At 45.2% G+C, this 57,671-nt stretch carries 55 protein-coding genes, 1 pseudogene and 1 other annotated feature (1 of these 57 running past the window's edge); of the genes and pseudogenes, 9 read left to right on the forward strand and 47 right to left on the reverse strand.

Going from position 1 to position 57,671, the window contains the following annotated elements:
* The 26 genes and pseudogenes from GCA01S_RS04380 to GCA01S_RS04505 all read right to left on the reverse strand — a co-directional run.
* Positions 1–215 (reverse strand): annotated as a pseudogene (locus GCA01S_RS04380) (hypothetical protein); the annotation flags it as partial.
* Between the two features lie 376 nt (positions 216–591).
* The gene (locus GCA01S_RS04385; RefSeq protein WP_042407718.1) at positions 592–1,365 is read right to left on the reverse strand and encodes a class I SAM-dependent methyltransferase; all 774 of its coding nucleotides are present in this window, start codon (positions 1,363–1,365) and stop codon (positions 592–594) included.
* Positions 1,366–1,502: 137 nt separating this feature from the next.
* The gene (locus GCA01S_RS04390; RefSeq protein WP_042407556.1) at positions 1,503–2,588 is read right to left on the reverse strand and encodes a M42 family metallopeptidase; all 1,086 of its coding nucleotides are present in this window, start codon (positions 2,586–2,588) and stop codon (positions 1,503–1,505) included.
* A gap of 69 nt (positions 2,589–2,657) precedes the next feature.
* Positions 2,658–3,143, reverse strand: coding sequence for a dUTP diphosphatase (locus GCA01S_RS04395; protein ID WP_042407558.1), 486 nt, complete (start codon positions 3,141–3,143; stop codon positions 2,658–2,660).
* A gap of 4 nt (positions 3,144–3,147) precedes the next feature.
* Positions 3,148–3,411 carry a DUF1294 domain-containing protein gene (locus GCA01S_RS04400; protein WP_042407721.1) on the reverse strand — a complete coding sequence of 88 codons (264 nt, stop codon included), beginning with the start codon at positions 3,409–3,411 and terminating at the stop codon, positions 3,148–3,150.
* A 62-nt stretch (positions 3,412–3,473) separates the two neighbouring features.
* A complete protein-coding gene (rplT, locus tag GCA01S_RS04405) occupies positions 3,474–3,833 on the reverse strand; it encodes a 50S ribosomal protein L20 (protein WP_017437227.1) in 360 nt (119 codons plus the stop codon).
* Between the two features lie 25 nt (positions 3,834–3,858).
* Positions 3,859–4,059, reverse strand: coding sequence for a 50S ribosomal protein L35 (gene rpmI, locus GCA01S_RS04410; protein ID WP_017437228.1), 201 nt, complete (start codon positions 4,057–4,059; stop codon positions 3,859–3,861).
* A 21-nt stretch (positions 4,060–4,080) separates the two neighbouring features.
* The gene (gene infC / locus GCA01S_RS04415; RefSeq protein ID WP_081804165.1) at positions 4,081–4,656 is read right to left on the reverse strand and encodes a translation initiation factor IF-3; all 576 of its coding nucleotides are present in this window, start codon (positions 4,654–4,656) and stop codon (positions 4,081–4,083) included.
* Between the two features lie 41 nt (positions 4,657–4,697).
* Positions 4,698–4,831, reverse strand: a sequence feature (ribosomal protein L20 leader region).
* 168 nt (positions 4,832–4,999) lie between these two features.
* Positions 5,000–6,934 carry a threonine--tRNA ligase gene (gene thrS / locus GCA01S_RS04420; protein WP_042407559.1) on the reverse strand — a complete coding sequence of 645 codons (1,935 nt, stop codon included), beginning with the start codon at positions 6,932–6,934 and terminating at the stop codon, positions 5,000–5,002.
* 344 nt (positions 6,935–7,278) lie between these two features.
* Entirely contained in the window at positions 7,279–8,157 is an 879-nt protein-coding gene (gene ytxC / locus GCA01S_RS04425; protein WP_042407562.1) for a putative sporulation protein YtxC, read from the reverse strand.
* A gap of 100 nt (positions 8,158–8,257) precedes the next feature.
* A complete protein-coding gene (gene dnaI, locus GCA01S_RS04430) occupies positions 8,258–9,193 on the reverse strand; it encodes a primosomal protein DnaI (RefSeq protein WP_017437235.1) in 936 nt (311 codons plus the stop codon).
* Between the two features lie 15 nt (positions 9,194–9,208).
* A complete protein-coding gene (locus tag GCA01S_RS04435) occupies positions 9,209–10,597 on the reverse strand; it encodes a replication initiation and membrane attachment family protein (RefSeq protein WP_017437236.1) in 1,389 nt (462 codons plus the stop codon).
* Positions 10,598–10,668: 71 nt separating this feature from the next.
* Positions 10,669–11,130, reverse strand: a complete 462-nt coding sequence (nrdR, locus tag GCA01S_RS04440; protein ID WP_017437237.1) for a transcriptional regulator NrdR — start codon at positions 11,128–11,130, stop codon at positions 10,669–10,671.
* 70 nt (positions 11,131–11,200) lie between these two features.
* On the reverse strand, positions 11,201–11,599 hold the full coding sequence (locus GCA01S_RS04445) for a hypothetical protein (protein WP_017437238.1): 399 nt from the start codon (positions 11,597–11,599) through the stop codon (positions 11,201–11,203).
* A 131-nt stretch (positions 11,600–11,730) separates the two neighbouring features.
* Positions 11,731–12,105 carry an adenosylmethionine decarboxylase gene (gene speD / locus GCA01S_RS04450; protein WP_003248680.1) on the reverse strand — a complete coding sequence of 125 codons (375 nt, stop codon included), beginning with the start codon at positions 12,103–12,105 and terminating at the stop codon, positions 11,731–11,733.
* Positions 12,106–12,378: 273 nt separating this feature from the next.
* On the reverse strand, positions 12,379–13,410 hold the full coding sequence (locus GCA01S_RS04455; RefSeq protein WP_017437239.1) for a glyceraldehyde-3-phosphate dehydrogenase: 1,032 nt from the start codon (positions 13,408–13,410) through the stop codon (positions 12,379–12,381).
* Positions 13,411–13,528: 118 nt separating this feature from the next.
* Positions 13,529–14,128: a dephospho-CoA kinase gene (gene coaE, locus GCA01S_RS04460; RefSeq protein WP_042407566.1), complete on the reverse strand. Its 600-nt coding sequence runs from the start codon at positions 14,126–14,128 to the stop codon at positions 13,529–13,531.
* Between the two features lie 138 nt (positions 14,129–14,266).
* Entirely contained in the window at positions 14,267–15,091 is an 825-nt protein-coding gene (gene mutM / locus GCA01S_RS04465; protein WP_042407568.1) for a DNA-formamidopyrimidine glycosylase, read from the reverse strand.
* 16 nt (positions 15,092–15,107) lie between these two features.
* Entirely contained in the window at positions 15,108–17,738 is a 2,631-nt protein-coding gene (gene polA / locus GCA01S_RS04470; protein WP_042407571.1) for a DNA polymerase I, read from the reverse strand.
* 87 nt (positions 17,739–17,825) lie between these two features.
* Entirely contained in the window at positions 17,826–19,580 is a 1,755-nt protein-coding gene (gene pnpS, locus GCA01S_RS04475) for a two-component system histidine kinase PnpS (protein WP_017437244.1), read from the reverse strand.
* Positions 19,573–20,280 (reverse strand): response regulator transcription factor, encoded by a 708-nt coding sequence (locus GCA01S_RS04480; RefSeq protein ID WP_042407574.1) that lies wholly within the window; start codon positions 20,278–20,280, stop codon positions 19,573–19,575. The genes pnpS and GCA01S_RS04480 overlap by 8 nt, the downstream gene beginning before the upstream one ends.
* A 97-nt stretch (positions 20,281–20,377) precedes the next feature.
* Positions 20,378–20,845 carry a MaoC/PaaZ C-terminal domain-containing protein gene (locus GCA01S_RS04485; RefSeq protein WP_017437246.1) on the reverse strand — a complete coding sequence of 156 codons (468 nt, stop codon included), beginning with the start codon at positions 20,843–20,845 and terminating at the stop codon, positions 20,378–20,380.
* 89 nt (positions 20,846–20,934) lie between these two features.
* Positions 20,935–21,873 carry a malate dehydrogenase gene (gene mdh, locus GCA01S_RS04490; RefSeq protein ID WP_026078647.1) on the reverse strand — a complete coding sequence of 313 codons (939 nt, stop codon included), beginning with the start codon at positions 21,871–21,873 and terminating at the stop codon, positions 20,935–20,937.
* Between the two features lie 31 nt (positions 21,874–21,904).
* A complete protein-coding gene (gene icd / locus GCA01S_RS04495) occupies positions 21,905–23,176 on the reverse strand; it encodes an NADP-dependent isocitrate dehydrogenase (protein ID WP_017437248.1) in 1,272 nt (423 codons plus the stop codon).
* A 77-nt stretch (positions 23,177–23,253) separates the two neighbouring features.
* A complete protein-coding gene (gene citZ / locus GCA01S_RS04500; RefSeq protein WP_042407576.1) occupies positions 23,254–24,372 on the reverse strand; it encodes a citrate synthase in 1,119 nt (372 codons plus the stop codon).
* Positions 24,373–24,653: 281 nt separating this feature from the next.
* Positions 24,654–25,109: a DUF441 domain-containing protein gene (locus tag GCA01S_RS04505; RefSeq protein ID WP_017437250.1), complete on the reverse strand. Its 456-nt coding sequence runs from the start codon at positions 25,107–25,109 to the stop codon at positions 24,654–24,656.
* A 117-nt stretch (positions 25,110–25,226) separates the two neighbouring features.
* On the opposite strand from GCA01S_RS04505, the gene ytvI reads away from it, so the two are divergent.
* Complete coding sequence (gene ytvI, locus GCA01S_RS04510) at positions 25,227–26,345, forward strand: sporulation integral membrane protein YtvI (protein ID WP_042407578.1); 1,119 nt, start codon at positions 25,227–25,229, stop codon at positions 26,343–26,345.
* A gap of 60 nt (positions 26,346–26,405) precedes the next feature.
* On the opposite strand, the gene GCA01S_RS04515 is transcribed toward ytvI, so the two are convergent.
* The 7 genes from GCA01S_RS04515 to dnaE form a co-directional block, all read right to left on the reverse strand.
* A complete protein-coding gene (locus GCA01S_RS04515; RefSeq protein ID WP_042407581.1) occupies positions 26,406–26,795 on the reverse strand; it encodes an FxsA family protein in 390 nt (129 codons plus the stop codon).
* A 79-nt stretch (positions 26,796–26,874) separates the two neighbouring features.
* Entirely contained in the window at positions 26,875–28,638 is a 1,764-nt protein-coding gene (gene pyk / locus GCA01S_RS04520) for a pyruvate kinase (RefSeq protein WP_017437253.1), read from the reverse strand.
* Between the two features lie 27 nt (positions 28,639–28,665).
* Positions 28,666–29,625 carry a 6-phosphofructokinase gene (gene pfkA, locus GCA01S_RS04525; RefSeq protein WP_017437254.1) on the reverse strand — a complete coding sequence of 320 codons (960 nt, stop codon included), beginning with the start codon at positions 29,623–29,625 and terminating at the stop codon, positions 28,666–28,668.
* 191 nt (positions 29,626–29,816) lie between these two features.
* Positions 29,817–30,794: an acetyl-CoA carboxylase carboxyl transferase subunit alpha gene (accA, locus tag GCA01S_RS04530; RefSeq protein ID WP_042407584.1), complete on the reverse strand. Its 978-nt coding sequence runs from the start codon at positions 30,792–30,794 to the stop codon at positions 29,817–29,819.
* Positions 30,779–31,651, reverse strand: a complete 873-nt coding sequence (gene accD / locus GCA01S_RS04535; RefSeq protein WP_017437256.1) for an acetyl-CoA carboxylase, carboxyltransferase subunit beta — start codon at positions 31,649–31,651, stop codon at positions 30,779–30,781. Before accD ends, accA begins: the two co-directional genes overlap by 16 nt.
* Positions 31,652–31,727: 76 nt before the next feature.
* On the reverse strand, positions 31,728–32,375 hold the full coding sequence (locus tag GCA01S_RS04540; protein ID WP_042407588.1) for a FadR/GntR family transcriptional regulator: 648 nt from the start codon (positions 32,373–32,375) through the stop codon (positions 31,728–31,730).
* An 85-nt stretch (positions 32,376–32,460) separates the two neighbouring features.
* Complete coding sequence (gene dnaE, locus GCA01S_RS04545; protein WP_042407726.1) at positions 32,461–35,772, reverse strand: DNA polymerase III subunit alpha; 3,312 nt, start codon at positions 35,770–35,772, stop codon at positions 32,461–32,463.
* A 111-nt stretch (positions 35,773–35,883) separates the two neighbouring features.
* Here dnaE and GCA01S_RS04550 point away from each other — a divergent pair, with 111 nt between their 5' ends.
* Positions 35,884–36,225 carry a YtrH family sporulation protein gene (locus tag GCA01S_RS04550; protein ID WP_017437259.1) on the forward strand — a complete coding sequence of 114 codons (342 nt, stop codon included), beginning with the start codon at positions 35,884–35,886 and terminating at the stop codon, positions 36,223–36,225.
* The gene (gene ytrI / locus GCA01S_RS04555) at positions 36,222–36,731 is read left to right on the forward strand and encodes a sporulation membrane protein YtrI (RefSeq protein WP_017437260.1); all 510 of its coding nucleotides are present in this window, start codon (positions 36,222–36,224) and stop codon (positions 36,729–36,731) included. Before GCA01S_RS04550 ends, ytrI begins: the two co-directional genes overlap by 4 nt.
* Before the next feature lie 39 nt (positions 36,732–36,770).
* Here the strand turns inward: ytrI and GCA01S_RS04560 are convergent, their stop codons facing one another.
* Positions 36,771–37,718 (reverse strand): DHH family phosphoesterase, encoded by a 948-nt coding sequence (locus GCA01S_RS04560; protein ID WP_017437261.1) that lies wholly within the window; start codon positions 37,716–37,718, stop codon positions 36,771–36,773.
* 120 nt (positions 37,719–37,838) lie between these two features.
* Between GCA01S_RS04560 and GCA01S_RS04565 the strand changes: the two genes are divergently transcribed.
* On the forward strand, positions 37,839–38,150 hold the full coding sequence (locus GCA01S_RS04565) for a YtpI family protein (protein ID WP_017437262.1): 312 nt from the start codon (positions 37,839–37,841) through the stop codon (positions 38,148–38,150).
* Positions 38,151–38,169: 19 nt separating this feature from the next.
* On the opposite strand, the gene GCA01S_RS04570 is transcribed toward GCA01S_RS04565, so the two are convergent.
* Positions 38,170–39,483, reverse strand: coding sequence for a CBS domain-containing protein (locus tag GCA01S_RS04570; RefSeq protein WP_017437263.1), 1,314 nt, complete (start codon positions 39,481–39,483; stop codon positions 38,170–38,172).
* 122 nt (positions 39,484–39,605) lie between these two features.
* The gene (locus tag GCA01S_RS04575; protein WP_017437264.1) at positions 39,606–40,286 is read right to left on the reverse strand and encodes a metal-dependent hydrolase; all 681 of its coding nucleotides are present in this window, start codon (positions 40,284–40,286) and stop codon (positions 39,606–39,608) included.
* A gap of 133 nt (positions 40,287–40,419) precedes the next feature.
* Here GCA01S_RS04575 and GCA01S_RS04580 point away from each other — a divergent pair, with 133 nt between their 5' ends.
* Complete coding sequence (locus GCA01S_RS04580) at positions 40,420–41,514, forward strand: M24 family metallopeptidase (protein WP_042407592.1); 1,095 nt, start codon at positions 40,420–40,422, stop codon at positions 41,512–41,514.
* 56 nt (positions 41,515–41,570) lie between these two features.
* Here the strand turns inward: GCA01S_RS04580 and ald are convergent, their stop codons facing one another.
* The 3 genes from ald to GCA01S_RS20485 form a co-directional block, all read right to left on the reverse strand.
* Positions 41,571–42,692, reverse strand: a complete 1,122-nt coding sequence (gene ald / locus GCA01S_RS04585; RefSeq protein WP_042407596.1) for an alanine dehydrogenase — start codon at positions 42,690–42,692, stop codon at positions 41,571–41,573.
* A 381-nt stretch (positions 42,693–43,073) separates the two neighbouring features.
* Positions 43,074–43,835 (reverse strand): SDR family oxidoreductase, encoded by a 762-nt coding sequence (locus tag GCA01S_RS04590; RefSeq protein WP_017434986.1) that lies wholly within the window; start codon positions 43,833–43,835, stop codon positions 43,074–43,076.
* A gap of 129 nt (positions 43,836–43,964) precedes the next feature.
* Positions 43,965–44,108: a hypothetical protein gene (locus GCA01S_RS20485; RefSeq protein WP_169735602.1), complete on the reverse strand. Its 144-nt coding sequence runs from the start codon at positions 44,106–44,108 to the stop codon at positions 43,965–43,967.
* A 113-nt stretch (positions 44,109–44,221) separates the two neighbouring features.
* Here GCA01S_RS20485 and GCA01S_RS04595 point away from each other — a divergent pair, with 113 nt between their 5' ends.
* Positions 44,222–44,668: a universal stress protein gene (locus GCA01S_RS04595; protein ID WP_017434984.1), complete on the forward strand. Its 447-nt coding sequence runs from the start codon at positions 44,222–44,224 to the stop codon at positions 44,666–44,668.
* A 24-nt stretch (positions 44,669–44,692) separates the two neighbouring features.
* On the opposite strand, the gene argH is transcribed toward GCA01S_RS04595, so the two are convergent.
* Positions 44,693–46,072 (reverse strand): argininosuccinate lyase, encoded by a 1,380-nt coding sequence (gene argH / locus GCA01S_RS04600; protein ID WP_017434983.1) that lies wholly within the window; start codon positions 46,070–46,072, stop codon positions 44,693–44,695.
* Positions 46,069–47,277 (reverse strand): argininosuccinate synthase, encoded by a 1,209-nt coding sequence (locus tag GCA01S_RS04605; RefSeq protein WP_017434982.1) that lies wholly within the window; start codon positions 47,275–47,277, stop codon positions 46,069–46,071. Before GCA01S_RS04605 ends, argH begins: the two co-directional genes overlap by 4 nt.
* A 188-nt stretch (positions 47,278–47,465) precedes the next feature.
* Here GCA01S_RS04605 and GCA01S_RS04610 point away from each other — a divergent pair, with 188 nt between their 5' ends.
* Both GCA01S_RS04610 and GCA01S_RS04615 read left to right on the forward strand, forming a co-directional pair.
* The gene (locus GCA01S_RS04610) at positions 47,466–47,780 is read left to right on the forward strand and encodes a hypothetical protein (protein WP_042407601.1); all 315 of its coding nucleotides are present in this window, start codon (positions 47,466–47,468) and stop codon (positions 47,778–47,780) included.
* Positions 47,781–47,917: 137 nt separating this feature from the next.
* Positions 47,918–49,576, forward strand: a complete 1,659-nt coding sequence (locus tag GCA01S_RS04615) for an acyl-CoA synthetase (RefSeq protein WP_042407604.1) — start codon at positions 47,918–47,920, stop codon at positions 49,574–49,576.
* Positions 49,577–49,620: 44 nt separating this feature from the next.
* On the opposite strand, the gene GCA01S_RS04620 is transcribed toward GCA01S_RS04615, so the two are convergent.
* Positions 49,621–50,136, reverse strand: coding sequence for a MogA/MoaB family molybdenum cofactor biosynthesis protein (locus tag GCA01S_RS04620; RefSeq protein WP_042407606.1), 516 nt, complete (start codon positions 50,134–50,136; stop codon positions 49,621–49,623).
* Positions 50,137–51,030: 894 nt separating this feature from the next.
* Here GCA01S_RS04620 and GCA01S_RS04625 point away from each other — a divergent pair.
* Positions 51,031–52,551: a response regulator transcription factor gene (locus GCA01S_RS04625; RefSeq protein WP_042407608.1), complete on the forward strand. Its 1,521-nt coding sequence runs from the start codon at positions 51,031–51,033 to the stop codon at positions 52,549–52,551.
* 78 nt (positions 52,552–52,629) lie between these two features.
* Here the strand turns inward: GCA01S_RS04625 and GCA01S_RS04630 are convergent, their stop codons facing one another.
* The 5 genes from GCA01S_RS04630 to GCA01S_RS04650 form a co-directional block, all read right to left on the reverse strand.
* Positions 52,630–53,808, reverse strand: a complete 1,179-nt coding sequence (locus GCA01S_RS04630) for a coiled-coil domain-containing protein (RefSeq protein WP_042407610.1) — start codon at positions 53,806–53,808, stop codon at positions 52,630–52,632.
* Positions 53,809–53,842: 34 nt separating this feature from the next.
* Positions 53,843–55,000 carry a DUF6114 domain-containing protein gene (locus GCA01S_RS18985; protein ID WP_052510019.1) on the reverse strand — a complete coding sequence of 386 codons (1,158 nt, stop codon included), beginning with the start codon at positions 54,998–55,000 and terminating at the stop codon, positions 53,843–53,845.
* Positions 55,001–55,138: 138 nt separating this feature from the next.
* Positions 55,139–55,747 carry a DUF6230 family protein gene (locus tag GCA01S_RS04640; protein ID WP_017434973.1) on the reverse strand — a complete coding sequence of 203 codons (609 nt, stop codon included), beginning with the start codon at positions 55,745–55,747 and terminating at the stop codon, positions 55,139–55,141.
* Positions 55,748–56,103: 356 nt separating this feature from the next.
* Entirely contained in the window at positions 56,104–57,021 is a 918-nt protein-coding gene (locus GCA01S_RS04645) for a R2-like ligand-binding oxidase (protein WP_042407613.1), read from the reverse strand.
* Between the two features lie 101 nt (positions 57,022–57,122).
* Positions 57,123–57,671 carry the final stretch of an aldehyde dehydrogenase family protein gene (locus GCA01S_RS04650; RefSeq protein WP_042407615.1) on the reverse strand. Its footprint extends 942 nt past the window's final position, so the window shows 549 of its 1,491 coding nt (coding positions 943–1,491); the start codon falls outside the window, past its right edge — the gene reads right to left on this strand; its stop codon occupies positions 57,123–57,125.

Here is a 57,671-nt window from a genome sequence, read left to right on the forward strand (position 1 = left end):
CTGTTGGCAAAATAGTCATTCAGTCCGTACTTTTTCTTCACAGCGATATGCAGACTTGGATACAATTTTCGTCCCCATCGCTTTTCCCGGATCAGTGTTTGAAAAGCGAAACGCTTTGCGCGATGGAATAACTCTAATGTATAAGATGTTTCTGTCACATGAAGAATATCTATTTCGGATTTATACAATCTTCTTGAAAAATACGCTTTTTTCATCTTTTCTCCACCTCTAACAGAACATAAGTTCGGTATATTTATTTATATTTTATGACAGAAGAAGAACGTTTTTCAACTATTACGATGACTAAAAAACAAAAAATGCCGATTCATTAATAAGAGATATAGGTGTTTTATTAAGATATTTGAACTGAATTTAGGGGGGGCATACTGGATGGATAATGGTGTTGTTGTTGCTATTGTCTGTAGTTTTATGGGGGCTTTTATTTGTGTTATAGCTGCTGTAAAAATAAGAAAAAATAAAAAAAGCTAGGGCATATTAGAAATTTTGAAGTGACATTTCATAATAAAAAAAGCGTGCCAAAACTGTTGCCAGTTTGCACGCCATTTTTCATGTAAAATTGACTTTTGCGCTTCAAAACTGAACCGTTTTCTCCTTCGCCGCCATTATTCGAATCCGTTTATAATCGGCAATCCATACGCCATCTTTCCATAAGTATGCTTTTAATCGTTGTTTTATTTGCTGATAAACCATGTCTTTTTCAGACGATTTCAACCCAGCAAAAAAGGCACCAGCAAAGCCGTCGAGCCAGTGATCTAATCCTTGGTCGCCATCAGGCAAAGGAGTAGGGCGATCAAAATGATTAGCATACATGACACGAAAACCATACTTTTCGAGCAAACTGCTATATTCCCCAATGCTCGGAAAATACCACGGATTTTTTTCTTTTGCATCAATGCCATAGTTTGTTAACAAAACTTCTTCTATTGCTTTTACAATAGCATCTACGTTTCCTTTTCCGCCAAATTCAGCGACCAACCGGCCGCCCTCGCGCAAGGCAAGAGCCATCGATTGTACAACACTTTCATCCTGCTTCATCCAATGCAATGCCGCATTAGAGAAAATAGCGTCATAGCGTTCTTGGGTTCGAAACGTTTCACCCCTATCAACAAAAAAGGAAATATACGGATATTTTTTACGAGCTTTTTCAATCATATGTGAAGACCCATCTATCCCGACAACTTCGGCTCCCAGCTTTGCAATTTCATTGGTAAGATCCCCTGTCCCGCAGCCTAAATCGAGAATTTTTTCTCCTTGTTTCGGGCCCAACATTTGTATCAAACTTTTTCCTAATTCAGATACAAATGATAATTTTTCATCATATATATCAGCATTCCATACATTCACAGAAACCAATTTTTCTCCCCCCTAAGTTTGTTATGCTAATATATGATTTTTCATTCTCGCATCTCTGTCTTTCACTTCTATATATCCCTTCGCAAAAAGAAAGCCGGCATCCTTTGTTGCCGGCTTCTCTTTGCTGATTATTCAAATGTAATTTGTTTTACCTTTTCCGCGTCTAAGCGCTTGATGACCTCGACAAGCAGCTTCACCGTATTTTCATAGTCATCGCGGTGAAGGATGGCAGCATGCGAATGGATGTAGCGCGTTGGAATCGCAATCGTCAGCGACGGAACGCCGCTTGCCGTTAAATGAATCGCGCCGGCGTCGGTGCCGCCGCCTGGCATTGCGTCAAAATGATACGGAATGTTGAGTTCTTCGGCGACATCAATGACAAACTCACGCAAGCCGCGATGCGATACCATCGTTGCGTCGTATAGGACGATATGTGGCCCGGCGCCAAGCTTGCCCATCGCTTCTTTTTCGGAAACTCCTGGCGTATCTCCGGCAACGCCGACGTCCACGGCAAAAGCAATATCCGGCTGAATGAAATGCGCCGCTGTTCTTGCCCCGCGCAAACCGACTTCTTCCTGCACCGTACCGACGCCATACACGACGTTCGGATGATCGGCATCTTTTAATTGCTTTAACACGTCAATTGCAATCGCGCAGCCGATCCGGTTATCCCAGGCTTTCGCAAGCAGCATTTTTTCATTGTTCAACACGGTAAATTCAAAATACGGAACGATCGAGTCGCCCGGGCGCACACCCCATTCCATTGCTTCTTCGCGGCTTGTTGCGCCGATGTCGATGAACATATCTTTAATTTCGACCGGTTTTTTGCGCGCTTCCGGCGGCAAAATGTGCGGCGGTTTCGAACCGATAACACCTGTAATTTCGCCTTTTTTCGTTAAAATCGTCACGCGCTGCGCCAGCATGACTTGGCTCCACCAGCCGCCTAGCGTTTGAAAGCGGATAAATCCTTTGTCATCGATTTGCGTCACCATAAAGCCGACTTCGTCCAAATGGCCAGCAATCATAATTTTCGGACCGTCGGCAGTTCCTTTCTTTTTCGCGATTAAACTGCCAAGACCGTCGGTTGTTACTTCATCGGCATAAGGAGTTATGTACTTTTTCATTACTTCGCGCGCTTCCCGTTCATTTCCAGGGACGCCTCTCGCGTCGGTCAGATCCTTCAGCATCGTCAACGTTTCATCGAATTTCGCCATTATGAAACCCCTTTCTGTTTCTATCCATCCTTTATTATACCCAAAACCGCCAATAATGTATAAAATTTGTTAATAATTCTGATTTTGCCGTTCATGATTGACTTGATTTTTTTGCTTATAGGCTTGTTCGATTTGTTCCGTAGAAAAGCCTAGCTGTCTGCCAAGCAGCAAATACTCGGTAAACAACCGGTCATAGCTTTGCCGCGATTTCGTTTTTCCAAACTCATCCGCGGCTTGAAAAACAGCGAGAAACTGCTCGACAAGCGGCAAAGCGGCCGATTGCGGCGGAATCTCGGAATATAGAAAATCGCATTCCAAGCCGAGCGATAAAATAAAATGCAGGCCGTCGACATATTCTTCGAGCACTTTTTCTTGCGGAGAAGGCGGTTTCACGCTCCAAAATTTAAAACAGCGCGTTTCATTGGCCAGCTCGCCAATTTCGACGAGCAAAGCAAGCAGTTTTTTTGCAAACAACTCTTCCTCCATAAGGCCGTGCTGCGTCTCAATCCGCTCATCGAGCTGGCGCTGCAGCGAGTAAAGCGCCGCAAAGTCCATCCTTTCACCCCCTACAAAGAGTTAAAAACCAAACATATGCCACAATCTCCATCACCGCCAGAAGCGGCAAACCATAACGGAAAGCACGATGGCGCGTTTTATGATGAAACAAATACATGCCCGCCGCCGTGCCGACCGCCCCGCCAATAAAGGAAACGAGCCAAATCGTTTTTTCGGCGATGCGCCATTGATGGCGCTTCGCTTTATACTTATCGATCGCCATGATGAAAAGGCCGATGATGTTCATCACTAAACTATATTGTACCATTGCCATTTCCTTTCTTGTAAGAAAAAAGACCATTCCCGTCAGCGAGAATGGTCACTGCTTCCTTACTTGTTCAAATTTGCTTTCGCCAGGTCGGCAAGCTGTGCGAACGCAGCTTGGTCATTAACCGCTAAGTCCGCTAACATTTTGCGGTTTACTTCTACCCCTGCTAATTTCAAACCGTGCATAAAGCGGCTGTAGGAAAGGCCGTGCATACGTGCCGCTGCGTTGATGCGCGTAATCCAAAGTTTGCGGAAATCGCGTTTCCGCTGACGGCGGTCGCGATACGCATACATTAACGATTTCATTACTTGTTGGTTTGCGACTCTATATAAAGCATGTTTCGCTCCGAAATAACCTTTTGCTAATTTCAACACTTTTTTGCGACGTCTGCGCGTTACCGTTCCACCTTTAACACGTGGCATACATATTCCCTCCTATATTTCTCCATTATTTCAAGTTGTCAAGCAGTTGGCGAATGCGTTTGAAGTCGCCAGGAGATACAAGCGCTGCTTTGCGAAGTTTGCGTTTTTGTTTTTGCGTTTTATTGGCAAATAAGTGGCTTGTATAAGCATGACCGCGTTTTAATTTACCGGTACCAGTCTTTTTGAAACGCTTTGCAGCGCCACGATGAGTTTTCATTTTTGGCATAGGGTGTTCCTCCTCACTCGATTATTTATCGTTTTTCGGTGCTAGTACTAAAAACATATTGCGCCCGTCCATTTTCGGTGCCGTCTCGACGACGCCGATATCCGAACATGCCTCGGAAAACCGTTCAAGGACGCGTTGACCAATTTCCTTATGCGTAATCGCCCGTCCTTTAAAGCGGATTGTCGCTTTTACTTTATCGCCTTTTTCAAGGAACTTGCGCGCGCTGCGGAGCTTCGTATTAAAATCGTGCTCCTCGATCGTCGGGCTTAAGCGCACTTCTTTGACGTTGATCACCTTTTGCTTTTTGCGCGCCTCTTTTTCTTTCTTTTGCTGCTCGAAGCGGAATTTGCCGTAGTCCATGATGCGGCATACCGGCGGTTTCGCGTTTGGCGCTACCAGCACTAAGTCGAGGTTTAATCTCGCCGCAATTTCAAGCGCTTCTTGTTTCGATTTGATCCCCAGCTGCTCGCCGTTTGGATCAATTAAGCGGACTTCACGGGCACGAATGTTTTCGTTGATAATAAAATCTTTGCTAATAACCAGCCACCTCCAAGGTTTTTTGCGAATTACTTGTTTGTCGCATCGCACTCCCAGCATCGAGCGGTTCCGGAAGAGCAACCGATCGCCGGCCTTTCTCTTCCAACAAAAAAGTGTGGATGCATACGACACCCACACTGCTTACGTCCGAAAACCATATCACGAACCGTAACAACCTGTCAACAGCCATGCCGGCGTCAACCAGGTGAGAAGCGGGGTGCTTCTGCTTTGGTTACAAACAAGTATTCTATTCACTTTATACAATATATCACCTTGGAAGTGGCATGTCAAGGCGCTTTTCTTGATTGACACACAACATTTTTCATTATAACGAATCGTTCACGGTTTGACAAGTAAAAAAATGAAACACCCGTGAAGTAAAACTTCACGGGTGTGTTTTTGTCTATTTTCGCCGCACTTCCTCCTGCAAGAAAGCAATAAAGTCATCGAGCGCCATCGTTTCGCTTTTTTGTTCACCGTATTTGCGGACGTTCACGGCGTTTTCCGCGATTTCTTTGTCGCCGACGACAAGCATGTAAGGAATTTTTTGGATTTGCGCCTCGCGGATTTTATAGCCGATTTTTTCGTCGCGTTCATCGACTTCGACGCGGAATCCTTTCGCTTGCAGCACTTCTTTTACTTCGTATGCATAGTCAAGATGCGCCTCCGGCGATACCGGAATGACTCTCACTTGCACAGGCGCGAGCCAAGTTGGGAACGCTCCTTTATATTCTTCAATGAGGAACGCAACGAACCGTTCCATTGTCGAAACGACGCCGCGGTGGATGACTACCGGGCGGTGCGGCTTTCCGTCTTCGCCGATGTACGTTAGGTCAAAGCGTTCCGGAAGCAAGAAATCGAGCTGCACCGTCGATAATGTTTCGTCTTTGCCAAGCGCGGTGCGCACTTGCACGTCTAATTTCGGCCCGTAAAACGCCGCTTCCCCTTCTGCTTCATAATATTCCAATCCTAGTTCATCCATCGCCTCACGCAGCATCCGTTGCGCTTTTTCCCACATTTCATCATCATCGTAATATTTTTCTTTGTCATGCGGATCGCGATAAGAAAGGCGGAACGAATAGTCGTTTAAGCCGAAATCTTTGTATACTTCCAAAATTAAGTTCACCACGCGCTTAAATTCGTCTTTAATCTGGTCCGGACGAACAAAGATATGGGCATCATTCAGCGTCATGCCGCGGACGCGTTGCAAACCGGAAAGCGCCCCGGACATTTCGTAGCGGTGCATCGTACCCAGCTCGGCGATGCGGATTGGCAGCTCGCGGTAGCTGTGGATTTTGCTTTTATAAATCATCATATGGTGCGGACAGTTCATCGGACGCAGGACAAGCTGCTCGTTGTCCATCTCCATTGGCGGGAACATGTTTTCTTTATAATGGTCCCAGTGTCCGGAAGTTTTATATAATTCGACGCTGCCAAGCACTGGCGTATAGACGTGCTGATAGCCGAGCTCAATTTCCTTATCGACAATATAGCGCTCGATAATGCGGCGAATCGTCGCCCCTTTCGGCAGCCAAAGCGGCAGGCCTTGTCCGACTTTTTGCGACGTTGTAAACAATTCCAGCTCTTTTCCTAGTTTGCGATGGTCGCGCTCTTTCGCTTCCTGCAACAGGCGCAAGTATTCATCCAAATCTTCTTTTTTGAAAAACGCCGTTCCGTAAATGCGCTGCAGCATTTTGTTGTTGCTGTCGCCGCGCCAGTATGCTCCAGAAATATTTAGCAGCTTAAACTCTTTAATTTTTCCCGTCGATGGAACGTGCACCCCGCGGCAAAGATCGAAAAACTCTCCTTGCACGTAAATGGAAATCGTTTCTCCTTCCGGAATATCGTTGATCAGCTCAAGCTTTAAGTCATCGCCGATTTCCTCATAAAGGCGGATTGCCTCTTCCCGGCTTACCTCTTTGCGGACGATTTCCAAGTTTTCTTTGACAATTTTCCGCATTTCTTGTTCGATTTTCGGCAAGTCTTCCGGTGTTAACGAGTGTTCCATATCAATGTCATAATAAAATCCATTTTCAATCACTGGCCCGACACCAAGTTTCACGTTTTTGTACAGGCGCTTAATCGCCTGCGCCATCAAATGGGCCGTGCTGTGGCGCAAAATATCGAGCGCTTCCGGCATGTCTTGCGTAATGATCGAAATCGCGCCGTCTTCTTGGATCGGCGTGCGCAAATCAATAAAACGATCATTCAATTTTCCGGCAATCGCTTTTTTCTTTAATCCCGGGCTGATTGAAGCAGCGATATCTTCCGTTGTCGTTCCTTTTGGAAACTCCTTTACCGCTCCGTCCGGGAATGTAATGCGGATCATTTCCGACATACACTTTTCCTCCTTCTTCTTTTGAGTTAAAAATAAAAAAACTCCTCCCTCAACAAAGGGACGAGTTTGCGTCGTGGTTCCACCCTTCTTCCCATTGCCGCAAAAAGGCATACCGCTCCTAGGCAATGGCTCGAAAGTCATAACGGCTGAACATGCCGGCGGCAATTACTGGATGTGCGTCGTTCACTGCCGCAGCTCCGAGGTGGTAAGTGTATTTTTCGTGTTAGGAAGGTTTCAGCCGCTGCCTTCCCTCTCTGGAAACCGTAAAAATACACCCGTGTCCTCATCATCACTTTTCCATATTTCTTTCATGTACGCTATTATAGAACAGGTTCATGGAAAAATCAAGTTCCTTTCTCATGCCCTGCACCCGTCGCGCGCTGGTGCGCAAAATCGCTGCGGCTGTAAAGACGGATTCGCTCTTGAAACACGTTTTGAATCGTTTGCACCATTCCGTCATCGATAAGGTCGGTATATAAATAAATCGTATCCGGGGCGATGGAGACAAGCGGCGCCAGCACGGAAGAATCGATGTACATCGGCTGGCTGACGATTAAATTGCGGTCAATCCATTGTTTCAATTCTCCCGCGGTAATTTCCCGCAGCTTCTCATCGTAAAAAAGAAAAGACGGCGGTTGGTGGACTAAATGGATTTGTGACAGTTTCGGTGGCCGTGCTGCGATACAGTCGCGCAATGTTTGCACAAAATTTTGATATTCCTGTTCCAGCTTATATTCATCGATCGCCAGCTCGACGTAATGTTGCAGCCGCTCCATATACGATTTTAGGCGAAACGTGATAAAGGAAGAGAAGGAAAAAGAAAGCCCATCTGTTAAAAATTGCTCTAACGCTTCTCGAACCAATGTTTCTCGGGAAACGGAAAGCTGTTTTCCTTTGCGGTAGTCATATCGTTCGCCATCAAGAAACGAATGGGCGAGCTGCAAAATTTGCTGCTGTTCTTCCTTGTCTTGAAAATAAAACGTACCAGAAATGATCGATAATAACAACCGGTCTTCAATAAAACGCAAAATAAAATTCGTGATAGCCGGTATGATATCGGAGCAGATGACGCCGTCGTGATTCTCATATATGTAAATCGCAACAAGGGATTTTCCGTTATATGTTGTGCGAAAGAGCGGATGAACCGTTTTTTTCTCTCTCTCCTTCAATAAGGAAAACAACTTTTCCGCATCGCTTGCCTGTTCCAAATAAATTTCAATCAAGCGCTGTCCCCCCTTTACGAGTCAATGCTTGTTTCTATATATATGGGGACAAACGGTCGTTTAGAATAAAAAAAAGGATATTTCCGTTTTCGGAAATATCCTATTCAAGACGGCGGTTTTTGCCTTTTACTTCTACCGGTTGCGCCAAATAGAGAATCCGCTCCATAATGCGCGCCGCCTTCACCTGTTCCTCCTCGCCGCGCTGCGAATACGTCAAATGATGGGCAAGCTGCTGCAAATCAAAATTCGAGGTAAAAAACGTCGGCAAATTTTCGAACATCCGATATTGCAAAATCGGTCCCAGCAAGTCGTCGCGCACCCAGCTTGACATCGATTCAGCGCCGATATCATCGAGCATTAAAATAGGCACTTTTTTGACGTAATCAAGTTTTTCGTTCACCGTTTGATCTTGCAGCGAACTTTTCAGCTCACGGAAAAATTCGGGAACATACACGATCAGCGACTGGACGTTTTTTTTCGCCAGCGCGTTGGCAATCGCGCCAAGGATATACGTTTTTCCAACGCCAAACGAGCCGTATAAATAAAGGCCTTTCATCTTTTTTCCCGGTTCATACTCGGAAACAAAACGGTCGGCCAGCTCAATCGCCTTCATTCGCCCTTCGTCATCCAGATCAAGATGGGACAGCGACGCTTGCAAAATCTCGCGCGGCACAAATAAGCTTTGAATGAGCGATTCCTGCTGTTTACGTTCATCATGCTTGATTTTCGCCGGGCAGCGGTCATACTTTACATCAATGACCGTCCCTTTTATAACGAGATGAGGATGATATCCTTTCAAAAAGTTTTTACATTGCTCTAAACTCGGACACTGATTGCAGTTTTTGCTTTGCTCGATAAATTCGTACAGTTTCATTAAACTGCGGTCTACCATCTCTTTTGTAATTTCCTGCTCATGCGCGCGCAAAAACGCTTGTACTTCCGGATGCGTCAAAATCTGCCGCTTCATTTGTTCATAACGCTGCTGAAAATCTTTTCTGCCTAGCAGCCGATGTAATAATTGATTCACTCGTTCCATTGCTTTCACATCCTATTATTCGTCGCGGTATTTTTTTAGCCGTTCTTCCAGCTCGCGCCGTTTTTCCTCAATGTCGACCTCATTATCTTGCTCATCGCTTTGACTATAATCCATATTAAGCCATTCTGGCAACAGTTCTTTCCGCACGGTTCTTCTATTTGTTCTTTTGCTTTTTTCATCCGCCCAGCTTTGGTACGTTTTCGCTTCTTGCTTTGCCAGCTCCATTGCCTCCTTGACGGTGCGCACTTTTTTGCGCGCCCAGTGGCTTGCGATTTTCTCCACATATTTTTTCGATAGTTTCATATTCGTCCGCAGCATGACATAATAAATTAATACGTTCACCACGCCAGGAAGCAGTTTCTGCTGAAACATAATATCTTCAATCAGCTGCAAGTCGCTCATCGACGGTTCAGCTCCGCCGGAAATTTCGATTAACAGCTGGCGGGGAGAAATCGTTTCCAGCTGTTTCATCAGCTGTTCTTCCTTCGTTTTGGGCTCGACATTCGTCATGGTTCGATATGGAAGCGGCTGTACTCGTAAACTCAAGTTTGGCAATGAATCGCCGCGTTCAAATTCATACCATTCATGGACGGCTTTGCGCAGCGCATCGATATCAATATGATAAGACGGGTCGATGACGCTCATGACAATTTTTTGCATATCAAGTGGTCCAACACCATACAAAAACGCCAATTTTTTGATCGCTTCTTTTACTTTTGCCGTAATCGCCCGTCTTGGCACCATATGTTTCGACAAACCGGCAAAAAATAATTCGAAATCAAATACGTCATCGTCGAGGTGATAGGTGTTTTCTTTTCGGCCAACATATTCATACCCATCGGCCAGCTGCAAATCTTCTTGCATTTCCCCATGAATGTTCGCCACCATCTGCTCGATATGAACAGAAGCAAAAACATCATGAAACGAACGGGTAACAGAGGAAAATTTCGTTTGGTCGATCGCGGAGGTGGAAAAAAATTGTTTTAATTGTTGAAACTTATGTTTGCCAATGCGATTATAGAGGAAAACGTTCAGCATTCCGTCGGTGAAAAACTGCTCCGGCGCTAACGGCGGCTGCAATTCGTAAATGAACAACTTCGGTTCATCGCCATGCTCAATATTCACATACGTCTTTAACAATCCAATCCCTTCTAATTTTAAACGTTCCTCATAAATTTCTTTTAAATTGCACTGCATCAGCGCCATCAGGCTATGATGGGTCGTTTCCTTCTCCGAAAGCAGCTCTAATTCGCTCCATAGCGTCATATATAAACATAAGGCGCGATAACCGATTAGCGGTTGATAAAGAAGCGTCAGCACTTTTCGATCAAAGTCATGCAGCACTCCATTGCTTCGCACCGTATAACGGTCAACCGGAATTAACTCTTTCCAATGGTGTTCCATGTTCTCGACCTTCCGTTGCTTAGTTTGGACGATGAAAAAAAGGGCTTGTTACCGATATGCAAATAAGCCCTTTAACGCTGTCCTTTTTTAATTAGTTCTTTTAACTCTTCGATAAATACGTTGATATCTTTAAATTGGCGATATACGGAGGCGAAACGGACGTACGCCACCTCATCGACTTTCGACAGCCGCTCCATCACCATTTCGCCGATCGTTTCACTTTTTACTTCAGCGACGCCTTGGTTGCGCAGCTCCCGTTCGATATCCTGTGTAATTTTTTCCAGCTCTTCTAACGCAACCGGCCGTTTTTCACACGCTTTAATTAAGCCGCGCAAAATCTTATCACGGCTGAATTCTTCACGCGTTCCTTCCTTTTTCACGACAATGAGCGGCATTTCTTCCACTCTTTCAAATGTTGTAAAGCGGTAGTGGCACTGTTCGCATTCCCGCCTGCGCCGGATCGAACGCCCTTCATCCACTGGCCGCGAATCGAGAACTCTTGTGCCGTGATGCTGGCATGATGGGCATCTCATAAAACCAACTCCGTTTTTTATTCTTATCTTTTATAATAACGGAACAACAAAGAGCGGACAAGCCGTTTCATTAGGCATTCAGCCCCGATCCGATATACGGCAGGCGCTGATCCAGCTTTCGGTACAAATCAATAATGACGTTGCGGCTCCGGCCGAAATCAAACGGCAGCAATGTCGTTTCTGTAGTGACGGAAAAGTCCACCGCGGTTTCCAGCGGCCGGACGGAGATCACAGTAGCGATAATAAACACCTTTTTGCCACGGCGGGTTTGCGCGCTAAATTCGCCCCTTTCCTCTGAAACAGATAGCAATTCATAATCTGGGGAAGAGGCAAATAGCTCCTTTACCGCTTTCATCACCGCATTGTTTGTCGCCTTATAGTAATGGCTCCGCAGTTCTTCATCTTCATGATTGTCCCTTGTTTCACAATGATTGGTTAGCGCATATTTCCATTTTTTCCAAGCACTCATCGCGACTTCTCCTCATTCTTCTCCTTAACTTCATCATTATCATACCATTATTTTGGGCGAGAAGGGTACTACTATTGAAAATAAAAAAGAGGCGCCACCGTTTCGCACCTCTTTTCTTTCGCTCGTTACGATTATAATGCTTGCGCTTTTTTCACTTCAATCGGGCGCATGCCGCGCGGAAGTTCAATCGTTTCCCGCGTTTGGGCCCCGAGTTTATCGGCGATATAATCTGCCGCAATGGTCGGATCTAAATGTCCACATGTGTAAACATCAATGCTCGCATAGCCATGCTCTGGAAATGTGTGAATCGTCAAATGGGATTCAGAAATAATGACTACTCCACTGACACCTTGTGGTGCAAACTTATGAAATGCTACTTCGCGGATTTCCGCACCCGATTTCAGTGCGGCATCGACAAACGTTTTTTCAATAAATTCGATATCGTTCAGCTTATCAAAATCGCATCCCCATAATTCTGAGATAACGTGACGACCCATTGTGTCCATTCCATAATCCCCCTTTAAACAAATTTTCTTAAATAGAAACATGAAATTCCTTTGCAATAATGGCATGTATAACTACCACGGGGGAAAGTTAGTCCTAAGAGGTCCTAACCCTTTAAGTAGTCACATTACCGTTGCCTTTAAGAAGTTCACGAGACATAGTATACTTTGTTTATGTTGTTTTTGCAACATGCTTTTTAAATTTTTTTACAAAAGATGCGAACCCCCCTTGCCGATCACATAAAAAAGTGCTGGTCCGGTAAGACCAGCGCCTTTTTATCCTGCATTTACGCTTAATTTTTCCATCATTTTAGCAGCGACCATATTCGCTAAATCGACGACGCGGCAAGAATAGCCCCATTCGTTATCATACCATGCTAATACTTTTACTTTCCGTCCTTCCATCACCATCGTCGAAAGGCCGTCAATAATCGCCGAATGCGGATTCGTATTAAAATCGATCGAAACAAGCGGCTCCATCGTAAAATCGAGGATGCCTTTTAGCGGGCCGTTTGCGGCACGAATAAACACTTCATTGACTTCTTCCACCGTCACTTCTTTTTTCACATCCACGACCAAGTCAACGAGCGATACGTTTGGCGTCGGAACACGGAGCGCCATTCCATGCAGTTTTCCTTTTAAATGAGGCAATACTAGTCCTAGCGCTTTTGCCGCTCCCGTTGTTGTCGGGATGATCGACTGTGCGCAAGAGCGGGCGCGGCGCAAATCTTTATGCGGATTGTCAATATTTTTTTGGTCGTTTGTATAAGCATGGACCGTTGTCATTAAACCGTTTTCAATGCCAAATGCTTCATCGAGCACTTTTACCACAGGGGCAAGGCAGTTTGTCGTGCAGGAAGCGTTGGAAATGATGTAATGCTTTTCGATATCAAGCACATGCTCATTGACGCCAACGACAATCGTGACATCCTCATTTTTCCCCGGTGCGGTTAAAATGACACGCTTCGCTCCTGCTTCGAGGTGAAGGCTTGCTTTTTCGCGGGAATTAAATTTTCCTGTCGCTTCGATGACAATATCAATATCGAGCTCTTTCCACGGTAGCTCTTTTGGATCGCGCGAACTGAGCAGTTTTACCTTTTTTCCATCAACGAGAAGGCCATCTTCGAGCGGAATGACTTCTCCGTCAAATTTGCCGTGATTGGAATCATATTTTATTAAATGCGCTAACGTTTCGGATGGATAGCTTGCATTAATCGCCACGATATCGAGGTGTGGAGAATGGATGGCGTTGCGAAATACCATTCTTCCAATTCTTCCGAATCCATTAATCGCTACTTTCGCTTTCATTTATGTTCTCCTCTCATATATGTTATACTAATTAACGAATTTACGCATAAATAGTATATCATATTTTTGTGAAATGTGGAGAAAAAATTCAGCAAAATGATAAAAAAAGACGCCCATTTTAAAGGGCGTCCCATTCTCTTAAAATTTGCAAAAGCTGTTGTTTTGTTTCTTCCACCGTTCCGTTATTATTGATGACGGCATCTGCTTTTTTGACTTTTTCACGAAGCGGCATTTGCGAACGAATTCGCGCCAGCGCCTCCTCTTTCGAAAACCCGTTTCGTTTCATTAGCCGTTCGAGCTGCACCTCATCATCGACGTATACGACAATGACTTTATCGATCAAATGAGTCAGCTCGCTTTCAAATAGAAGCGGAATATCGAGGACAATCGTTTTCGCCCCGCTTTGCACGTACTCTTCTTTTTCCGCCATCATGCGGCGGCGGACCGCCGGATGAACGATGGCATTCAGCTTTTTTCGTTCCTGCTCATTATGGAAGACAATCGCTCCTAGTTTGGCCCGGTCGATTTCCCCGTTTGTCTGCAAAATATCCTGGCCAAACGTTGCGACAATTTGTGTGTATGCTTCCTCTCCCACTTTGACGACATCGCGCGCGACTTGGTCCGCATCAATCACCGGAATCCCCAGCTCGCGAATCATCTTGGTCACCGTGCTTTTCCCGCTTGCGATGCCGCCGGTCAATCCAATCGTCAGCGTCATGATTTCCTCTCCCTTATGCACGTCGATTCGTCTGATCCATGCTTTCCGCTATGACGACACATGCGCGAAAAACGCCAGAGAAGCGCCTCGATTTGACTCCTTGCACATTTATGTTTTTGATCGAGTCATTCCCATTTATCAGCGTTGGCAACAAGGGCAATAATGGGTGCCGCGTCCGGCGACAACCGTTTTTTGAATCGGTTGCCCGCAGCGTTTGCACGGTTCTCCTTTTCGTCCGTACACGAATAACTGCAGTTGAAACATTCCGCTTTCTCCTTGTGTGTTGACGTATGACCTTACCGTACTTCCTCCTTTTTCGATCGCTTCTTGTAATATTGCCACCATTTCGCGATGTAAACGCGCAACTTCCTCATCGGTTAACGACGACGCGATACGTTCAGGGCGAATCTCCGCACGGAATAATGACTCATCTACATAAATGTTACCGAACCCAACGACAACCGTTTGGTCAAGAAGCACCGTTTTGATGGTACGGTTCGTTTTTCGCAGCCGTTCTGCAAGAAAATTTGCAGTAAATGTTTCAGAAAACGGTTCAGGGCCCAACTGGGACAAAGGCGGCCGGCCATCTTCTTCTCCTTTAGGATAAAGATGCATCGTCCCAAACTTTCTTACATCGCGATAGCGAAGTTCTGTACCATCGGTAAAGCGGAAAATAACATGGGTATGCGGTTCGGCAGGGTCACCCTTGCGCCAAACCGCATAGCGCCCTTCCATTCGCAAATGGGAAATGAGCACATGTTTATCGAGCATAAATTTTAAAAATTTCCCCCGCCGTTCAATATCATGGATCGTTTGTCCTTTGACCGTTTCAGCAAATTCCGTCACATCGGCTGGATATTGAACGATCTTTGGCCAAAACACCTGCACTTCTTCGATCGTTTTGCCAACGGTTAACGGAATAAGAGTGCGGCGAATCGTTTCTACTTCCGGCAGTTCCGGCATCCGTCATCCCTTCCTTTTACTTTGCGTCATACCATGTTGGTCCATAATGATAATCGACTTTAAGCGGCACTTTTAACTGTATCGCATTTTCCATCACTTCAGGAACAATTTGCTGCAGCCGCTTTACTTCTTCTTTCGGCGCTTCCAAAATCAATTCATCATGCACTTGCAGCAGCATCCGCGCTTGCAGCTTTTCTTGCTTTAGCCGATCCGCCAAATCAATCATCGCCTTTTTAATAATATCGGCGGCGCTTCCTTGAATCGGCGTATTCATCGCCGTCCGTTCGGCAAAGCTGCGCAGGTTGAAGTTGCGGCTCGTAATGTCCGGCAAATAGCGGCGGCGGTGCAACAGCGTCGTGACATATCCTTTTTGCTTCGCTTCTTGGACGATGTTTTCCATATACTGCTTAACGCCCGGAAAAATTTCAAAATACCGGCGGATAAATTCCGCTGCCTCTTTTCGTGGGATGTTTAAATTTTGTGACAGCCCGTAGTCGCTGATGCCGTAAACAATGCCAAAGTTCACCGTTTTCGCCTGCCTGCGCATGTTTGGCGTCACTTCATCGGCTGTGACGTGGAAAATATCCATCGCCGTTTTCGTATGAATATCTAAATCGTGGCGAAACGCATCGATTAAATTTTCATCATTGGCAATATGGGCAAGCACGCGCAGCTCAATTTGCGAATAATCGGCGGAAAAAATGACCCAATCCGGCTTGGACGGAACGAACGCCTGGCGAATTTTCCGCCCTTCCTCTAAACGGATCGGAATGTTTTGCAAGTTCGGCTCCGTGGAGCTTAGCCGCCCCGTTTGCGTCAGCGCCTGATTAAAAATGGTGTGCACTTTGTGGGTGTCGCAATGCACTACTTTTAGCAATCCTTCAATATAGGTCGACTGCAGTTTTCCTAACTGGCGGTAATGTAAAATTTTCTCGACAATTTCGTGCTGAGGCGCCAGCTTCTCCAATACATCCGCCGATGTGGAGTATCCGGTTTTTGTTTTTTTCAATACAGGCAGCTGCAGCTTTTCAAATAAAATAACCCCCAATTGTTTTGGCGAATTAATGTTAAACTCTTGTCCCGCCAGTTCGTAAATTTCCTGCTCCACGGCACGGAGCTGCTCGGTCAATTCTTCTCCCATCTCTTTTAAGCGCTCGACATCAACCTTTACGCCGGTAAATTCCATTTCAGCGAGAATCGAAGACAGCGGCAATTCCAAATCGGTAAATAAAGCGTATTGTTCATTTTCTTGCAAATCGTGTATAAACTCTTTTTCTAAAGCGCGGATGGCCGCCGCTTTGCGCACAAGATGCTCGGCCAGCGCCTTTTCTTCCGGCACGGTTTGTTTGGCGCCTTTGCCGTATACGGCTTCATCGGATTGCACAGCCATATATTGCTTCGTTTTTGCCACCGAAGCGACATCTTCCGTCGATTGCGATGGATTTAATAAATACGAGGCGATTAATAAATCAAACTCGATTCCACGCAGCTCAATGCCCTTCCATTTTAGCGCAACGATCGCCCGCTTTCCGTCAAAAACGCTTTTTTTCTTTGTTTCATCTTCGAGCCAGGCGGTAAACAACGGCGATGACAGGGCGGTATCGGTGCGGATAAAGAAGTGGCCGTGTTCATTCGCTAGCGCAAACCCTAAAATCGGCGCCTTATGATAATTGGATTCCAGCACTTCGACAACGAGCGCCGACCGATCGGCGAGCACCGACTCGCTTACTTCCTCGACGATCGTATAATCGATGTTTGGCAGTACCGCCTCTTCTTTTTTCGTTTGCGGAGCTACTTTGTCAAGAAGCGAATTAAACCCAAGCTCTTTAAATAAAGCGATGACTTTGTCAACATCTTGCCCGTGGTATTCGATATCCTCCAATGAGAGCTCGATCGGCGCATCGCGGGAAATGGTCGCCAGCTGCTTGCTCATCAGCGCCAAATCACGGTACTTCTCTAAATTCTCCTTTAGTTTGTTCCCATTGATTTGCTCGATGGATGCCAATATGTTTTCCACCGAACCGAATTGTTTTAACAGCTTTACCGCCGTTTTCTCGCCAATGCCAGGCACTCCTGGAATATTATCCGACTTGTCGCCCATTAATCCTTTTAAATCAATAATTTGTTCCGGCGTCAGTCCATATTTCTCCCGCACCGTTTCCGGCGTATACGATTCGACGTCAGTAATGCCTTTTTTTGTAATATCTACCGTCACATGATCAGAGGCAAGCTGCGTCAAATCGCGGTCGCCAGAGATGATTTTAACCTCAAATCCCTCTTTTTCGGCCTTTGCTGACAGCGTGCCGATAATATCGTCCGCTTCATAATTTTCCAACTCATAGGAGCAGATTTGGTATGCCTGAAGCAACTCTCTAAGCAACGGAAATTGCTCCGATAATTCCGGAGGCGTTTGCTGCCGCCCTCCTTTATATTCGGTAAACGTTTTGTGGCGGAACGTCGTTTTCCCGGCATCAAAGGCAACAAGCATATGTGTCGGTTTTTCTTCTTCTAAAATTTTCATCAGCATCATCGTAAAGCCATATACAGCATTCGTATGAATCCCTTTATCGTTATGTAAAAGCGGCAGCGCAAAAAAAGCGCGATAGGCAACGCTGTTTCCATCAATCAATACTAGCTTCTTTTTCAACGCATTCCCCTCCTCTAGCACTCTTGTTCCTATTGTACCATGATCCCATCTATAAATAAAAAAACGAGAACGTTTTTTCGTTCTCGTTTACTTTTGGAATAGCTTTGGAAAGTGCACCGTAAATGCCGTACCGTGCCCGACTTTGCTTGTGACCGTAATATAGCCGTGGTGTGCTTCCACTAAATGTTTGACAATCGCCAGTCCTAAACCCGTTCCGCCCGAGTTGCGGCTACGCGCTTTATCGACTCGGTAAAAGCGTTCGAAAATGCGCGGAATCTCTTCTTGTTCAATGCCAATGCCTGTATCTTTAACGTGAAGAAGAATCTCCTTCGCTTGTTCCTCAATGACGATCTCTACTTTTCCACCCTTTGGCGTATACGTTAACGCGTTTGTAATCAAATTAATGAAAATTTGTTTAAGACGGTTGACATCCCCTTTTATATATGCCGCAGCAGGCGCATGCCAATAAAAATGAATGCCTTTTTCTTCCGCTTTGCGTTGAAAGATAGCGGCAGCTTCCTTTAACACCGCTACTAAATCGACCGTTTCCATCTGAAGCTCAAACCCGTGCTGCTCGATTTTCGATAAATCAAGCAACTCTTGCACTAATGTCTGCAGACGTTCGCTTTCTTTTAAAATAATTGACAAAAAGTGCTGCAACGCCTGCTCATCTTTCATCGCCCCATCCAGCAGCGTTTCGGCAAATCCTTTAATCGAGGTAATCGGCGTTTTTAACTCATGAGAAACGTTAGCGACAAAATCTTTGCGGATTTGTTCCAGTCTTTTTAGCTCGGTAATATCATGGAAAACGAGCACAATGCCTTGCCATTCGTCATTCGTGCCGATAATCGGGGCGCCGTACACTTCAAAATGCTTTCGTTCGATGCCAATCGTCAATAACAACTGTTTGCGAATGTTTGTTTCTTTAATAAAAATGTCGTCTACAAGTTGTACAATTTCTTTATGAATAAATGCTTCCGTATACGGCCGGTACAAATAATCGGATGGTTGAATATGAAAGCATTCCTTAAAGGCGCGGTTAATTAAATTAATGTAGCCGCGGCTGTCAATTAAAATAAGCCCGCTTCCGACGTTTTCGATCAGTGTATGAAGGCGGTCGGTTTGCATTTCCCGAGATTTGCTGATTTCCTGCAAATTGCGGGCAAGCCGGTTAATGGATTGAACGAGCATCCCCGCTTCATTGTATTCCCCGTTTGGCACCCTTGCTTCATAATTTCCTTTCGCCAGCTCAACAGCTACTTCTGTTGCCGCTTCGATCGGCTTCATATATTGATTGGCAATTTTTAACCCAAGCAAAATAATGACAATCAAAGCGGTGCCCAGGCTGCTGACCAATACTCCCCAAATTTGCTGGTTCACCTTTTTCAACGAATTGGTCGGAGAGCTTAAAATGACATATCCTGCGTTTTTCCCTTCCTTTGTGTAAGGAACAATATAATAATATACATCATTCGTTTTTTCGATAATCGAAAATTGGTGAAATTGTTTTTTGTGTAAAATGTCGCGAATAATCTGCTCATGAGCTTGATCGTTAATATTGGCAACGTGCCCGGTGTCAAACACCACTTTTTCCTCGCGGTTTAATATCGTGATGCGCGAGGACAGCTCCTCGCTCATTTCTTGTAAGTCGGGGCGAATTTGCGCCAGTGATTCGTTTTTCAACAAAATGGCAACTGCTTTTGCTTCTTTTTCCAACCGTTTATTCATCGTTTCCACATAAAAGTCTTTAAATAATTGCCCAAGCAATAGTCCAAGACATATCAATACCGTGACAATCAATGTCACCAGCCAGAACAACAGACGTGTGCGGAAGCTAGTCATTCCGTTTTGGCTCCTCTAATTTATATCCAAGCCCCCGTATCGTTTTAATATATAAAGGTTTTTTCGTATCATGTTCAATTTTTTCCCGCAAATGGCTGATATGAACATCGACAATACGAGTATCGCCGGCAAAATCATAATTCCATACCGCGCTAAGCAGTTGATCTCTCGTTAACACCCTGCCTTTATGTTTGGCTAGATAAAGAAGCAGTTCAAATTCTTTCGGAGTAAGCTCGAGCTGTTTTCCGGCAAAATATGCTTCATAATTGTCTGGAAAAATTTCCAAGTCACCAATGACGATTCGCTCCTCGCTTTCCTCGGCAGGATTGGAAAGCTGCGTGCGCCGCAAAATCGCTTTCACCCGCGCGATGACTTCACGGGGGCTAAACGGCTTGGTCATGTAGTCATCCGCGCCAAGTTCGAGCCCGAGCACTTTGTCGAATTCGTCGTCTTTCGCCGTCAACATTAAAATCGGTGTCATCACTTTTTGCTGGCGCAATTGTTTGCACACTTCGACCCCATCGAGCTTTGGAAGCATCAAGTCCAAAATGATTAACGCCGGCTGTTCATCGGCTACTTTCTCGATCGCTTCCTCGCCATCGTTTGCCGTCACGACCGTAAATCCTGCTTGTTCCAAATTGTATGTTAATAGCGTGACAATCGATTGTTCGTCGTCGACAACTAACACTTTTTTGCCCATCCTTCTCCTCCGCTCTGCTATTTTAGAATTAAGTTTGTCCATGTTTATCATACCATAAAACTAAAAAAAACCGCCTTACGAAACAGGCGGTTTTTGCTCAAAAATTTTCTAACACCCGGCCATCAAGCGGAGATAAAACATACGGCGGACAGACGGACAGCGTTCCTTCGAGTACTTTGTCTTCGTCCCGCGTCGCTTGCACAGAAATTGTAATCCTATGATGATCCTCATTTACTTCTGTCACTTCAAACAGAAACTGCAATTGCTCGTAATGATAAACCGGCTTCAGAAAATGAATTTCCTGTTTGGTAATATGGCTTCCCGGGCCCGGCAAATATTTCGAAATGGCGGAAGTAATCATTCCCGTTAACATTACTGCCGGAACAATCGGCTTTTTCAGCGGCGTCTGGGAAGCGTAATCGTGCTGGATGTATAGCGGATTGGCATCATCCGTCAGTCCAAGATAAAGCAGCAAATCTTTATCTTCAATTTTCGCGTTGATTACTAGTTTTTCCCCGACCGAAATTTCCGATATATTTCTCCCAAGTTTGCGCTTTTTTAGCATGTCAAACACCCCTTTGTTTTAGAAAACACTTTCAATAAATAGGTAACAAAAATTCGGGATGATTCCCGAATTTTTGTCTTTGCCACTATTTATTCTAATACGCGCATGACGTTTTTCACGGATTCGACCGATTTGGCAAGCGCTGCTTTCTCTTCCTCCGTCAGTTCTAGTTCGATCACTTTTTCGATACCATTGCCGCCTAAAATCGTCGGCACCCCTAAATAAATGCCTTCGTAGCCGTATTCGCCTTCGAGATAAGCAATTGCCGGAAGGATGCGGCGTTGGTCTTTAATGATCGCTTCCACCATTTCGGCAAGTGAAGCAGCCGGTGCATAATAAGCGCTGCCGTTGCCAAGCAAGTTCACTATTTCGCCGCCGCCTTTGCGGGTACGTTCGACAATCGCATCAAGGCGGTCTTTCGGAATTAATTTTTCAAGCGGAATGCCGCCGGCATAGGAATAACGAACAAGAGGCACCATATCGTCGCCATGTCCACCCAGCACAAAGCCGGTGACATCTTTTACAGAAATGTTTAATTCCTGTGCGACAAACGTGCGGAAACGGGCGGTATCCAATACGCCAGATTGACCGATGACGCGGTTTTTCGGGAATCCCGATTCTTTAAATACCGTGTAAGTCATCGCATCAACAGGGTTCGTCAAGACGATAATGTAGCAGTTCGGCGAATATTTGACCACTTCTTTTGTTACTTGTTTCATAATTTTTTGGTTGGTGGTGACAAGGTCGTCGCGGCTCATGCCTGGTTTGCGCGCAATGCCTGCCGTAATGATCACGACATCAGAATCAGCAGTGTCTTCATAGTTGGAAGTGCCGATAATGTTTGCGTCAAACCCTAGCACCGGGCTTGATTCGAGCATATCGAGCGCTTTTCCTTTTGTCGGATTTTCCAACTGCGGAATATCGACAAGGACGATATCTCCTAATTCTTTTTGGGCTAAAATAAATGCAGTCGTTGCACCTGTAAATCCTGCACCGATCACTGAGATTTTTTTACGTCTCATTGTCATATTCCCCCATCCTCTCTCTTATGTGTTATTGTTATTCCATATTGCGAATAAGCGCATCAGCAAATTCAGAACATTTTACTTCCGTTGCATCGTCCATGAGACGGGCAAAATCATAGGTGACGATTTTGGCCGCGATCGTTTTTTCCATCGCCTCAACAATCAATTTGGCCGCTTCATTCCAGCCGAGATGTTCAAACATCATCACGCCGGATAAAATGACCGATGACGGATTCACTTTATCCAAACCGGCATATTTTGGAGCTGTTCCGTGCGTCGCTTCAAAAATGGCATGTCCTGTTTCATAGTTGATGTTTGCCCCTGGCGCGATGCCGATGCCGCCGACTTGTGCCGCTAACGCGTCGGAGATGTAGTCGCCGTTTAAGTTCATCGTTGCAATCACATCAAATTCACGCGGGCGCGTTAAAATTTGCTGCAAGAAAATGTCGGCAATGACGTCTTTAATAATGATTTTTCCGGATTGTTCCGCTTCGGCAAGCGCTTGGTTTGCCGCTTCTTTTCCTTCCGCTTCGACAATGCGGTCATATTGCGCCCATGTAAATACTTTGTCGCCAAATTCTTCTTCCGCTAATTCATAGCCCCAGTTTTTAAATGCACCTTCCGTAAATTTCATAATGTTTCCTTTATGGACAAGCGTCACCGATTTCCGTCCATGCTTAATCGCATAATTGATCGCAGCGCGCACTAACCGTTTTGTTCCTTGTTCGGAAATTGGCTTGATGCCGATGCCCGATGTTTCCGGGAAGCGAATTTTACGGACGCCCATTTCATTTTGCAAGAAATCAATCACTTTTTTCACTTCCGGCGTTCCTTTGGCATATTCGATCCCTGCGTAAATATCTTCGGTGTTTTCACGGAAAATCACCATGTCCGTATCTTCCGGGCGTTTGACCGGAGAAGGCACGCCTTTAAAATAACGGACAGGGCGCAAGCACACAAATAAATCCAACTCTTGGCGAAGCGCCACATTTAAAGAGCGAATTCCTCCACCGACCGGAGTCGTTAACGGACCTTTAATCGCAATTATGTATTCACGAATCGTATCGAGCGTTTCTTGCGGGAGCCACTCCCCAGTCAGCTTATACGCTTTTTCCCCGGCAAGCACTTCTTTCCAAACAATTTTTTTCTCGCCTTTGTACGCTTTTTCTACCGCGGCTTCTAACACGCGGGATGCCGCTGCCCAAATGTCCGGGCCTGTCCCATCCCCTTCAATGAATGGAATAATCGGATTGTTTGGTACATTCAACACACCATTTGTTACCGTAATTTTTTCCCCTTGCGTCACGGTCAAAACCTCCAACTATAGTTTTTTATGAAAAAGGTGAGAAAGGCAACTTGTTTCTCACCTTATTGCCAACATCATTAGCCGCGCTGTTCTATCGGCACGTATACCCGTTTTGACGGGCCGGTATATTCCGCCCGCGGGCGAATGAGACGGTTATTATCGTATTGTTCTAAAATATGTGCAAGCCATCCCGACATCCGGCTTACCGCAAAGATAGGCGTAAATAAATCATGGTCAATACCTAAGCAATGGTAAACCGATGCCGAATAGAAGTCAACGTTTGGCGGCAGCGATTTCTCGGAAGTCACAATGTCTTCGATTTTTGTCGACATTTCATACCAATGCGGCTCGCCCACTAGTTTCGTTAATTTTTCTGACATTTTTTTCAAATGCTTCGCGCGCGGATCGCCTTTACGGTAAACGCGATGGCCAAAGCCCATGATTTTTTCTTTATTTTCCAGTTTCCGGCGAATATACGGTTCAACATTCTCCACTGTTCCGATTTCCGTTAGCATTTTCATCACTGCTTCGTTTGCCCCGCCATGAAGCGGCCCTTTGAGCGCGCCGATCGCTGCTGTAATGCCGGAGTAGATGTCAGATAATGTTGCCACACAAACGCGCGCCGTAAAAGTAGAGGCGTTTAATTCATGGTCAGCATGCAATACAAGCGCTTTATTAAACGCTTCCACTGCAATTTCATTTGGCTCTTCCCCAGTTAACATGTAAAGGAAGTTGGCTGCAAATCCTAAATCTTTTCTTGGTTCGACAGGTTCTAGTCCTTTACGGACGCGGGCAAACGCTGTTACAATGGTAGGAATTTTCGCTTGCAGACGAATCGCTTTACGATAATTTGCTTCCTTTGTCATCACATCGGCTTCTTCATCGTAAAGCCCCAACATCGAAATTGCCGTCCTCAATGCCGCCATCGGATGGACTTTATCGATTGGATACATTTTAAAATGTTCAATAATCTCTTTTGGAATGGCAGCATTTTCGGCTAACTGTTGCTTTAGTTCTTCCAACTGTTCCTTTGTCGGAAGTTCACGATGCCAAAGCAAATAAACTACTTCTTCAAAGGAAGCGTTTTCTGCCAAATCATCGATATTGTAGCCTACATAGGCTAGGGTGTCATCAATAATCGAACTGATGTTTGATGTAGTGGCGACAACCCCTTCCAGACCGCGCGTAACTGTCATCGTAATCTCCCCTTTTCTTTAAAATGATTACCTTCCCCCGCGGTATGCGGCAAGAGAGTGAGCGCTTGCTCGAAACCGGGACAAAAAATGACGCCGAAAGTGCTTACATTCTACTGCATTATGTATTGCCACCTTTCCGCTAGAATAGAAGGTGACAATTGAAATAACTGTTTATATTATAAACAATTATCTGACTTTTGTCATCTATAATGACGAAAGCCGTGAAACCCCGCATCGGTCTTTATCCGTCAAAAACCGCTTATTCCTTCAAATCATTACTGTCAAAAATATTCTATCATTTTCATAATCATATAAGCAATTCCAGCACCAATAAGCGGGCCGACGGCAACACCGTGAAAGAGCGATACAGCAATAATCGTTCCTAATACAAGCGCGGCAGTCATATGGGGATCGGTCGATAACAGCGTAACCCCTCCTTTTGCAATTAAGGCTACAAAAATTCCCGATAAAAGTGCAATCCAGGCCGACAATGACTGCAAAGAAGCAGTGAGTTGCTTAAAGCCGATCTCCCCTGTGGCAATTGGAGCCAACACGGCAATTGTAATGATGGTTATCCCCCAATTAATCCCTTTGGCGTGGATCGCAGGAATCCATTTTTCTTCCATCCCAATCATTTTAATAATAAGCAGTACCGCCACCGCAATCATTAACGATTGATTTTTTGCAATAAAACCGATAAAAAATAAAATAAGCAAAAACAATACTGACTCGCTCATCATTGGTTCTTCCTTTCTTCATTCATTTCACACTTTCCAACACGAAACCTTGCCCTTTGCTTATACGTAAGCAAACATGTAATATATAAATATGGAAAAATTTATGGAGGTGAAACATTGTCCCGCCATCACTTATATAGCTTTCTTCGCTTTTTGTTTGTCATCGCCGTCACCATTCTCGGAGCGACTGCTCTTTATTATGTATCCACCGTTACATATCCGTTTATCATCGCGTTTTTTATTGCCTTTTTAATTAACCCGCTCGTCGACTTTCTAGAACGAAAAGCCAAGATGCCAAGATGGCTGGCGGTGATCGTGACATTGGTCGTATTGTTTGCGGTCGTGGCCGGTTTGGTGACGCTTTTGATTGCCGAAATCGTTTCGGGAACGCAGTACTTAGCCAATATCGTACCGGAAAAATTCCAAGCATTAGTTTCCTATATCGAAATGTTTTTTGCCCAGCAAATTATTCCTCTTTATCAAGATTTGGCGATCTTATTTAAAAATTTGGACGCTGATCAGCAGGATACAATTATGAATAATATCCAAGCCGTAGGCACGCAAATCGCCACCACCGTTGGACAGTTTATTCAGCACGTGCTGCAAAACATCCCGCAGCTGCTCGCTTGGCTTCCAAATGCGGCTACCGTTTTTATTTTTTCACTGCTGGCTACGTTTTTTATTAGCAAAGACTGGCGTCGGCTTACAGGCATCGTCCAAACGATTTTGCCGGCAAAAGCGCACAAAAGCGGAAAAACGGTATTTCGCGATTTAAAGAAGGCCTTGTTCGGCTTTATTAAAGCGCAAGCAACACTGATTTCCATCACAACGGTCATTGTTTTAATCGGCTTGCTTATTCTCCGCGTCGATTATGCAATTACGATCGCTCTTATTATCGGGCTTGTCGATATTTTACCGTATTTAGGAACGGGTATTGTCTTCGTTCCGTGGATTATTTATACGGCCGTAAGCGGCAATATTCCGTTTGCTATCGGTCTAGGCGTGCTTTATATCGTCGTTCTTGTCCAGCGGCAAATTATGGAGCCAAAAGTGCTTTCCTCATCGATCGGCCTTGATCCGCTCGCTACGTTAGTAGCATTATTTGTCGGATTTAAATTAATTGGCTTTCTCGGATTAATTGCAGGGCCAGTTGTGCTTGTCATCATCCGAACGCTGCACAGCGCCAACGTATTTCGCGATATTTGGAATTTTATTATCGGAAAATCTACGCCATAACCGCCAAAATGAACGCGAAAGAGAAAGAGCCTTTCAAATATAGCGGAAAGGCTCTTTCCTTTATCGATATAAATAGAAAAACATTTTCGTGTGAAAGAGCGATTTCAGCCAGCGGGCGATATACGGTTTCATCAGCGCGCGCGTAAAAGGAAGAAGAAGAAACACCCCAAGTATATCGGTAAAAAAACCTGGTGTTAACAACAGCACTCCGCCAATGAACACGCAAATCCCATCAAGAATCGCGCCGCTCGGAAGGCGTCCGTATGACATCTCCCGTCTTGCTTTTTCGATCACTGCCAGTCCTTGTTGTTTCACAAGCCATATTCCTATCATTCCCGTCAGCATAATTAAGACAAGTGTAGACCATATCCCGATCAATTTGCCGGAAAGAATAAACAGAGCGATCTCCAAGACCGGAATCACGATAAATATCCCGATGACCCATTTCATGCTTCTCCATCTGCCTTTCGAAAGAAAAATAAAAACAGAGAAATGATTTCTCTGTTTTTATTATATCTTATAACATATCTTATAACACGCTCGCATGTCCTTGATAAACCGCACCGAATCCTGCGTCCACCGTAATTTCCTGCCCATCTTTTAAAATCGCTGTTGCATTTTCTACACCGACAATGACCGGAATGCCAAGGCTTAGACCAACGACGGCGGCATGGCTCGTTAATCCGCCTTCTTCGGTAATGATGGCCGCCGCTTTTTCTAGCGCCGCCATCATGTCTGCATCGGTACTGTTCGTTACTAAAATCCCGCCTTCTACCATTTTTCGGGTCGCTTCTTCTGCCGTTTTTGCAATTACCGCTTTTCCGAAAGCCGATTTGCGGCCAATGCCTTGCCCTTTTGCAATAATGTCGCCGATCACATGCACTTTCATCAAGTTCGTCGACCCTGTTTCTCCAACTGGAACTCCCGCGGTGATGACGACTAAATCACCGTGTTTGACTACTCCTGATTCTATTGCAGCATCAACGGCAATATCAAGCATTTCGTCCGTTGTTTTCGCTTGTGGCGCCACTTGCGAATATACTCCCCAGACAAGCGCTAATTTGCGTGATACGGATTCACTGGAAGTAACAGCGACAATCGGGGCTTTCGGACGATACTTCGATATCATATACGCCGTTTTTCCGCTGACAGTTGGCGTGACAATCGCCGCCACGTCTAAGTTTAGCGCCGTATGCGCCACCGATTGCCCGATCGCATCGGTAATCGTCGTCGCGCTTTCTCTTGTCCGCTGTCCTAATATGTCGCGGTATTGCAGGGCTTGTTCGGTGCGCAGCGCAATTCGATGCATCGTTTTTACCGCTTCGACTGGATAATGCCCTGCCGCCGTTTCCCCAGATAGCATCACCGCATCGGTACCGTCAAAAATCGCGTTGGCGACATCGCTTGCTTCTGCTCTCGTAGGTCTCGGGTTGCGCTGCATCGAATCGAGCATTTGTGTCGCCGTAATAACCGGTTTGCCAAGCATGTTGCATTTTTTAATGAGCACTTTTTGGATCAATGGCACTTCTTCTGCCGGGATTTCAACGCCAAGGTCGCCGCGCGCCACCATCAGGCCATCGGCAACTTCCAAAATTTCATCAATATTATCTACGCCTTCTTGATTTTCGATTTTGGCGATGATTTGAATATGTAGCGCGTCATTTTCTTCGAGCACCTCGCGAATCTCCAATACGTCGGAAGCTCTCCGAACGAAAGAAGCGGCGATAAAATCAATTCCTTGTTCGATGCCGAATAAAATATCTTGGCGGTCTTTGGCTGTAATCCCTGGCAGGTTGACGCGAACGCCCGGTACATTAACTCCTTTTTTATTTTTCAAGACGCCTCCATTTAGCACTCTCGTGACAATTTCGCGCGCTTGTTTATCAATAGAAACAACTTCCAAGCCAATTAACCCATCATCTAAAAGAATTTTGGAGCCAGGAACGACATCGTCAATAAGCCCTTCATAGGTCACCGAGATTTTCTCCGGCGTTCCGAGGACTTCCTTCATCGAAATAACAAGCTGCGATCCTTCTTTTAATTCGATGGAACCATTTTCCATGTCATGCGTGCGAATTTCCGGCCCCTTCGTATCTAACAAAATCGCCACCTTTTTTCCCGTTCGCTTCGCTGCTTCACGAATGTTTTGAATGCGCCGTCCATGTTCCATATGGTCGCCGTGCGAAAAATTTAAACGCGCGACATTCATCCCCGCTTCGATCAATTGCACGAGCTTATCCACACTCTCACTGGCAGGACCGATCGTACAGACGATTTTTGTTTTCCTCATCATCATTTCTTCTTCCTTTCCGCTAGGGAATTAAATGGATAGCTCTTTTGACAACAAATACATTCTTTGATCCACAGTATGCTTGTTTGCCAACGCTTCGGCAATATCATGATCGACGAGCTGATTGTTTTGAATGCCGACGCAGCGGCCGCCTTTTCCTTCTAGCAATAATTCAACAGCCCGGGCACCTAAACGGCTGGCAAGCACACGGTCAAACGCAGTTGGAGAACCGCCGCGCTGCACATGCCCCAACACCGTGACGCGCGTTTCAAATCCGGTTGCTTCTTGAATTTTCTTGCCGAACTCGACGCCGCTTCCAACCCCTTCGGCAACGATAATAATGCTATGTTTTTTGCCGCGCTCATGTCCACGCTTCAGCCGTGCAATAATATCGTCCATGTCATACTCTGCTTCCGGAATCAAAATCGTTTCCGCTCCTCCGGCAAGCCCTGACCATAACGCAATATCCCCGGCATGGCGTCCCATTACCTCAATGACATATGTCCGTTCGTGCGATGTGGCAGTGTCGCGGATTTTGTCAATGGCGTCAATCACCGTGTTTAATGCTGTATCAAATCCAATTGTAAAATCCGTTCCAGGAATGTCATTATCGATTGTTCCCGGCACTCCGACACAAGGAAATCCATGCTCCGTTAATTTTTTGGCCCCTTGATACGAACCGTCTCCGCCGATGACGACCAGCCCTTCAATCCCGTGCTTTTTCAATTGTTCAATTCCTTTTCGCTGGCCTTCTTCTGTTTTAAATTCCGGACAGCGTGCCGTATATAGTATTGTACCCCCACGATGAATAATATCCCCAACGTCTCCGACTTCCAATTTTTTAATGTTTCCAGCAATTAAGCCAGCATAGCCATGATAAACCCCAAATACTTCTACACCATGGTAAATCGCTTTGCGGACAACAGCACGAATGGCCGCATTCATGCCTGGCGAATCGCCGCCGCTTGTTAACACACCAATACGTTTCATGTTGTCACCTCGTTTATTCATTGTTTGATAACCCATTATGAAAAAACGTCCGACCTCATACCTCTGCAACTCTTTAACATTCTATAAAATAACACGAAGCCTAGAAGAACACAATAGAGAAGCTGTTAAATATTTGTTAACACGGCTTGCAATATAACAAAGCTGTCTCGTAGATGGAGACAGCCTTGTTTTTATCTTACCCGAAGGTCATCGTGGGAAAACGTAAATTGCCCGATTTGTTTAAATTTTTCATATCGTTGCTGGACTAATGTTTCGCCATCCAGCTTTAGAAGCTGCTGCAGCGAGCGCTTCAACACCTTATCGATTTCTGCCGCCTGTTGATCGACATCGCGATGAGCGCCGCCGCGAACCTCTGGAATAATTTCATCAATCACCCCGAGCTCTTTTAGGTCATGCGCAGTAATTTTCATCGTTTCCGCCGCACGCTGTGCCAGTGCTGCATCTTTCCACAAAATCGCCGCCGCTCCTTCCGGGGAAATGACAGAATACGTGGAGTTTTCGAGCATATGAATATGGTTGCCAACCCCAAGCGCCAGCGCACCGCCGCTTCCGCCTTCGCCGATTACAATGCAAACAATCGGCACGGTAAGTCCTGACATTTCAAATAAATTTCTAGCAATCGCCTCGCTTTGTCCTCGCTCCTCCGCTGCTTTTCCCGGATAAGCTCCTTTTGTATCAATAAAACAGATGATGGGGCGCTGGAATTTTTCCGCCTGTTTCATGAGCCGCAATGCCTTGCGATATCCTTCCGGATGCGGCATGCCGAAATTGCGGCGAATGTTTTCTTTCGTATCTTTTCCGCGTTGGTGGCCAATCACAGTCACAGGCAAGCCGTCGTATTTGGCAATTCCGCCGACAATCGCCTCGTCATCGCCAAAACAGCGGTCCCCATGGCATTCTAAAAAATGCGTAAACAGCCGAGTTATGTAATCTAGTGTTGTCGGTCGCTGGGGATGACGGGCGATTTGCACGCGATCCCATGGAGTTAAGTTCGAATATATATCGTTTTCCAATTTGGCAAGACGCGCTTCCAATTTTTCAATTTCTGCCGAAAGGTCGACCTCGGCGGTTTTCATAAACTCTTTTAACTCGATAATTTTTCGACGCAATTCAATGAGCGGCTTTTCGAAATCTAACTCTGCCACCATCCGTGTTCTCCTCCTCCTTGATGAATATCCAGCACCGTCGTCAGCGTCTCCTTTAAGTCGTGGCGATGGATGACGGCATCCAGCTGACCGTGTTTCAGCAAAAATTCCGCTGTTTGGAAATCTTCGGGAAGCTCCTCGCGCACCGTTTGCTCAATCACGCGGCGGCCGGCAAAGCCAATGAGCGCCCCCGGTTCGGCAAAATTATAATCCCCGAGCGAAGCAAAGCTTGCCGACACCCCCCCGGTAGTCGGGTGCGTCATCACCGAAATAATCAGACCGCCTTCATCGCTAAACAATTTTAAAGCAGCACTCGTTTTTGCCATCTGCATTAAACTTAATACCCCTTCTTGCATGCGAGCGCCGCCGGAAGCGGTAAAAATAAGAAATGGGACATGAAGTTCCCTCGCTTTTTCAATTGCCCTTGTAATTTTTTCCCCGACGACAGAGCCCATGCTCCCCATCCGGAACGCCGAATCCATTACGGCGATTACCAGCGGATATCCATTTAACGTCCCTTCGCCGGTGACAACCGCTTCATTTAAGTTCGATTTACGGCGATCTTCTTCGAGCTTTTCCATATATCCTGGGAACTGCAACGGATTGACAGAAATCATATCGGCGTCGTATTCGCGAAAACTGCCTTCATCTAGCAAACTGTCAATTCGCTCCCGCGACGGCATCGTATGGTGATAGCCGCAGCTCATGCAAACGCGCAAATTTTTTATCAATTCTTTTGTATACATAATTTTTTTGCACTTTGGGCACTTCGTCATAATTCCCTCGGGAACTTCGTATCTCACTTGCTGGGAAGGAATCGACGCATATTTCTTCTTTTTGATAAATATGTCTTTCCACATGAGGTATTCCCTCCTTCACTTTTTGGCTCTATCTACTACTGTATCGAAAATTCATCATATTTTTTGTAAAACGATGTCATTTCTCTTTCGACAAAGGAGGACGCACATATGTTTTCCATATTTCCGTCACAACAGCCTCATCCCGCTTCGCCAATGCTTCTAGCATCTTCTCATAAAATACATCAGGCAATGAACCGGTGCCGCTGATCGTAGCGGAAAAGTTGTGCAGCACCCGCCAAATTCGCTCTAGCAAATAGTTGTGCGTCGCCATCGTCACCCATTGAAAAAAAACATCATAATTCATTGATTTTTGTCGAACGTTTTTTTCAAGCCACGCCAAATCTTTTTCTTGCCACCGTTGGCAGGCAAGCTGCAAGCAAAGCTGCTCTATGAGCCACTTCGTTTCTGCCAAATCTGCTTTGGCGCGCTTATCTTGCAAAATAAACATTCCGAGCAAGTTAATAAGCTGGTGGTTCCCTATATCTTTAATGTAAGTTCCTTCACCGCGCCGCGTTTCAATTATGCCAAGAAATTCGAGCGCCCTTAGCGCCTCGCGCACCGAAGAGCGGCCGACTTGCAGACGCTCTGATAATTCGCGTTCAGAAGGAAGTTTATCGCCGGCGACCAGTCCGTCTTCGCGGATGATTCGGCGGATTTGTTCGAGCGTTTCGATGTATACTTTTGCGTCTTTTACCGGTGATCCCTCCCTAGCATGCCATCGCAACTATACTTTCCTTCTATTTCCATCACTGGTCTGACCACCTAATGTCTATACGATATAACAAAATTGCAAAATAGTAAAGAAATAATCATTTGACTACAATATGTTCACCGCCAAGGAGCTCCTTTAGTGCCGCTATACATTCATCGGTTACGGCAGCATTGTATTCTTCGGCCAATTTGACCATCTTTTGCTCTTGTTCATAATAAAGAAAAACAGGAGTATTTCCATGATATTTTCGCAATAACTCTTTTAGTGTAAACAATTTTCCAGCGGCCATATGTTCTGGACGAATTTTTATATAAAGTGCTTTCGTAAAAAGAGAAAGCACTTGGCGAATCACCAGCTGTGGTTTCCCGGCGCGGACATCTATTTTTCCTTCCAACAGCTGTATATTTCCTTTCTCCAACGCTGCGGAATAACGGGAATATACACTAGGAAACGCCACCGCATCCATTTCCCCGCTCTCATCGCTAATGGTGAAAAAGGCCATCTCCTCTCCTTTTTTCGTCCGCGTTTTTCTTTTTTCTGCAATATATACGCCTACTTTAACGAAAGAATTCGTCGCTCCATTGCATACGCTGAAAATGGGTTTGGCGCCAGCCAAGCGAAATGCCTTTTGATACTCCGTTGTCGGGTGCGGGGAAACATACACACCGAGCAATTCTTTTTCATGCTTCAGCTTCTCTTCCAACGACAGTGCAGGGGCTTCCACATATTTTGGCTTTAAGGACAAATCGGTAAACAAACCTTCTTTCACATACGGACCGATAAGCTGAGCGTGTTCTAGCGCGACATCCACACTTGCCAATAAAGAGGCTCTTTCCACTCCGAACTCATCAAAACAGCCTGACAAAATAAGCGACTCGATCGTTTTTCGGTTGATGCCTTTTCCGAATAGGCGCACAGAAAAATCAAAAAAGTCGGCAAACGGCCCTTTTTGCCGTTCTTGGACAATCGCCCTTACCGCGACTGCCCCGACATGCTTAATGGCGGCTAAACTATAGCGGATTTTTGCCCGCTCTACTGAAAAGTCATAGCGGCTTTGATTAATGGAAGGCGGCAGCAGCGCAATCTGTTTTTGTTTTGCTTCATAAATATACAAAGACAGTTTTTCTTCATCTCCGATGACGCTCGTTAATAGCGCGGCGTAAAAGCAGAGTGGATAATGGGCTTTTAAATAAGCAAGCTGGTAAGAAAGCAAGGCATAGCTGACCGCATGGCTGCGGTTAAACCCGTAATTGGCAAAACGGACAATCATATCATAAAGTTCATTGGAAAATGTTTCCTTATAACCATTCTTGAGGCATCCTTGCACGAACTCATGGCGCTGCTCATCAAGCAGCTCCTTGTTCTTCTTGGCAACGGCACGGCGCAGCAAATCCGCCTTCCCTAATGAAAAGCCAGCAATGTTGGCGGCAATTTGCATAATTTGCTCTTGGTAAATAAGAACGCCGTATGTAGGCGCCAAAATGGGCTCCAAATCAGGATGAAGATAGGAAACATGTTCTTTGCCATGCTTTCTTTTTATATAAACAGGAATGTAGCTCATCGGACCGGGACGATAGAGCGCGTTGACAGCGACGATATCTTCAAATTGGGACGGTTTCAGCTGCTTTAATACGTGCTTCATCCCGTCGGACTCCAATTGGAAAATGCCGTTCGTATCCCCATTGCTTAATAATTCGTATGTTTTCCGGTCATCTAATGGGAGCGAGCGGATGTCGAGCGTTTTTCCGGTTTGCTGCTCGACAAGGCGGCATATATGCTCCAGCAATGTTAACGTGCGCAAACCGAGAAAATCCATTTTCAGCAGGCCGAGCCGCTCCAACACATCCATCGGATATTGCGTCAAATACCATTCGCCATGTCCTTGTTGCAGCGGAACCATTTCCGCCAGCGGTTCGCTGCTAATAATGACGCCGGCCGCATGGGTGGATGTATGACGCGGCAACCCCTCTATTTTCATAGCCGTTGCCACCCACTTTTGGAATAAAGAAGAAGCTTGCACCGCTTGGCGAAAGGCAGGGGTCTGCTCATAGGCTTCCTGAATCGTTACTCCCGGCTTATTCGGAATCGATTGGACGATATGTTCTATTTCTTTTACATTCATCCCCATCGCTTTGCCTGCGTCGCGAAGAGCCGCTTTGGCGCCGAACGTACCGAAAGTGATGATTTGCGCAACATGTTGTTGCCCGTATTTGGCGGCGACATATTGGATGACTTCTTCCCGGCGGTCATCGGGAAAATCAATATCAATATCGGGCGGCGATACCCGTTCCGGGTTTAAAAACCGCTCAAAAAGAAGACCGTACTGGATCGGATCCACATCGGTAATATAAAGGGTATATGCCACAAGCGACCCAGCTGCCGATCCTCTTCCCGGTCCTGTCATGATCCCTTTTTTGCGGGCAAAATTCATTAAATCCCACACGATCAAAAAATAGTCGCTGAAATGCATTTGCTCAATCACATGAAGCTCATACTCCAGCCGTTCCCTGTAAACAGCGGAAGGAGACGAAACCCGTTCATATAGCCCTTTTAGGCAAAGCCGGCGCAGATAGCGACCAGCGCTTTCCTTTTCCGGGACCGGGTATTTTGGCAGCTTTAATGTATCGAACTCTAGATGCAGCTGGCATTGCTCAGCAATTCTCCTGCTGTTTTCTACCGCTTCCGGCAGATCGGCAAAACGTCTTTCCATTTCCTGCGGCGGTGTGAAATATCGTTCTCCGATAACGTTTTTTTCTTCTTTCATTTCCGTTCCATGTTTAATTGCCAATAAACAACGCTGCACAAACACGTCTTCTTTTTCGATATATTGGACATCATTCGTTGCCACAAGCGGAGTATTGGTTTCTTCCCCTAAGCGGATTAGCTCCGCTTCATACGATTCGCGCGCCTGTTCCCCGCGCTGCACGGAAAGATATACATCCGCCCCGAATATTTGCTTATACCGCTCTAACACCTGTTTTGCTTTTTCGATTTCCCCATGGGCAAGCAATGTTTCTACCTGCCCTTTTTTTCCCGGAGTTAGGGCGATCAGTCCATCGCGGTAGCGCCATAGCCACTTTTCCGGAATGCCTTCTTCACTTGCCGTCGTCTGAATCGCGCTGCTTATTTTCATTAAATGACGATAACCTGTTTCGTTTTTCGCTAACAAAACGAGCGGATACGCCTTTTCTCCCTCCAGCGCAATGTCTGTGATCATCCCGATAATCGGCTGAATGCCGAAGCGTTTGCATTCGATATAAAAAGGAATCGCGCCATACAATACATTTTCATCCGTTAGCGCAAGAGCGGGAAATTGCAACTCTTTCGCCTTTTTGATTAAATCGCTGATTTTCGTCGGGCTCGTCAGCAAACTGTAGCAGCTGCGGACTTGAAGGTGGACAAACGACAACGCTCTTCTCCCTCCTTTTCCTTCATTATAGAAGACAAAACTTTCCCTTGGCAAAACATACTCCTCCCTACTCGTCCATATACATGTAGTAAAGGAAAGGGTGGGAGAAGCATGAATGAAAAAATTGCATTTTTGCCTGCTTTTATTCAAAGTTATTTTATCGCGGCCGGCGTGCTGTTAGGCGGAGCGATGATCGGGGCGCTTGGCGCGTTTTTAAGCGGAGAGCAGCCGCTCACCGCCATGTATCGTTTTGCTGGTGATTTGCGGATTTGGGCTGTTGTCGCTGCCATCGGTGGAACGTTTGATACGTTTTATATGGTGGAACGGGGATTCTTTTTTGGGGAGACGCGCGACATTGTGAGACAGTTCCTTCTTATTCTTTCGGCGATGGGAGGAGCGCAGACGGGAGTTACCATCATTACTTGGCTGACACAGGAGCATATTTCTTCATGAGAATCCCGTCTTATTATCGCTATCCCACGTGGCAGCGCTTTTTTGCCGGCGTTGCGATCGGTGCGATCATCAGCTGGGTCGTTTTTTTGCATTTATTCGGCGTTCTGCAGGAAAAACAAGTCCGACAAATAACCGAGCTGCAAGATAAAATTGCCGATTTGGAAAACGAAGTTCGCATTTGGCAAGAAGACTACGTCAAACAAAATAAAATGAACAAAAAAAAATTGATGGTACAAGAAATTTCTGTCCATCTCGTTAACGCGGAGCAATATAAACTCGACTCTTATACGACATTTCGCATTGAAGAAAGCGTAAAGGAAGATATTTCCCACCTGAAGGCAAAAGACATCGAAACCGTTTATAACAGCCGGGAGTTGCTAAAGCGGGCTATTGAAAACAAAACATACACGATTAATGAACAATTGTATAAGTTGGAAATTCATCAGCTGTTTGTCTTTACCACCTTGTCGATTGAACTAAAATTAAAGCCGCTGCCTTCCTCATAAAAAGAAATGTCCCGGACTTTACCGGGACATTTCCGCGTTTTATCGGGATCGGCACGCCGCTTTCAAATCGGCAATAACACGGTCCGCATCTTCCCAAGAGTAAATGGAAGCCCCTGCTGCAAGCGGATGGCCGCCACCGCGGTATTTTTTCGCCACTTCATTGACAATTGGGCCTTTAGAACGGAAGCGGACGCGAATTTCCTTTTCTTCCTCAATAAAAAATACCCATGCGACAATTCCTTCGATATTGCCAAGAAGGCTGACAAGCTGCGAAGCCTCAGAAGCGGTAACGCCGTATTGTTCGAGCAGGGTTTTTGGCATTTTTACCGCCGCCACCCCTTCTTCTGATACGGTAAAGTTCTGCAGCACGTATCCGCTTAAATGCGCTACATTCAACTTCGTGCGATATAACCCGTCATATAGCTCCGTCAAAGAGAAACCATATTGAATGAGCTCGCTTGCGTAACGGAATGTTTTTTCGCTCGTGCGCGGAAAAAGAAACCGTCCGGTATCGCCGACAATGCCTGCATAAATTAAACGCGCCGCTTCTTTTGTCATCACCAGTCCATCTTCTTTACCGGCCAAATAAAACTCATAAATCATTTCACTCGTGGAACTGGCGTTTGTATCGACCCATACTATATCTCCATATGGATCCTCGTTCGGATGATGGTCAATCTTAATCAGCTTTTTGCCAAGACGGTAACGTTCATCGCAAATCCGCTCCTGATTCGCCGTGTCGCAAACGATCACAAGCGCATTGCGATAAACAGCGTCATCGATGATATCCATCCGCCGTAAAAATTGCAATGACTCTTCATCATTTCCTACCGTATACACCGTTTTTTCCGGAAACGATGCTTGCAAAATCTCCGCTAATCCCCCTTGTGACCCGTACGCATCGGGATCTGGACGCACATGGCGGTGAATGACAATCGTATCAAACTGTTGTACTGCTTTTAAAATTTCCAAACATTTTTCTTTCATTTTTCTTCCCCTTTTGCCCCTATATTTTTTTCATTATACGTAAACAAGCAAGATCCTTGCTAGAATTCTTGCTCATTTCTATGTACAATAAGATAGAAAAACATCGTGGAGGTTTGATTTATGCCAACACTTGTAATTTTCATTATATTTTCCTTTTCGTTTTACGTCTATTATAAAATCAAATATTTTCGTTCCCGCCGCCCGCTGGAACGGCGCTGGCTTTCCGCCAAATCGAGCATTGCACTCGGGTTGTTCGTCTTTCTGTTTGGCCTCAATCAGTTTTTTCTTCACCCTTCTACTGTCACCTATATTGTCGGGACCGTTTTCTTGTTAATTGGCGCCGGAAGCGCATGGGCGGGCTACCGCGCCTACAAATATTATTTGCCGCTCGTTATTGAAGAAGCAAAACAAACAGCAAAAAACGGGGCGTAGCACGCGTCCCGTTTTTTGGCTAGCGATCCATGAGCTGGCACATCATCATTGCCTTGCCGACGACAGCGCCTTCGTTATATACTTCTACATCCACTTTTCCGAACTTCCGCCCGATTTCTAGCAATTTCGCTTTTACCTCCACCGTGCTGTCAATTTGCACCGGTTTAATAAAATAAATGGTAATATTTTCAACGACCAAATCCCCACGTTTATAGGAACGAAGTGCGCGTGTAGCCGCTTCGGTGACAATTGTTGTAAACACTCCATATGACAACGTTCCTAAGTGATTCGTCATTTGCGGTGTAATTGTGCAGCGAAACGCTTCTTCTTTTCCATTGTTATCCACTTCCCGGAACTGACTTGTAATAATATCATCGATCGTTTCGCCGACTTGCGGCTGGCGTTGAATCATTTGCAGTGCTTTTAATACATCCTGGCGGCTAATAATTCCCTGAAGCCGATTATGTTCATCCACGACCGGCAGCAATTCAATGCCTTCCCACACCATGACATGGGAGGCGAAAGCGACCGATGTCTTTCCTTTTACGGTAATCGGCTGCTTTGTCATCGCCTTTTCAATTGGCAATTGCCGATCAAAATCAAGCACGTCTTTTGCCGTTACCATCCCTTGCACTTTTAGTTGTTCATCGACAACCGGAAAGCGGCTATGCCGTGTTTCGCGATTTAACGTATACCAACGTTCAATTGGATCCGTTGTATATAAATAGACGGTTTTTTCGAGCGGAATCAAAATGTCTTCGACAAGAACGATTTCCTTTTTGATTAACTGGTCATAAATCGCGCGGTTGATCATTGTCGCGACGGTAAACGTGTCATAGCTGGTCGAAATAATCGGAAGCTGCAGTTCATCCGCCAATTTTTTTACGTGATCTTCCGTATCAAACCCACCGGTGATCAACACGGCTGCCCCAGCTTCGAGTGCGAGTTCGTGCGCTTTCGTGCGGTTTCCGACAATTAATAAGTCGCCTGCCCCGGTATAGCGCATCATCGCCTCTAACTGCATGGCGCCAATCACAAATCGGTTCAGCGTTTTATGCAATCCCTCGCGCCCGCCGAGCACTTGCCCATCGACAATGTTTACCACTTCCGCATATGTCAGTTTTTCAATATTTTCTTTTCGCTTCTTCTCAATGCGAATCGTGCCGACGCGTTCAATTGTGCTGACATAGCCTTTGTTTTCCGCATCTTTAATGGCGCGATACGCAGTACCTTCGCTGACGCCCATTTCTTTGGCAATTTGCCGTACGGAAATTTTTTCACCGATCGGCAAACTATTAATGTATTGCAAAATTTGTTCATGTTTTGTCACCAAGTTTCTTCACCCTTTACCAATGTCTTATTTTCATTATACGGGCGAAACAAATTCAATTCAATGAAGGGTCTGGCACATTTGTTCCCAAAAAAAGCGTCTCATATTGAGACGCTTTTTTCATTTTATAATTCAATGCTTTCTCCAGGTTTTAAAGCGCGGCCGACCCCGTCAGGAAGCAACGCGACAAATTTCTCAGGGTCTTGGGCAATCGGCGGGAATGTATTATAATGAATCGGCACTACCGTTTTCGCACGCAGCCACTCAGCGGCAAGGGCGGCATCTTCCGGCCCCATCGTAAAGCTGTCCCCAATCGGTAAAAACGCCACATCAATTTGATTGCGTTCACCAATGAGCTTCATATCGGAGAACAATCCGGTATCTCCGGCATGGTAAATCGTTTTTCCTTCAGCCGTAAATAAAATCCCTGTCGGCATCCCTAGGTAAATAATTTGATTGTCTTCCGTGACATAACCGGAGCTGTGGAATGCCTGCGTCAATTTCACTTTTCCAAAATCAAATTCATGCGCGCCGCCGATATTCATGCCGTAAGTATTAACTCCCTGCCATCCTAAATATGTAGCCAGCTCAAAGGTGGCGACCACAAGCGCATTGTTTTTCTTCGCCAATTGCACCGTATCGCCGACATGATCGCCGTGGCCATGGGTAAGCAAAATGGCATCTGCTTTTACTTCTTCTAGTTTTAAATCGGTGGTGCTGTTTCCAGTAATAAATGGATCAATCAAAATCGTTTTCCCATTTGTTTCGATTTTTACGACGGAATGGCCATGGTAAGTAATTTTCACGATAATCCTCCCCTTTCATAGTATTATTTCGTGATGGTTTTTCATTTCCCTGCTGCATCCGTTATAAACATTTACATTTCGATTTATTCCTGCTACTCTCAAATAGAGAGAAACAAGAAAGGAAAGATGCACAATGAACAAACGGCTTCAATTATTTTCCGATTGGCTTCAAGAACAACATATTTCATTGGCGTTCATTACGTCAAGTCCAAACGTTTTCTATTTAAGTGGGTTTTGGTGCGATCCGCATGAACGGCTGTTAGCATTGCTTGTTTTTCCTGAAGGAGAGCCAGTGTTGATTTGCCCGCAAATGGAAACGGCGCGCGCCCGCCAATCTGGCTGGGGCTATGAAATTATCGATTATGATGATACATCCAACCCATGGGAATTGATCGCACGGCATATCCAGGCGAGAAATATCGCGGTCGAACAAATCGCGGTCGAAAAAAGCCATCTTTCTTTAGAACGCTACGAACAGCTTCATACCTATTTCCAAGCCAATACATGGCTCAACGCCGAAGAAAAATTACGGCAATTGCGGATGATCAAAGATGAAAAAGAAATTGCCATACTGCGGGAAGCAGCGCAGCTTGCCGATTATGCCGTTGAAGTCGGTGTAAGCGCCATCCGTGAAGGAAAAACAGAATTAGATATTATCGCGACGATCGAATACGAAATGAAACGGAAAGGCGTACGGGAAATGTCGTTTGCCACCATGGTTCTCACCGGCCAAAACACCGCCAATCCTCACGGCGTGCCAGGACAGACGCCTATTCAGCGCGGCGATTTTGTTTTGTTTGATTTGGGCGTCATCGTCGACGGCTACTGTTCCGATATTACCAGAACCGTCGTTTTTGGTTCGGCGACGGAAGAGCAAAAAACGATTTATGATACCGTTTTGCGCGCTCAGCTGGCCGCAATTGACGCGTGCAAGCCAGGCGCAGCAATCGGCGCTGTCGACCGGGCGGCCAGAGCGGTGATTGAACAGGCAGGATATGGCCCATATTTTACACACCGCGTCGGACATGGTTTAGGCATTGAAATACACGAGTATCCGTCCATGAATGCCGCCAATACGATGCCATTAGAGCGCGGCATGACGTTCACGATTGAACCGGGCATCTACGTCCCTTCAGTTGGCGGAGTTCGTATTGAAGACGATGTATTTATTGCTGACGATGGCGTTGGCATTTTAACTTCCTATCCAAAAGAGCTTATTGTTATTTAACGGTAAAAAGAGCGGCTAAAAAACAATGCCGCTCTTTTTCACAACAATGAATGTTCTCACGATTGTTCGAGCAATGTTCTCGCATCGGTATACGACAATCCGTGCGCCTTTGCTACCGCTTCATACGTAACCGAACCATTTAGCGTATTTATCCCTTTTAGCAATGCTTCATTTTGCAGGCAGGCGTCGCGATACCCTTTATTCGCGATTTGCAGCGCATAAGGGATGGTGACGTTAGTAAGCGCAAACGTGGATGTTCGCGGCACCGCGCCCGGCATGTTTGCTACCGCATAATGAACAACCCCATGCTTGACATAGATCGGATCATCATGAGTCGTAACACGGTCGGTCGTTTCAAAAATTCCGCCTTGATCGATGGCGATATCGACAAGCACGGAACCCGGTGACATCGAGCGCACCATTTCTTCCGTCACCAGCTTCGGTGCTTTCGCGCCAGGGATTAATACGGCGCCGATGACAAGATCAGACTGCTGCACCGCTTCAGCGATGTTATACGGGTTGGACATTAACGTCGTTACATGCTCGCCAAACAGATCGTCAAGCTCGCGCAGCCGCTCAGCATTAATATCTAAAATCGTCACTTTCGCTCCAAGCCCCACTGCTATTTTTGCCGCGTTCGTTCCAGCCGTCCCGCCGCCGATAATCGTTACTCTTCCGCGGTTCACCCCCGGCACGCCTCCCAATAAAATCCCTTTTCCTCCGTGCGGCTTTTCAAGAAACTGCGCGCCTACTTGCACAGACATTCTTCCTGCTACTTCGCTCATTGGCGTTAACAACGGGAGCGCACCGTTTGCCAATTGTACCGTTTCATAAGCAATGCCGATTACTTTTTTGTCCATTAATTCTTTCGTCAGCGATTCCGCGGCCGCTAAATGCAAATAAGTAAACAAAATAAGGCCTTCGCGGAAATAAGCGTACTCTTCTGGAAGCGGCTCTTTTACTTTTAACACCATTTCCGCCGCCCATGCATCTTGAGCAGATGGGACGATCGTTGCACCGGCTTTTTCATACTCTTCATCGAAAAAACCGGAACCAAGGCCCGCTCCTTTTTCCACATATACTTCATGCCCAGCTTTTACTAATGTCATTACTCCTGCCGGTGTAATCGCCACCCGGTTCTCATTGTTTTTAATCTCTTTTGGAATACCAATTTTCATCGTTTTAGCGCAGGGGACCCCCACTTCAACGAATGAGAAGGGCGGAGCCCAATGAGTAAGTGGGGGAGGAATGCGCCTTCCTCCTTTCTCTTCTAATATGCTATCATTAACTTATGGAGAAAACCGTTGGATCAGGCACTCCATTGCTATGAATTCTTCCTAGTTGATTTGCTTACTATACCATATCCTTTTACCTGCAAATATGAAACCATCATTATTTATGTTTCTCCTTTTTTCTATAAAATAAACGGCTTTTTTCGCTCGTTTCCCGATGCGCTTCACACCCTCCTACAATAAGAATGAAAGTAATTTCGATCGAGTTTTTTCCAATAGAAAAATCACCTCACTAATGCAAGGAGGTGATTTTTCTCAAGAAACAACTTACGTCCGATAACGGTGAAGGACATTGACTCCCCCGGTGACATCAATCACTGCTCCTGTAATCATATCCGAATCTTCTTCACATAAGAAAGCGATCACACGGGCAATATCCTCGCCTGTCCCTGAGCGACCGATGGGAGTTTCCTCATCTTTTTTCGTCCGCGCATAAGCAATGGTTGCTTCTTTCATTTCTCCAACAATATTGCCTGGGCAAACCATATTTGCGGTAATGCCATACTCCGCTTCCTCGAGAGCGATCGTTTTCGTCAACGATACTAAACCAACTTTTGCCGCGCTAAACGCGGATCGATGCACCCATCCCGGAGCATCCGCCGCCCCTTGGAATCCGTATGTAATAATGCGCCCAAACCGTTGTTTTCTCATCAACGGAATCGTTTTCTTTACTAAATGGAAAACGGCGCTTAAGTTTCCTTCAATCATTTCATACCATTCCTCTTCCGTGTAATCGGCTAATTTTTTCCTCTCAAAAATATACGGACCAGCATTATTGATCAAACAATCAATCCGGCCGAATCGCTGCAATGCCGACTCGACAAGCACCGATAAATCCTCTTTTTTCGTGACGTCCCCGCGGACAAACTGAAGCCGGTCTTTTAAATGGGCGTACTTTTCTTGCAGCGACCGCACTGCTGCCTCGTCACTCCGATAGTTGACCGTTACCGAATATCCTCTTTCTAATAACAATTCCGTTACTTTTCTCCCCAGCCCTTTCGCTCCGGCTGTGATGAGGGCATGTCGCACAACTACTCCTCCTCACCTTCACTACTTCCTGTCTTTACTTTAATTTACTATAAATTATGTGGCCGCGCATCCATCCCGCTTCAAAAAATCATCATGGTGAGACATCACCATGATGAAATTACATTTATTCTATTCGCCGACTTCTCGCTTTGGATCGTAGTAGAGCTCATCATGATCCACCACGCCGCTATGATACGCATCCATGATTTGTTCACTAATGATTTTGACTTCCTCTTCATCATAATACCAATTTTCGTTGTACTTTTTTTCCACTTCTTCCACCCCTTTTTTCATCAAAGTGTCATATATACGGTAGTTTCTCATTGCTTGCATGGGGGTATACTAATCATAGGGATAGCATTTTTATCCAAAGGGAGTGGAGACCCATGACAATGACGTACAAAACGATTGTCGTTGCGGTAGACGGTTCGAAAGAAGCGGAATGGGCATTTAAAAAAGCGATTCAAATTGCCAAACGCAACAATGCAAAATTAATTTTGTCCCATATCATTGACTTGCGTGGATTTGCAACAGTAGAAATACATGATCACACTGTCGTAGAACGATCGGAACAATATGCGAAAGAGCTGCTTAGCGGCTACCAGCAGCAAGCGCTTGCCGCCGGGTTAAACGACGTGGTCATCGATATTGAGTTCGGTTCGCCAAAAGTCAAAATCGCAAAAGAGGTGGCGCCAAAATATAAAGCCGATTTAATTATTTGCGGAGCAACCGGGTTAAACGCGATGGAACGTCTCCTCATTGGAAGCGTTTCCGAACATATCACCCGCTATGCGAAATGCGATGTGCTTGTCGTGCGAACCGAAAAAGAATAAAAGAAAAACACTCCGAAGCATCCGCTACGGAGTGTTCACTATTTCTTTGGCTTTTTCCAACGCTTTTCTTACTTCGGAAAATCCTGTTCCGCCCGCGCTATTGCGGCGGTTAACAGCGGTGTATGGCTTAAGCGCTTCATATATGTCTTCTTCAAAGAACGGTGACGCTTCTTTATAGACATCAAGCGGCAAATCGGCTAAAAATACGCCTTTTTCAATGCATGCCAACACAAGCTTTCCCACGATTTCATGCGCTTCACGGAACGGTACTCCTTTATTGGCTAAATAGTCGGCCAGCTCGGTCGCGTTGGAAAAATCTTGTTTTGTCGCTTTTTCCATCACGTCTACATTGACTTTCATCGTTTCAATCATGCCGGCGAAAATTTTCAGCGAACCAATCACCGTTTTTACTGTGTCAAACATGCCTTCTTTATCTTCCTGCATATCTTTGTTGTACGCGAGCGGCGTTCCTTTCATCACGGTCAACAGCCCGAATAAATTGCCGTATACCCGTCCCGTTTTGCCGCGGATTAACTCGGCCATATCGGGATTTTTCTTTTGCGGCATAATGCTGCTTCCTGTCGCAAACGCATCATCGATTTCGATAAATTGAAATTCCTGGCTCGACCAAAGAATGAGCTCCTCGCAAAAACGGGATAAGTGCATCATCAACATGGCGCTGTTGCTTAAAAACTCAATGATGAAATCACGGTCGCTTACCGCATCGATACTATTTTCATAGATGCCATCAAATCCAAGCAGCTCCGCGGTCATATGGCGGTCGATCGGAAACGTCGTTCCGGCAAGCGCTCCTGCGCCAAGCGGCGACTTGTTAATGCGCTTTAATGACTCGCGGAATCGCTCGCGATCGCGTTCTAACATCCAAAAATAGGCGAGCAAATGATGGGCGAACGAGATCGGCTGCGCCCGCTGCAAATGCGTATATCCCGGCACAATCGTTTCCACATGCCCCTCGGCTTTTTCCACAAGTGCTTTCTGCAATTGTCTGATCAGCGCGATAATTTCGGTCACGCGCTTGCGCAAATATAAATGCATATCGGTCGCCACTTGGTCGTTGCGGCTTCTTCCCGTGTGCAGCTTCCCACCGACAGAACCGATTTCATCGATAAGCATTTTTTCAATGTTTAAATGAATATCTTCGTAGGCAACGGAAAATTCAAGCTTGCCTTGTTTCGCCTTTTCCAGCAAGGTATACAGACCATTTTTGATTTTCTCTACGTCTTCACTTGGCAAAATTCCGCATTTCCCGAGCATCGTCACGTGGGCGATGCTGCCTTCGATATCTTCTTCCACCAGCTCTTGGTCGAACGGGATCGACGCGCCAAACTCGTCTACCCATTCTTCCGCTGTTTTCGTAAACCGTCCTCCCCAAAGTTTTTTCACATGGTCACCTTCTTTTGGTTGTTTACGATGCTGTATACTTTCGTTGGCAATCCGTATAAGGAAATAAACCCGACAGCCGCTTGATGGTCAAATTGGTCTTCCACTGTATAGGTTGCCAGCTTTTCATCATATAGAGAGAATTCCGATTTGCGCCCTTCGATAATGGCATGCCCCTTAAACAATTTCACACGCACGACGCCGGTTACGTTTTTTTGCGTTTCTTTTAAGAAAGCGACAAGCGCATCTTTAATTGGCGAGAACCATAAGCCGTTATAAATGACTTCCGCCAATTTTTGTTCGATAATCGGTTTAAAATGCGCGACTTCTTTGACGAGCGTCAAATCTTCCAGCTCTTTGTGCGCCTTAATCAGCGTCATCGCTCCTGGACATTCATATACTTCCCGCGACTTAATGCCGACAAGGCGGTTTTCGACATGGTCAATGCGCCCGACGCCATGTTTTCCGGCAAGCGCGTTCAGTTTCAAAATTAACTGCGCAAGCGAATACGGCTGACCGTTTAGCGTTGTCGGCACGCCTTGTTCAAAACCGATTTCAATGATTTCCGGCTCGTCCGGCGTATCCTCGAGCGCCGCCGTCAGTTCATACGCCTCCTCCGGCGGAGCCGCCCACGGGTCTTCTAAAATGCCGCACTCATTGCTTCTGCCCCATAAGTTTTGATCGATGGAAAACGGGCTGTCAAGATCCACTGGGATCGGAATGCCGTGTTTTTTCGCATATTCGATTTCTTCTTCGCGCGACCAGCTCCATTCCCGTACTGGGGCGATAACATCCAAGTTTGGATTTAACGCTTTAATCGACACTTCAAAACGGACTTGGTCATTTCCTTTTCCGGTGCAGCCGTGGGCAACGGCAACTGCGCCTTCCAGTTCCGCGATTTCCACCAATTTTTTCGCGATCAGCGGACGCGACAAGGCGGATACGAGCGGGTATTTTCCTTCATAAAGCGCATGCGCCTGCAAGGCAATCAGCGCGTATTCATTCGCGAATTCTTCCTTCACATCAATGACATACGATTTAATGGCCCCAACTTTTAATGCTTTTTCCTTTACGAAATCGAGATCTTTTCCTTCGCCAAGATCTAAACAGCAGGCGATGACATCATAGCCCCGCTCCTGCAGCCATTTAATTGCAACCGATGTATCTAAACCCCCAGAATATGCCAGCACCAGTTTCGGATTAGCCATTTTTTATTCCCCTTTCCCTTTACATAAATATACCCCTATATAAATAAATATTCATAACAATCTATTATCACTTTATCAGCTTTTTCGCCGTTTTTCAATAGTTATTCATCAGAAAGTATAAAAATACTAATTGTTAGCTCCTTCCCTTTTTTTGTACAATAAACGGTAAGGGAAAGGGTGAGAAAAGAATGGAGCAATATTTTGTTTATGATCAACGGCTTGGCATTTCTTTGCCAAAGTTAGAAAAAGATTGGGAGGATTATAGCGAGAAAGAACAAAACGCCATTTTGCTGCGCTGGGAAACCATTCGTGGTGCCATCCCCGACCGCATTGCCGAATTGGAGAAAACCATTAACAAAAAACAAGACGAGCTCGGAAACGAAAATGATTTCGAACGCTCCTGCCGATTAAATGCAGAGATCGCTGAACTCGCTTCGATCATTAATGATTTATGGATTTGGTATCGGATGAATCAAACAGTATCATTGCGTATGCCTCAATAAAAAGAAGGAGAGACAGAAGCGGTGAAACTCTCCTTCTTTTATATTCCAATTTTTATTTTTATAAAATATATTGAATATTTTATTTATTAACATTATTATTTATATTGATTCTACTTTATGTAAGCGGAGGGATACGCATGACAAAAGCAGCATCCTATACTTCGATCATTGATTCTTTTTCGTGGAATAACGTATTCGCACATTATGATTGGAATCCGCATGATCGTTTCAATGTTGCCCATGAAGTGTGCGACCGTTATGCAGACGATCCGCAACGCATTGCCATATTTTATGAAAACCATTTAGGAGAAAAGAGAACCATTACCTATCGAGAATTACGGGACTGGTCGAATCAAATGGCCAATGTATTTCGCAAACTTGGGGTGAAAAAAGGGGATAGAGTTTGTGCTCTTCTGCCTAAAAATCCTGCGCTGATCGTCTATATTCTGGCTGCTTGGAAAGTCGGCGCCGTTTATGTACCGCTATTTACAGCGTTTGGCCCGCAAGCGATCGAATATCGGATTAACCATTCCGAAGCAAAAGTGATATTGACGAATAAAGAACAACGTTCCAAACTGCCTTCAAGAGAAAAAACGCCAACATTAGAACATATTTTTATCATTGATGGGGCGGATAACGATAACGATTTGCCTTTTTGGGAAACGCTTTCAAAAGAACTGGCTGACCATAAAACAGAAGAAACAACGGTAAACGATTTACTGGCAATCCAATATACATCAGGTTCAACGGGGATGCCGAAAGGGGCAATGTGGTCGCACAACTTGCTTATTAACATTTATCCTTATATGCGATATGCGATCGGTTTGCGGGATGACGATGTCTTTTTAGGAGGAGCTGACCCGGGATGGGCTTATGGATTGATTTTTTGCACCTTTGCTCCAATGTGCTTTGGTGTGCCAATCGTCTTTTATGAAGGGCCATTTAAACCGGAAACCTATTACTCACTGATGGAAAAATATCACGTAACCAACTTTACGTATGCCCCAACTGCTTATCGCGCGATGGCTGCGGCAGGTGCGGAATTAATCGGTAAATACCAGATCGGCGTACGGGCTATGAGCTCCGCAGGAGAACCGCTTAACCCGGAAGTCATTCGCTTTTTCCAACAGCATTTAGGGGTAACTGTCCATGACCACTACGGTCTGTCGGAAACATTAATGCTGATTGGCAATTTCAACGCGGTAAATATGGAAATACGACCAGGCTCCATGGGATGGGTATTGCCGGGATTTGAAGTCGCATTGCTGGACGATGAAGGAACTCCGGTAGCAGACGGAGAAGTTGGACAAATTGCTTTTAACACCAATTCCATTCCAAACGTATTTAAAGGTTATTGGAAAGAGCCTGAAAAAACGGCGGAGAGATTGATGGGAAGCTGGTTTCTCACTGGAGATCTGGCAACGAAAGACTCGGACGGATACTTTTGGTTCCAAGGCAGGGCCGATGATATTATCTCCAGCGCCGGATACCGCATTGGGCCTTTTGAAATTGAAAGCTGCCTCATTGAACATCCAGCCGTAGTGGAAGCAGCAGCCGTTGGAAAGCCTGATCCATTAAAAGGGGAAATCGTGAAAGCTTTCGTCGTGCTGGCGGATGGCTATACTCCATCAGAAGAACTGGCGCAAGAACTGTCTTTGTTTGTCAAAAACCATTTATCCAAACACGAATATCCTCGTGAAGTAGAATTCGTATCAGAACTTCCAAAAACGCCTAGTGGGAAAATTCAGCGCTTTATTCTTCGCAACCACGAAATCGAAAAGCAGAAAAATGCCTAATCAGAAAGAAAGTGTCCGATTCCTTGAACGGACACTTTTTGCTTTTATCGTAAATCTTTCCTTATTTCCCGCACGACATGGCCAAGCTCTGGCAAAATCAATTTTGTCACCGCAAGGCGCACTGCGCCCGACGACCCAGGTGTAGAAAAAATGGCTGTGTCGTTCGCCACCCCGGCAATCGCCCGCGACAATATCGCCGCTGAACCGATATCTTCCGTATAGCTTAACATCCGAAACAGCTCACCAAAGCCAACGATCTCTTTTTCGATGATTTCCTTGACCGTTTCAATCGTCACATCTCTTTTTGCGATACCGGTGCCGCCATTCGTCAGCACAACGTCGACGTCCGGCCGCCGGCAGCCGTCAAGCACGGTCTGGCGGATCGCCTCTTTTTCATCTTTCACGATTTCATATGCAACAACGTCATGTCCGGCTTCTCTTAACAACTCGATCATCAGTTTCCCGCTTTTGTCCGTCTCCGCCGTTCTTGTGTCGCTTACGGTGACAACTTTGCAGCGAACGGCAAGCGGAGCTTCTTGTTTATGTTTGGCAACGCTCATGGGCATCATTCCATCCTCTCATTTGACGATATCCTCCTTTACAAGTATAAAGGACTCACTGTATCTTTTTCAAAGCAAAAGCGAGCCCATAGCTAATTAAAGCTGGTAAGATGGATACGTTCCCTTCTTCTTTAAATTGTACGTGAAATCCCTTGTCGCCTAAACCTCCTCATCTCCTTTGCCAGCTCCCGTGTATGATCATACATTCTGCTTGAATGATGTTTCTCTAATTCCCCAACAGCGAGCAATAATTGAACATTTTCGATTTCCTCCTTCATCGAAATACAAATTGTTTTTCTCCTCCATCAGCACTTTTTTGTTCCAATGAATGGATGGACTCCCTGCAATATATGTCTGAAAAGCTCTTACTGGGAAAGCAGGCCGATTGCGTCCATCACTTCCTTCCAAGCCTTTATCAATTTGGACGAAAAACAAGGGAGGTTTAAACGGGGTTGGATAAATTTCTATATGTAAGGTGAGCATTTGTTATTACTTTTCTATGACGGTGCGAATGGTTATCCCCTATTTTGCCAAACAGACAAATGCCAGATCTCCATCTTGTTATAAAATAGACAGAATTGTTATAATATTGTTACATTATTATAATCACTGCCAGCCAATCGAAAGGGTAAATCGCTAATACTTGAATCCGTAACAGCTTCATTTCTTCATCTTTCAAAATCCCAATAATATCACTGATTTCGTTCATTTTTGCCACTTCACCTAAATAAGTAAAGAGGCAAAGAAAAAATTCGTTCAATCATAAGGCTATCTGAGTCGTTTATTCAAGTTTCTATCACGGATTCAGGCAATACTTCTTTTTCCGTTGATCACCAAACGGCGGTACAGATTTCTCCAATAACGATTAGGTCATCAAAAGGAGGAAACGATGCGATGTGCCTGACGTTAAAAGAAAAAATGAACAACATCTTGCAAAACGGTATTGATATGATTCAAGAGCACCACGAACTGATTCTTGCCAAGTGGAAAGAGAAATTATCTGAATTACAGAAAAAGCAAAACATCGCGGCGCAGCCATTGGAAACCGCCATCGGCTTTTTTTCCGAAAGGCTATTCACAAAAAGAGGAGACATCGAAGAACTTTTGCAGGATATCGAAGAGGGATGGAAACACAATTCAAGTTTGTTCCCTTCTAACAAAATGACTTTTATCTTTACGTTATTGGAAAATGCCGCCCATGAGGCAATTCAATCCAACATCGGTGATTCATTTCAAGAACATCAAGCGGTTCAATATTTGTTTTCTAAAATCCATGAAGTCATTTTTAAAGAATGCAATGATGAAAAGCACAGCATAGACCACTTCCTCGAACAACTCGCCTCCTCAAGGCAGCTTCCCATTCATTGGATTGCTGAATTGACAAAATCGGAGGAGGGGTTTTATGTAAAAAAAATGTACAGCCAAACAAACTTCTTGCCTTCAACGATCGACCGCCAATTGAAAGCGGATACATTATTTGCGTTATCGGAGTCTCTGCTTGAATTCATGCCGAAAACAGGGGAAAAAATGCGGGTTTTTCCGATCCCGTGGGAAGAAAAAATTTTATTGTTTTGTACAAACGAAACGGAACACCAAGCTCTTCCATTTATCATGCATTCCTTGCAAATGTTCAATACAGGGGAAAAGGCGCTAGAAAAGACGAAACAGGAGCAATTATGGAAGGATGCGGTCATTTTATTCGATCAATGGATTATGCGTGCTAAAACGTTACATCAAGCGTTTGAATATATTTCGTCTGGTTTTGTGAACTACTTGCCGTTTGAACGGTGTGCATTGTTTGCTTATTCTAGCGCGAATGAAAGCGGGTTTGGACTTTATGGGTACCAGCTGAACAACGAAGAGATAAAAAACATTCACGAGAATATCAATGGCCTCCCGCTAATTAAAAATTATATGCAGCGATTACAGCTGCTTGGCGGACACATCACGAATTTGCCGCCCATTTATGTGTCAGAAGCAGCGGAAGGCCTGCCGATCAAATATGTCAAACAGTTTCAACTCGAATCTATTGTCATTGCCCCGATTTACGTTCCTTCGGAAAGCAAACTCATCGGAGCAGCCATTTTAGATCAAGGACCAGGAAAACCATTTAACATTTCGAGTGACATTTTTACCGCCGTTATGAAATTCGGCCAAAGCGCCGGGGAAATTTTAGCAAAATTCGGCGGCGATCGCCCGGAATTTCCACAAGCCGCTGCAACGCCCCATTTGTCTCCTCGCGAAATTGAAGTATTGAAATTAGTCGCAGAAGGAGCTTCCACCTATGAAGCGGCTAAGAGATTGCATTTAAGCGAATATACTGTTCGCGACTATGTGTCGACCATTTTACAAAAAATGAATGCGAAAAACCGTACGGAGGCCATTGTCAAAGCAATACGAGATGGAATCATTTAATTCATTTGCGGCGGCACTCGAAAAAATAGTGGAAATTGGAATGGAGCTCCTTTCGCCATTCCAATTTTTTCTTTCGCCTCACTCACTCCCATTGTCCGATTTTTCCTCCTGTTCGTGTTGTTGGTCAATATATTGTTTTAAAGCTTCAATAGATTTGTTCATCTGATTGATGCGATCGCTCCATATATGTATCTCGTTTTTCAGCTCGTTAATTTGCTCATCGGCTTGGCGGACTTTTTCTTCGATGGAGTGAAGCTTCTTCTTTGTCTCTGCGACCTCTTGGCCGATCTCCGACTTTTCGCCGAGTTTGAGTTTCTTTAAGGTTTCGGACACGTTTTGGACCGTTTTTTGTTTGGCTTCTAGCGATTCTTTTGCCTGTTGCAACAGCTCATCTATTTTCTGTAAAGTGAGTGTGAAACTTTTTAATTGAATGGTAAAATCGTTGTATTGCTTACTTAAATGTTGTACCGTTTCTTTCAACACATCTAGATTTCCAATCCGTTCGTTTCCTTGTTTTATTTCTTTTTCCAAACGGTCCGCTTCATTCTCTATTTGCTTCCTTCGTTGTTCCGCATCGTTGAGGAGTCGATCCATTTGATCGGCTTGTTCTTGAAACTTTGCCATATCTTTCTTCACTTCGTTGAAAGCCACGATTTCGTTGCTCGCCTTTCCACTTTCGTGCTCATGAATCGCTAATATTAGATGTTCCGCTTCCTTCTCCAAATCTTGCTTTAACAATGATTGTGCGATCGATTGCGCTTCAGATACTTCTTTTGGATCAAAACTTGTCTCGACTGACATATTTGGAGTTTGAATATGGTTCGTAGTTAATTTTGTAGCTACAAGGGTCACATCCCTCAAGCACTGCTCAACGACAGGGATTCCATCGAAACAGAGGCCGCCAATATGCAGCTTCGTTACTTTCATATTCATTAGCTTGGCATTGGCTATATCGTTAGATTGGATGGACAACACCATTGTCCCATAGTCTGTTCTCACTAATTTCCTTAAAGTCAGCCCATATATTTTCGCCTGTAGAAATGCAATCGGCAGTTCACCGATGATCACTCCAGGCGCTCCAATGATGATCCCTCCTAAATCGAGAGTGCCCACGACTTTATCGGCATGAATGATAAAGCCGGAATCCTCACCGGCCGCCGTTGCCGCTGCTCGGCTCGTACCTCCTAGCGGAAAGCAAAAACTAATGATAAGGACAAGCAAAAGACTAATGATTTTCGCTTTTTTCCATACGATCATAACGGATGTCCCCTTCAAATGATTTCAGCGATTGTTAACCGGTTATCGTATTTGAATTTACAGTTGGAATGTCTTTTGGACGTTTCGAAAGATCATGGTCATTGGAGCCCGTTTTTGAAAGAACGCCATTCCAAGCGGCAATGAATGTACCGCCAATTAAGCCAAGCAATCCGCCAACCACTAATCCTCCTGCCGCCCCGATAAATGACAAAATGGAACAAATAATGATCAAACAGCCTGTAAATAAATGAGTTTCGGGTTTGGCCATACTCAAAATCGATAACATCATCATGACCATTCCGATGACGAGCCCAGCCCACATTAATCCGCTTCCGGGCAATAATAACATCGGAGCAACGCTAATTCCGACGAGTAAAATCAAGCTCCCGCCAACGAGAGAAAAAACCGCGCCCATAACCGGACGATGTTTATTGGACGCAAGCAAATATCCAAAAGAAAGCGGTAAAAACACCCCTACACCATAAGGCAGAACGAGTCCGGCCACGCGACGAACAACACCATCGAGCGAGACCATTCCTAGATGAGTGCATGTAAAGACTACCATTAATACGGCGATGATTGCCGCTAATATAAAAGACATATTTCTGCTCGCTTGGACCGCTTGTGGCCACGTTTCTTGTTTTCGTTTCTTTATTAACACCCCAGTGGCATAAATTAACAGAGCAACAACCACAACGGCCAGATTCGTTAAATAAAACGGCAGCTCCATTGCGGCCTTATTAAAATTTACCAAATGATCAATAATACCTATTACATTAATCGCTACAAATGTCCCAATTGAACCGAGTAAAAAAAGGATCAAATAGTGGCCATGATATAATACGTATCGTTCTTTATTTACATGGTTTTCGACCATCTTATGAATGAGCGTTGAATAAATGATAGCATTGCAAAAGCCAAAGATGACCGCCCCCTTTGCACCGAAACCGAGCAACTGGCTTCCGCCAATTAGTGCGCCTGGCAAAAGACTGGTACTCGCATATTTCATTTTCGCTTTATCCCACTTCATAAAGTGAAACAACATCGTCAGCAAAGCAAGAAGAGCCGCTCCCGTTCCTCCGCCAATCATCGCACCTCCCATCCCTTTTCCAAAAACAAGCCCGCCCGCAAAAGCTCCGGTAACCAAACCGATGACGATCATACTCAAAGTTTCAAAAAATAACTTGATCATCCGGCCCACCTCCTAACGATATAGCCAACACCTTTCGATCCATTCGTGACTACTTTCATTAAAACTTAAGGTGATAGAGGTTTCCCTCTACTCATTTTGGGGGAAATAGGCGATATATGAATGATGATGCACTTCGAATTAGAAATCCCCGAGTTTGCTGCCATCCTTCATATTCGCAACGATTTTTAGTTTCATGCCAGGAATGGAAATGTCCCCTGCAGATAAGAAATGCGTATTTAATTTAGGATGATCAAGAGTTAAATTGGGCGCTTGCAAGTCAATGACATTGAGCGGATTATCTGTATAATATTCTTTCACTTGCAAGTTTTTAAATAATGTATTGTCAGATTCAATGCCAGATACCCTTAATTTCAAATTTTTTCCAACAACATCACCGCCCGTCACGATAACATCCACACTTTTGACGTTATAACTTCCGAGGGCACTCTCTGTGTTAATATTTTTCGAGAGCATCAACCCGTTAATAGTGGCTGATTCTAAGTCAATCGCCGCTTGTGCCCATACCGGTTTATTTTCTGTTTCGCCAAGTGATGGATATAATTTGAAATTTGTTCCTGTAATTTTGTCGGCACTGATGATAAAACCGCCTACTCCAGACAGTGGGAAAGCGGCAAAGACCGTGCCCGACATGAACAGAACCAAAAGTAACGCAATCAGCCCTAACATTCCTGCTCCGCCAATGATCCCAAGGCGCTTCTTGTTCACATTTAATGCGTTTTCCATCATAATTTAACCCCCTTTTTTACAAAATCCCTATTTCCCCCAAAATAAATACCTTTTATTTTTAAGAATATATTTATTATTCAGAATATTGTCAAGCCGTTTTTCCATCTCCAACGCATGAATCGACTAAATGTTTGGAAAATCGGGCCATTCACGGAAACGTCCCTTCGAATCGCGAACTTTGGAAATGATGGAGTCAGGAGGTTGGGAAAAACCGCCACCTCCCCCTTTCACCTGATTTGGCATGACTCTTCGAAATCTTGAATCAACGAAGTAATACTAGACGTCCGGAAATCGATATCATCGGTTCTCTTTCCACATATTTCCATATCATCCTAATCTTTGTTTTCCAAAACGTTCTAGCTCTCTACCTCTGTCAGCGCTTTTTCAAGCTCATCAATACTGTCATATTTCTTCGCCCGGTCGATTTGTTTTTTCCGGATATGGAACTGTTTCACCGCATAGTTCTTTAACATGTCGTAGTCTACTTCTAGCATCCGTTTCGACGCTAACATCCTTTTTTGTTGTTCTCCTAACGACACTAAATATTCGACATAGCCGAAGGCATGTTCCCACAGTTCATCCATATAATCAATGAACACCTTATAATGGACATCATTGCCGGCAACAAGCCGCTGAATCGTGTAAATGCCAAATTGGATATGACGCCCTTCGTCCATATTCAAGTAATCAATCCCTTGCAAAATCCCTGGAAACAATCCCGCTTTTTTAAAAATTTGCCGGAACGCATAGTACCCTGATTCCGCAAGGGTCCCTTCGACAATCATGTTATACACGGTGGCCGCCCGAATGACCGCTTCTGGAGAATCATCTGTATTCAAGCGGTTCATCGACTCCGGCAGCGCTTCGTAAAAAATCCGTTTGTAACTGTCATTATGGAAAACCGAAAGGTCCATATCACCGACGCCGACCGCTTGCTGCCAGCGGGAAAACATTTCCGCATGTTTCGCCTCGTCATGCAAAAAGGTAGTCAAAAACATCGTGTCTTCTAAACGGCCTTGGCGTGCCATCGCGTTAATCATCGGCAAAATATCTAGCGTCACCGCTTCTTCGCCAGCTGAAAAACCGGCGACAAGCGGCAATGAAGCGATTTTTTCTCCATCACTTAAACGTTGAAAATCTTCTTGGTCTTGGCTAAAGTCAATATCAGCCGGATTCCACTTTCCTTGTTTTTTCGCCTTTTCATACAATTTATACATTGGATGATCCCATTGAATCGTTCCTTTCACCGTTTGAAAACTTTCGTGGTAAAACATTTTTCCCCCTCCTATCATTTTGAATAGAAACGATAAAGTACATTCCAATCGTTTGTCTGTCCAATGTAAACTTCCCATTTAAACCTTAACCTTGTATATGTTTAGAAAAACGTCATCGGTCGATCGTTCAAGTCGCAAATGACCGATTTCGTTTCCAAGTAACTATCGAGTGCCTGAACGCCTAACTCGCGGCCAATGCCGCTCTGTTTATAGCCGCCAAATGGCAAGGTCGGAGAAAGCACTTGATAAGTATTAATCCATAATGTTCCACTTTTGATCCGCCGCGCCATGTTGAGTCCCCTTTTAATATCCCGTGTCCAAACCGCCGCCGCTAAGCCGTAAATCGTTTCATTGGCAATTTGTACGGCTTCATCATCGTCTTTAAACGGAATGACGCTCACAACGGGGCCGAAAATTTCTTCACAGGCAATCCGCATAGTCGGAGTAACGTCGGCAAAGACCGTCGGTTCGATAAAATAACCATCAGTGAGTCCTTCGGGCACACGGCCTCCTGTTAATAACGTCGCCCCTTCTTCTTGGCCGATTTCAATATATTGTAAGATTTTCTCATGTTGAGTTTTGCTGATGACGGGACCAAGGTCGTTTCGCATGTCAGTGCCAGGCCCGACTTTTAACTTTTTCGCCTTTTC

This window comes from Parageobacillus caldoxylosilyticus NBRC 107762, from assembly GCF_000632715.1.
Taxonomy (GTDB): Bacteria; Bacillota; Bacilli; order Bacillales; family Anoxybacillaceae; genus Saccharococcus; species Saccharococcus caldoxylosilyticus.

Excerpts from the sequence above, each read along its gene's own strand:
- GCA01S_RS04390 (WP_042407556.1), bottom strand. The coding sequence starts at position 2,588 with ATGGCGAAATTCGATGAAACGTTGACGATGCTGAAGGATCTGACCGAC.
- GCA01S_RS04395 (WP_042407558.1), bottom strand. The coding sequence starts at position 3,143 with ATGGACTTTGCGGCGCTTTACTCGCTGCAGCGCCAGCTCGATGAGCGG.
- GCA01S_RS04400 (WP_042407721.1), bottom strand. The coding sequence starts at position 3,411 with ATGGTACAATATAGTTTAGTGATGAACATCATCGGCCTTTTCATCATG.
- rplT (WP_017437227.1), bottom strand. The coding sequence starts at position 3,833 with ATGCCACGTGTTAAAGGTGGAACGGTAACGCGCAGACGTCGCAAAAAA.
- rpmI (WP_017437228.1), bottom strand. The coding sequence starts at position 4,059 with ATGCCAAAAATGAAAACTCATCGTGGCGCTGCAAAGCGTTTCAAAAAG.
- infC (WP_081804165.1), bottom strand. The coding sequence starts at position 4,656 with ATGCTGGGAGTGCGATGCGACAAACAAGTAATTCGCAAAAAACCTTGG.
- thrS (WP_042407559.1), bottom strand. The coding sequence starts at position 6,934 with ATGTCGGAAATGATCCGCATTACATTCCCGGACGGAGCGGTAAAGGAG.
- dnaI (WP_017437235.1), bottom strand. The coding sequence starts at position 9,193 with ATGGAACGAGTGAATCAATTATTACATCGGCTGCTAGGCAGAAAAGAT.
- GCA01S_RS04435 (WP_017437236.1), bottom strand. The coding sequence starts at position 10,597 with ATGGAACACCATTGGAAAGAGTTAATTCCGGTTGACCGTTATACGGTG.
- nrdR (WP_017437237.1), bottom strand. The coding sequence starts at position 11,130 with ATGAGATGCCCATCATGCCAGCATCACGGCACAAGAGTTCTCGATTCG.
- GCA01S_RS04445 (WP_017437238.1), bottom strand. The coding sequence starts at position 11,599 with ATGAGTGCTTGGAAAAAATGGAAATATGCGCTAACCAATCATTGTGAA.
- speD (WP_003248680.1), bottom strand. The coding sequence starts at position 12,105 with ATGGACACAATGGGTCGTCACGTTATCTCAGAATTATGGGGATGCGAT.
- GCA01S_RS04455 (WP_017437239.1), bottom strand. The coding sequence starts at position 13,410 with ATGAAAGCGAAAGTAGCGATTAATGGATTCGGAAGAATTGGAAGAATG.
- coaE (WP_042407566.1), bottom strand. The coding sequence starts at position 14,128 with ATGACGCTGACGATTGGATTGACCGGCGGCATCGCAAGCGGGAAAAGC.
- mutM (WP_042407568.1), bottom strand. The coding sequence starts at position 15,091 with ATGCCGGAACTGCCGGAAGTAGAAACGATTCGCCGCACTCTTATTCCG.
- pnpS (WP_017437244.1), bottom strand. The coding sequence starts at position 19,580 with ATGACTAGCTTCCGCACACGTCTGTTGTTCTGGCTGGTGACATTGATT.
- GCA01S_RS04480 (WP_042407574.1), bottom strand. The coding sequence starts at position 20,280 with ATGGGCAAAAAAGTGTTAGTTGTCGACGACGAACAATCGATTGTCACG.
- GCA01S_RS04485 (WP_017437246.1), bottom strand. The coding sequence starts at position 20,845 with ATGCTAAAAAAGCGCAAACTTGGGAGAAATATATCGGAAATTTCGGTC.
- mdh (WP_026078647.1), bottom strand. The coding sequence starts at position 21,873 with ATGACAATGAGACGTAAAAAAATCTCAGTGATCGGTGCAGGATTTACA.
- citZ (WP_042407576.1), bottom strand. The coding sequence starts at position 24,372 with ATGACAGTTACGCGCGGTCTGGAAGGGGTTGTCGCCACTACATCAAAC.
- GCA01S_RS04505 (WP_017437250.1), bottom strand. The coding sequence starts at position 25,109 with ATGAGCGAGTCAGTATTGTTTTTGCTTATTTTATTTTTTATCGGTTTT.
- GCA01S_RS04515 (WP_042407581.1), bottom strand. The coding sequence starts at position 26,795 with ATGAAATGGGTCATCGGGATATTTATCGTGATTCCGGTCTTGGAGATC.
- pyk (WP_017437253.1), bottom strand. The coding sequence starts at position 28,638 with ATGATGAGGAAAACAAAAATCGTCTGTACGATCGGTCCTGCCAGTGAG.
- pfkA (WP_017437254.1), bottom strand. The coding sequence starts at position 29,625 with ATGAAACGTATTGGTGTGTTAACAAGCGGCGGCGATTCGCCAGGCATG.
- accA (WP_042407584.1), bottom strand. The coding sequence starts at position 30,794 with ATGGTGGCAGAGTTAGATTTCGAAAAGCCGCTCATTGAATTGCGTCGA.
- accD (WP_017437256.1), bottom strand. The coding sequence starts at position 31,651 with ATGTGGAAAGACATATTTATCAAAAAGAAGAAATATGCGTCGATTCCT.
- GCA01S_RS04550 (WP_017437259.1), top strand. The coding sequence starts at position 35,884 with ATGAATGAAAAAATTGCATTTTTGCCTGCTTTTATTCAAAGTTATTTT.
- ytrI (WP_017437260.1), top strand. The coding sequence starts at position 36,222 with ATGAGAATCCCGTCTTATTATCGCTATCCCACGTGGCAGCGCTTTTTT.
- GCA01S_RS04560 (WP_017437261.1), bottom strand. The coding sequence starts at position 37,718 with ATGAAAGAAAAATGTTTGGAAATTTTAAAAGCAGTACAACAGTTTGAT.
- GCA01S_RS04565 (WP_017437262.1), top strand. The coding sequence starts at position 37,839 with ATGCCAACACTTGTAATTTTCATTATATTTTCCTTTTCGTTTTACGTC.
- GCA01S_RS04580 (WP_042407592.1), top strand. The coding sequence starts at position 40,420 with ATGAACAAACGGCTTCAATTATTTTCCGATTGGCTTCAAGAACAACAT.
- ald (WP_042407596.1), bottom strand. The coding sequence starts at position 42,692 with ATGAAAATTGGTATTCCAAAAGAGATTAAAAACAATGAGAACCGGGTG.
- GCA01S_RS04595 (WP_017434984.1), top strand. The coding sequence starts at position 44,222 with ATGACAATGACGTACAAAACGATTGTCGTTGCGGTAGACGGTTCGAAA.
- GCA01S_RS04605 (WP_017434982.1), bottom strand. The coding sequence starts at position 47,277 with ATGGCTAATCCGAAACTGGTGCTGGCATATTCTGGGGGTTTAGATACA.
- GCA01S_RS04610 (WP_042407601.1), top strand. The coding sequence starts at position 47,466 with ATGGAGCAATATTTTGTTTATGATCAACGGCTTGGCATTTCTTTGCCA.
- GCA01S_RS04615 (WP_042407604.1), top strand. The coding sequence starts at position 47,918 with ATGACAAAAGCAGCATCCTATACTTCGATCATTGATTCTTTTTCGTGG.
- GCA01S_RS04620 (WP_042407606.1), bottom strand. The coding sequence starts at position 50,136 with ATGAGCGTTGCCAAACATAAACAAGAAGCTCCGCTTGCCGTTCGCTGC.
- GCA01S_RS04625 (WP_042407608.1), top strand. The coding sequence starts at position 51,031 with ATGTGCCTGACGTTAAAAGAAAAAATGAACAACATCTTGCAAAACGGT.
- GCA01S_RS04630 (WP_042407610.1), bottom strand. The coding sequence starts at position 53,808 with ATGATCGTATGGAAAAAAGCGAAAATCATTAGTCTTTTGCTTGTCCTT.
- GCA01S_RS18985 (WP_052510019.1), bottom strand. The coding sequence starts at position 55,000 with ATGATCAAGTTATTTTTTGAAACTTTGAGTATGATCGTCATCGGTTTG.
- GCA01S_RS04640 (WP_017434973.1), bottom strand. The coding sequence starts at position 55,747 with ATGATGGAAAACGCATTAAATGTGAACAAGAAGCGCCTTGGGATCATT.
- GCA01S_RS04645 (WP_042407613.1), bottom strand. The coding sequence starts at position 57,021 with ATGTTTTACCACGAAAGTTTTCAAACGGTGAAAGGAACGATTCAATGG.